This window comes from Streptomyces sp. NBC_01298, from assembly GCF_035978755.1.
In the GTDB taxonomy this organism is placed as follows: Bacteria; Actinomycetota; Actinomycetes; order Streptomycetales; family Streptomycetaceae; genus Streptomyces.
On the sequence record NZ_CP108414.1, the window covers coordinates 8,872,803 to 8,930,473 of the forward strand.

Below are 57,671 nucleotides of genomic sequence, written 5' to 3' on the forward strand. Positions count from 1 at the left end.
CGGCCGCTGCCGCACATCCCGTGCCGCGGGAAGCACCGCTGCCCGAGCTGGCGCCCGTACCGCCGTATTCGTCCCGCGAGCTGGCATTCGGCCTGGCCGGGGCGGCGGTGGTGCTGAGCAGCCTGGTGGTGGCCGGGGTGTGGTCGTACGCGAAGTACACCGCGTATCCGCGGTACGAGGTCGTCAGCCCTGACTCGTTCCAGGGGATGAAGCGTGTGTGGAACTCGCCCCTCAACCAGTTGTTGGCGGAGGCCGCCGTCGCGGTTCCGGGGGACTTCAAGGCCTTTACCGAGGTGTACGGCGACCCGACGGCCAATGAGGGGCACATCGGCATCTACGGAATAACGGGGGACTGGCACGACATGTCCCCGCGCATGCTGACCTCGTTCGCGGATGCCGCGCGAGCCGGCGCCGAGAGCGTCGGTGCGACGGTCAGGACCTGGAAGCCGGAGGCGGGGCCGGCCGGAGGCTGGCTGGAGTGCGTGGAGATCACCGCCGCTGACGGCTACCGCAACATCACGTGTCTGTGGGGCGACAAGGGCAGCTTCGGCAGGGTGACGATCGTCGACCCGGACCTGGCGGACCGGGCCGACTCCCTGACCCGCGAGCTGCGTGCGGCACTGGTCCACCCGGCGGTCGGCGCGGACACGCCCTAGGACCGCCCCTCGCGATGGGTGCCCGCCGGGAGGGTGCGGGTGGGCGGGATCGCCAGGCCCGTGGGGGTGTTCAGGCCGGTGACGGGGAGGGTGGTCTGGGCGCTGCCGTCGGGGGCGAGGCGGACCACCCGGTTGTTGAAGGCGTCCGCGACGTAGAGGCGGCCCTTTCCGTCGAGGGCCAGGCCCAGCGGGTCGTTGAGCCCGGACGCGGGAACGGTGCTCTGGCCGGAGCCGTTGGCCGCCAGCCTCACCACACGGCTGTTGCCGGTGTCGGAGACGTAGAGGTTGCCCGCCGGGTCGAGGACGATGCCGGCCGGCTGGGAGAGCCCCGTGAAGGGGAGGGTGCGCTGCGCGCCGCCTCCGGCGGGGAGGGTGACGACGCGGTCGTTCACGAAGTCGGTGACGTAGAGGGAACCCGCGGAGTCGAAGGCGAGGCCCCAGGGGTGGAGGAGTCCCTCGGTGGGTACGGTGCGCTGACCGCTGCCGTCCGCGGGTACCTCGACGACCCGGTCGTTGAAGCTGTCGGCGATGTACAGGTCGCCCTCGGCGTCCAGTGCCAGCCCGAGGGGGCGGGAGAGCCCGTCCGTCGCGACGGTGACCTGGGGGCCGCCGCCCGCGGGGATCCGTACGACCCGGTTGTTCCCGGTGTCCGCCACGTAGAGATCGCCCGCGGCGTCGACCACCATGCCCGTGGGCCGGACCAGGCCCACGGCGGGGACCACGTCCTGCCCGCCGCGGCGCGCCACCCGCAGCACCCGGTCGTTGCCGTAGTCGGAGACGTATAGCGGGCCGCCCGCGCCCCCGGATCCCGGGTCGGAGGCGGCCGCCGTACCGGCCGGGGCCAGCCCGATGGCACACAGCGCCAGCAGCACCAAGACGGAGCCGGCCCTGCGGCCGGTACGGCCCATACGGCCCGTACGGTTCGTACGCGGGGGTTCGGGAACTGCGGAACGGGGCACGGCGCACCTACCTGTCCTGGTCGTCCGGCAGCCGAGGCTAGCCCCGGCGGCCCGGCCGCTCTCCCGCACCACGCCACGGCCGGGCCGTCTTGCACACGGACGGCCGGGCGGTCACCCCGGCTTGTTCTCACCTCTTCGGGGTCAGCCGGTCCTGCCCTCGGTCATCGGCCGCTACCGGGAACTGGTGAACGCAGATACGGCAGCCCCTTCTGTCTACCTGCTGGGGCGCTGGAGAGCCTCCGCTCAGCGCTCACCACACTTGGACGTCACCACGAAGCCGTGGCACCAGCCCGTGAGGCCGCCGAGATCCGCGCTCAACAGGTACGCGAAGCTGCTGAGATATTTGAACCGGACCTCGCCAGGGCACTGACTAGCCTCCGCATCCGCCTGGCGGGCCGGATGCGGGGCGGTTGGCACCCCTACGGAAAACGCTTGGACGGCGCGGACGGCATCGCGGGAGACTGTGATCTCCGTAAGCAAGTGACTACGTAGGGTGGCCATGAAAGCGTCTCCAGCACGAGGGGGTCCCCAAGGCAGAGGGCCGGTGGTCCTCGCACTCCGCTACTACGGGCGGGAGTTGGCGCGGCTGCGGTGGCTGACCGCGCCCGCCATGCTGATGCCCGCCCTGGGCAACATCGGCATCAACTACATCGCCCCGCTGGTCGTCGCGAAGCTGGTCGGGCGCATCGCGGGCGGCGCCGGGCTCGGCCTCGGCGCCTGCCTCCCGTACGTCCTGGGCTTCGCCGGTGTCCTGCTGCTCTCGGAAGCGGCGTGGCGCCTCGGCCTGCACTGCCTGAACCGGCTCGACGCCCTCGGCATCGAGCGGCTGTACATCGTGGGCATGGACGAGCTGTTCGCGAAGGACGCCGCGTTCTTCCACGACAACTTCGCCGGGTCGCTGACCAAGCGGGTGCTGAGCTTCGCCTCCCGCTTCGAGGAGTTCGTCGACGCGCTGACCTTCTCGGTCGTGGGCCGGTTCGTACCGCTGCTGTTCGGGTCGGTGGTGCTCTGGCACTACGAACCGCTGCTCGTCGTGGCGCTGCTGGCGATGATCGTGGTGACGGGGGTGTGCGTACTGCCCCTCATCCGGCGCCGCCAGGCGCTCGTCGCCCGGCGCGAGGAGGCGATCGCCCGGGTGTCGGGGCACGTCTCCGACAGTCTGATGAACATGGACACGGTCCGCGCGTTCGCCGCGGAGGAGCGCGAGGCGGCCGAGCACCGGTCCCGGGTCGCGCAGTCGCGCGCGCTCACGCTGCGGTCGTGGGACTACGGCAACCTGCGCATCGACACCCTGGTCGCACCCATGTCCGTCGTGACCAACGCGCTGGGCCTGCTGATCGCCGTCACGATCGCCGGGAGCGGCGGCGGGGGCGCGGGCGGAAGCGGGCACGGGGTGGAGGCGGTCGTGGTCGCGTTCACCTACTTCTCCAACGCCACCCGGATCATGTTCGAGTTCAACCAGATCTACCGCCGCCTGGAGAGCTCGATGACGGAGGCCGCGCAGTTCACGCAGCTGCTGCTGACGCCGGCGACCGTGCTCGACCCGCCCTCGCCCGAGCCGGTGCCGGAGCCGGACCGGGCCGGCGAGGTGCGCTTCGAGAAGGTGGGCTTCGCCCACGCGGGCGCCGAGCCGCTGTTCGAGGGGCTCGACCTGGACGTGCCCAGCGGGGCGAAGATCGGGCTGGTGGGCCGCTCCGGTGGCGGCAAGACCACACTCACCCGGCTGCTGCTGCGGATGACGGACATCGACGCGGGCCGGATCCTGATCGGAGGCCGCGACATCAGCAGGCTGCGCCAGCGCGATCTGCGCGACCTGATGGCGTACGTCCCGCAGGACCCTGCGATGTTCCACCGCACCCTGCGGGAGAACATCGCGTTCGCCCGGCCCGGTGCCACCGAGGCCGAGATCCGGCGCGCGGCCGAGGCGGCGCACGTCACGGAGTTCGCCGACGCGCTGCCCGACGGCCTCGACACGATGGTCGGCGAGCGCGGGGTCAAGCTGTCGGGCGGACAGCGCCAGCGGGTCGCACTGGCACGGGCGATCCTGCGCGACGCGCCGATCCTGCTGCTGGACGAGGCGACCAGCGCCCTGGACTCCGAGAGTGAGGTCCTCGTACAGGAGGCTCTGTGGCGTCTCATGGAGGGGCGCACCGCCCTCGTGGTCGCGCACCGGCTGAGCACGGTGGCCCACATGGACCGGCTCGTCGTCCTCGACCGCGGCCGCATCGTCGAACAGGGCACGCACCACGAGCTGCTGGCCTGCGAGGGCACGTACGCGAAGCTGTGGCAGCACCAGTCGGGCGGATTCCTCGACGAGAGCCCCGCACCCCCCTCACCGCGTCAGGGGGATTCCCGGCGGTAGGCGGCGATCAGGGCGAGGTCGTTGGCGGTGGTGAGGATGTCAGCGGGGTTCGCGGTCGGGGTGACGGTGCGTGGTTGCGGCGAAGGCAGAGGCGAGGGCCGTCGGGCGCCTCGGAGGCGACGGGGGTGCGAAGGCGGTGGGTGCGAAGGCGGTGGGGGCCGCCGGGGAGACGCAGGACGACCGTCATCAGATCTCCAGTGCGGGGACGTCGAGACGGCGGCCTTCGCGGGCGGAGCGCAGGCCGAGTTCGGCGAGCTGGACGCCCTTGGCGCCCTCCAGCAGGTCCCAGCGGTACTCGGATCCGGTCACCACGTGCTTCAGGAAGAGCTCCCACTGGATCTTGAATCCGTTGTCGAAATCGCCGTTGTCCGGAACCTGCCGCCACTGGTCACGGAAGGACTCGGTCACCGGCAGGTCCGGGTTCCATACCGGCTTCGGTGTCAGGGAGCGGTGCTGGACACGGCAGTTGCGCAGACCTGCCACGGCGCTGCCCTCGGTGCCGTCCACCTGGAACTCCACCAGCTCGTCCCGGTCGACCCGTACGGCCCAGGAGGAGTTGATCTGGGCCGTGATGCCGCCCTCCAGCTCGAAGACGCCGTAGGCGGCGTCGTCAGCGGTCGCCGCGTAGGTCCGGCCCTGCTCGTCGACCCGCTCGGGGATGTGGGTCGCGGTGTGCGCGTACACGGAGCGGACCTCGCCGAACAGGCCGTCGAGCACGTACCGCCAGTGCGGGAACATGTCGAGGATCATGCCGCCGCCGTCCTCGGCCCGGTAGTTCCATGACGGTCGCTGGGCCGTCTGCCAGTCGCCCTCGAAGACCCAGTAGCCGAACTCGCCCCGCACGGAGAGGATCCGTCCGAAGAAGCCACTGTCGATGAGCCGCTTGAGCTTCAGCAGACCGGGCAAGAACAGCTTGTCCTGCACCGCTCCGTTGCACACGCCGGCCTCGCGTGCCAGCCGGGCCAATTCCAGTGCTGCGTCCAGGGATTCAGCGGTCGGCTTCTCGGTGTAGATGTGCTTGCCGGCCGCGATCGCGGTCCGGATCGCCTTTTCCCGCGCCGGGGTGACCTGGGCGTCGAAGTAGATCTCGGCGAGCGGATGGGCCAGGGCGTCGTCCAGGTGCGTGGTCCAGTGCTCCAGGCCGTGCCGGTTGGCCAGTTCCTTCAGCTTGCGGTCACTGCGGCCGACAAGGATCGGCTCGGGCCAGATGACGGTTCCGTCGTCCAGGGTGAGACCGCCCTGTTCGCGGATGGCCAGCACGGAGCGGACCAGGTGCTGGCGGTAGCCATGCGACCGGTCACGCCGTTCATCACGATGCCTATGACTTCGCGGGTCATCCTCATGTCTCCTTCTGGGTTGATGTGCAATGGCGTTCAGGGGACCCGTGCCGGGTCAGGCGGCTTCTGCGGCACAGGGCACGGCAGTCGGGCGGCCGCCGCGGCGAGCAGGTCCCGGGCGAGCAGCCCCGCGCCCAGGCACCCGGCGGCGTCTCCGAGAGCCGCCGGGACGATCTCGGGCAGCTTCTGGAACCTGACACGTTCCGCCACCGCCGCGCGCAGGGGTGTGAACAAGGTGTCGCCCGCCTCGGCGAGGCCGCCGCCGATGATCAAGGTGTGGGGATCCAGGACCGTGTGCGCGGTGACCAGGCCGTCGGCGAGGGCGGCTACCGCCGCCTGCCACACCCCGGTCGCTGCCTCGTCGCACGCCTCGACGGCCTTGGCACAGTCGGCCGCGTCGGCGGCGGGGTCGCCGCTCGCAGCGGCCCAAGCACGACCGACCGCGGCGGCGGAGGCCAGCGCCTCCAGGCAGCCGCGCCCGCCGCAACCGCACACGGGGCCGCCGGGGCGTACGACGATGTGGCCGATCTCGCCGGCGCAGCCGTGGGCACCGGGCTCGATGCCGTCGTCGATGCCGATGGCGCCGGCGATGCCGGTGCCGAGCGACACGAACAGGAACCGGCCGGTCCCGCGACCGGCCCCGATCCGGCCCTCCGCGAGGCCGCCGGTGCGGACGTCGTGCCCGAGCGCGACGGGGATACCGCCGAGCCTGCGGCTCAGCAGCTCCCGCATCGGGACGTCGCGCCAGCCGAGGTTGGCAGCGTGGACGGCGATGCCCTGCTCCGCGGCGACGACGCCGGGCACGGCGACGCCCGCGGCCTCCGCGGCCGCGCCGAAGTGCTTGTGCCCGTGGGCACGCAGATCCTCCGCGAACCCGAGGATCGACTGCACGACGGCGTCGGGCCCGCGCTCGCGCCCGGTGGCCCGCCGGGCCTCGTACAACAGCGCCCCGTCGAGCCCGACCAGAGCCGCTTTCATTCCGGTACCGCCCACATCGAGGGCGATGACATGTCTCATTGGGAACACTCTCACGCGTGACACGGAGGTTCAGCCCACTGCTACGACCTGGGCGAAGGCCGTCGGGGGGCGCCCCGGCCGCCAGCCGTCGCCGGCCGGCGACGGCTGGCGGCCGGGGCACCGCCCCTTCAGGGACGGTCAGGACTCATCCCTGGGAGAGATCCAGGACGCGGATGTCGTCGTGATAGACGACGCGCGTCGGTACGTCTCCCTTCGCGAGCGTCTGGTCGGGCCGGTAGAGGCCCCACTTGAGATAGCCGAACTCCGCCGGGTTCACGGGGTGGAAGGTCTTCACGTTCGCGTACGTCTGCCGCAGCGTGTAATCCGGTTCGCCGGGCATCTTGGTGGAGACCTTGTAGTAGCCGGTACTGTCGTCCGTCCAGCTCACGTCCACGCGGAAACGCATCCACTTGCCGAGGTGCGGGCGGAAGTCGTTGACCACGGTGGACTGAAGGTTGAGGGTCGGCGACCGGAAGGCGATGCTGTTCCGCTTGGTCATGAGGTAGAAGGACGGCAGGTTTCCGCCGGCGTGCTTCCCCTGGAAGATGATGTCGCCGGCTTCCGACTCCCCGGACTCCCACGTCTCCCAGTCCTTCAACATGACGCTGAACTCGTACCGCTGTTCGTCGCCCACGACGAACTTCCCCTCGGGGACGTCGTTCGTGGCGCTCTCGCTGCGCGGGGCTCCGTCGGAGACGTAACCGGGGTCGCCCAGGGTCACCTGGTGCGCGACGGCGTGGTCGGCCCCCGAGTCGACGACGTATGACGCGTCGGCCGCGGTCGCATGCGTCGTGGTCAGGTTCGGAATGCCTGAATTCAGCCGGCCGTTCGCGTATTCGATGTCCAGCAGGGGCGCGGAGACGCCACTGCTGCCGCACGAGGCCTCCGAGGCCCGGCTCCCGCTGTCCTGACCCGCTTGGGCGGTGGCCACGCATGCGATGGTGAGCGCCCCCGCCGCCGCGGCGGCGATGACGGACCTCTTCGTCGACTTCTTCATGGTCAGCTCACCGGCTTGTCTTCGATACGGACGAGGTTGTGGCCGCGCATCGTGTAGAGCAGGCCGCGGCCGTCGGCGTTGACGTGCGGGCCGCTGTACCAGGCGCCGTTGATCTCGGGGACGACGGTGCTGACGGCGAACGTCTTGGGGTCGAAACGGAAGAGCGTGGTGTCGGAGACGCCGTAGACGATTCCTCGGCTGGTGACCATGGCCGCGAAGCCGGGGCAGAGGGAGCGGTGGTCGGCAGTGTGGATCACCCGGCGGATCGGGACGTCGACGACGAAGAAGCCGCCCTTCCGCGTGAGTCCGTACAGGTGCTTGCCGTGCACTGCCAGCGCGGCCACTCCCGTGGTCAGCGACGCGGGGAGGTCCAGGCGCCACAGTTCCTTCCCGGCAACCGGGTCGAAGGCGACGATCGAGCCACGAGGCCCCTGCGCGGTGGGGTTGTCGCCGCCGAGGTACGCGACTCCCTCACGGGTGGTGACCGCACGCACCAGTTGGATGTCGTCGACCGGGTTGATGTAGGCGGCCTTCTTGCCGGTCTTCGGGGAGTACGTCCACAGGGAGCCGCCGCCCTCGGTGTCGGACTGCACGCCGACCAGCAGGAGTTCGTTGACCGTGTCGTAGCAGACGTCGAGCGGACGGTTCTGCTCGCTCGGGAAGGCCGCGAGCTGGCGGGGCTGCTTATCGGCTGTGGGGTCGTACGTCCACATGCCCTGCGAGCTGTACTGACCGGTGTAGAGCACCCCGTTCAGCACCTCCGCGTCCTTCGCCTCACCGGGTGCGCGGAGGTTGACCACCTTGCCGCTGCGCAGGTCGTGACGGGCGATGCCGTTGTTGCCGCCCACGTAGACGAACCGGTGGTCGGCGGCGATTCCCATCGTGGTCTGCGGAGTGACGGGTGCGCCCGCCTGGCCGAGATCGGTGACGACGGACGTACCGGCGGCCACGTCGATCTCCGCCACGAAGCCGTAGCCCGAGACGACGGTCAGTGTGCCGTCGACGTGGTCCAGGCCCCAGATCTCGCCGAGGTCGCCGTCGAACTCGACGGGGGCGACGACCTTCGTGGCCGTCGCGTAGGAGTGCAGGCCCGCATCGGTGGCGAAGTAGATCAGGTCGCCGTTCGCGGTCAGGTTCTTGACCACGCTGCCGCCGGTGGGCGTCACGGTGTACGAGGAGAGGTCGGCGAGGTCCATGACGGCGAGCTTGGCGGGCTCGGTCGATCCCGAGGTACTGACGACGAGCCGGTCGCCGACCACGAGGAGGTCGCGCAGGCTGGGATCCTTCTCCATCTCCGGGGGCGTGACGTTGCTGAAGGTGCGCGCCGCCCGGTCGTACGCGTACAGCGACGCCTTGCTTGCCCCGTCCCCGCCGGCCAGGACGCTGCCGGCGCCGAAGAAGACGGTCGTGTCGGTGGCGGCGACGGCCCTGGCCAGGGTGGCCTTGGGGTCAGGTATGCCGAGGTTGGTCACCTTTCCGGTGGCCGGGTCGTACATCCACAGCGCGGGCGCCTTCCCAGGGATCCCGCCGACCGCGTACACGGTGCCGTCCGGGGCGACGGCGAGGTCGCGGATGTCGCGGTCCTCGGTGCGGCCGACGCCCACGGCGGGCTTGTCCGGCGTGGTCAGGTCCCAGCGGAAGAGGTTCGGCTTGCCTTCGTCACCCTTGGTCAGGATGCCCGCGTACAGGTAGCGGCCGGTGGGATCCGCGGCGAGCGCCTGAATCGAGTGGCCCACGCCGAGGACGGTCCGGGACACCACCTCGCGGGTCGGCAGGTGGAAGGCGATCACCTGCGTCGGGGAGAGGTTACGAGAGCCGATGTAGACCGTGTCGCCGACCTGGACCGCGCTCATGAGCGCGAACTGCTCGATGCCGGGGCCGAGATCGGTGATGCGGGTACAGGGTCCGCTGGCCGTGGGAGTGTCCTGGGCCTGGGCCGGTGCGGTGAGCAGCGGGCCCGCTGCTGCGGCGAGCCCGAGGGCGCCGCCTGCCGTGAGCAGCTGACGCCTGCCCATCGAAGAGCCTTGCATGGGGGGACTCCTTGGTTCGTTGTGCGGGGACATAGAGCGGGGAGGAACAAGAGCCGCGGTGGGATGCTCACGGCAGGGACCGGCCGGCCCCGGGTGGGGGGGAACTCCGGGACCGGCCGGTCAGGCCGACGTCGCGAGGGCCGCGTGGTACACGGCGTGGGCGAACGGTTCTCCGGAGCAGTAGCGCTGGACCTCGTCGACGGCGCTGCTGGTGATCCGGTGGAGTTCGCCGCCGAGCGAGCCGGCGATATGGGGGGTGAGGAGGACATTGGGCAGGGAGTAGAGCGGTGAGCTGGCGGGGAGCACCTCAGGTTCGGTGACGTCGATGACCGCGCGGATGCGACCGGTCACGGCTTCGGCCGTGAGGGCCTCGGTGTCGACGAGGGATCCGCGTGCCGTGTTGATCAGCGTGGCGCCGTCGCGCATCAGTGACAGCCTGCGCGCGTCCAGCAGATGGTGGGTCTCCGGCAGCGCCGGGGCGTGCAGCGAGACGACGTCCGAGCCGGCGACGAGTTCGTCGAGGCCGACGTGCCGGGCACCCAGTTCCGCGGCCTGCGCGGCGTCGACGTGAGGGTCGGCGAGGAGCAGGTCGAGATCGTAGGGCCGCAGCAGTTCGAGGACCTTGCGGCCCACGAGGGACGCGCCGACCAGGCCCACGGTCCGGCGGTAGTTGCCGAACCCGGGGAAGTGCTGGGACCAGTCGAGGGCGGCACGGTGGTCGCGGTAGACGCCCGCGATGTCCAGGACCCGCTTGTTGGCGAAGAGGACCGCTGCGACCGTGTACTCGGCGACGGGCACGGCGTTGGCGCCGGCGGCCGAGGAGACCACCAGTCCGCGGTCCCAACAGGCTTGTGTCACATGGTGCTTGACGCTGCCCGCCGCGTGGACGACCGCCTTCAGCGCCGGTGCCCGTGCCAGGACCTCCTCGTCGAGGACGGGGCATCCCCAGGAGGTGATCAGGATCTCCACGTCCTTCAGGGCCGGTTCCCCGGCGAGGTCCTCGGCGACGTGGTCCGGGTCGATGTCGACGTACGCCGTCAGACGTTGGATGTCGGCCGGTGCGAACAGCGCGTCCCGGTGCCGTCGGCCCATGGCGAACAGGGCCCGGGGACGGGTGGTCGGGGTGGGGCGCATGGGTGAATTCCTCACGGTGTCGGCCTACTTGACGGCGCCGGCGGTCATGCCGGACTTCCAGAACCGCTGGAGCATCAGGAAGACGGCGATGAGCGGGGCCACGGCCACCAGGGAGCCGACGACGGCGAGCAGGTAGTCCTCGGGATGGCCCTGGTTGAGCGCGGAGGAGTACCAGACGTACAGGCCGAGGTTGACCGGGTAGAGGTCCTGGTCGGAGAGCATCACCAGGGGCAGGAAGAAGCTGTTCCAGATCTGGGTGAACTGGAAGAGGAAGATGGTCACGAAGCCGGGCGCGATCATCGGGAACGCGATGCGACAGAAGGTCCGGAACTCTCCGGCCCCGTCCATCCGCGCCGCTTCCAGTACCTCGTCCGGTACGTAGGAGGCGCTGAAGACCCGGGCCAGGTACACGCCGAAGGGGAAGACCAGTCCTGGGATGAACACGCCCCAGAACGTGTTCACCAGTCCGGCCTTGGAGGCGAGCAGGTAAAGCGGTATCGCCATCGCCGTGCCGGGGACCATCACGCCGAGCAGCACGAGCGAGAACAGGCGCTCCTTGCCGGGAAAGGCGAGTTTGTCGAACGCGTAGCCGGCGGCGACGCTGAACACCGATGCCAAGAGGGCCCCCACACCGGCGTACAGCACCGTGTTGATCAGCCAGCGCACGTAGATGCCGTCGTCGGCCGCGAACAGGTGGCCCAGGTTGTCGGCGAGGTGGGTCTCGTCGCCGAGCGCGAACCCGTTCGTTCCGAAGAGGTCCTCGCGGCTCTTGGTGGAGGAAAGCATCAGCCAGGTCAGCGGCAGCAGGGTGTAGAGCGTGGCGAGGCCGAGGAGAGCGGTGACGCCGGCCTTGGAGAGCAGCACCGACGGAGACTTCGGGGCGCGCCGTTGCCGGCGGGGGCGCGGGGCCGGACCGGTCACATGCGTCGTCTCTGGGGCCGTCGCAGACGCCGGTGCGGCGGGGGGAAGTACGGAGGAGGAGGTCACGGCTTGCTCCCGCGGCGTGAGATACGGGTGACGGCGAACGACAGCACGGCGGCGAACAGTGCGATCAGCAGCGAAGCGGCTGCCGCCAGGCCGAAGTCGTTGTTCTGGAAGGCGGCCGTCTGGACGTACATGTTGGGGGTCCAACTGCTGCCGATCGCGCTGGACGCGTTGTAGATGACCTTCGGCTCGGTGAAGAGCTGGATCGAGCCGATGACGGTGAACAGGACGGCGAGGGCCACCGCGGGGTAGATCATCGGGACCTTGATGGACAGCGCCGTCCGCACGGCGCCGGCGCCGTCGATCTTCGCCGCCTCCAGGGTCTCGCGGGGCACGGCCTGCAGGGCGGCGTAGAAGATGACCATGTTGTAGCCCGTCCACTCCCAGACGGCGATGTTGGCCGCCGAGAACACGGCGTTGTCGACCGACAGGAAGTTGATGTCGATGCCGCCGGATTCGAGGAGGTCGATCACCGGGCTCAGGCCGGGTGTGTAGAGGTACACCCAGATCAGTGCGGCGATCAGTCCCGGCACCGCGTGCGGCAGGAACAGCGCCAGCTGGAAGAACGACCGTGCCTTGGCCAGACCCGAGTCGAGCAGCAGGGCCAGGACCAGCGATCCGCCGATCATCACGGGGATGTAGATCGCGCAGTACGCGGCGATGACGAGGAATCCGTCGCGGAAGGCCTCGTCTGACAGCGCGCGGGCGTAGTTCCCCCACCCGGTGAAGACGTTTTCGGTGCCGCCGAACCCAAGGCCGGAGGTGCGGGTGGTGAACAGGCTCAGCCATGCCGCGTAGAACAGCGGGGCGAGAGTGACGGCCGCGAACAGGCCGAGGAACGGGGTGAGGAGCAGTGCGGCGGTCCGGCGCTGACCTCGGGCGGATGGGCTTGCCATACCGGCCTTCCTTGGGTGGGGCGGGGGAGAGCGGGTGCGGGAGGGAGCCGGGGGGCCGGCCCGCCAAGCGGGCGGGGCCGGCCCTCCGGGCTACGGGCTCCTACGGGGCGGCGACCTTCAGGCCGCGCTGCTCCATCTGCGTGATCGTGGCCTTCTCGGCGGTGGAGAGGACATCGGGCAGGCTCGCCGAGCCGTCGGCGACCTTCGGGAGCTGGTCCACGATGGCCGTGTTGGTCGCGCCCATGACCGGGCCCCACGTCCAGCCGGGCCGGATGGCGTTGTAGGACTGCGACATGAGGGCGTAGATGTCCTGCCCGCCGAAGTAGTCCGTTGTGAAAGCCGCCTTCGTGACCGGCACGAGACGCGGATCCGCGGGGAACATGCTGCTGGTTCCGGACGACACCCAGGCCTTCATGCCCTCGGGGTCGGTGGTGATCCACTTGATGAACTCGGCGGCGGCCCCACTGTTGTCGGACCCCTTCGGGATCGCGAAGGACGAACCTCCGAACATGCCCGAGGCCGGCGCTCCGTCCCACGTCGGGACGGGGGCCACGGCCCACTTGCCCTTCTGGTCGGGGACCGTTGCCTGGAGGGCTCCGGCGCACCAGCTGGCGCAGACGTAGGCGACGGTCCGGCCCTTCTGGACGCTCGTCCAGAAGGGGTCCAGCTGGCTCAGCGAGTGGACAAGGCCCGTGCGGGCGAGGTCGCCCCAGTAGGCGGCGACCTTCTTCGACGGATCGTCGTCGACGGTGACCTTCCAGGAATCCTTCTCGGTCGCGAACCACTTGCCGCCGGCCTGCCAGGAGAGAGCCTCCAAGACCCCGGGGTTGTCGGTGTACATGACACCGCCGCGGGCGGCCGGGTCGGCCTTCTTCACCTGCTCGGTCATGTTCCGGTACGCGTCCCAGGTCGTGGGAACGCCCATCTTGTGCTGGTCGAAGAAGTCCTTGCGGTACATCATCATCAAGGGCGCCGCGTCACGCGGAACGGCCCAGGTTTTGCCGCCGAGGTTGACCAGCTGTCGCGCCGCCTCGGGGAAGCCGGCCTTCACCTCCGCGCCGAGGAGGCCGCTCAGGTCTTCGACCTTCCCCTGGGCCGCGAACTCCGGGAGGTGGGGGTACTCCACCACCGCGACGTCCGGCGCGGTGCCGGCCTTCACGGCGTTGGTGAGCTTGGAGTAGTACTCCTGGCCCGACGGAACCGTCTCGAAGGTCACCTTGATGTCCGGGTGGCTGCTGTTGAAAGCAGCAGCCACCTTGTCGGAACCCTTGACGAAGGACCAGAAGGTGACCTCTCCGGTCTTCTTGGCCGGGGAAGCCCCCTGGTCCGTCCCGCCACCGCAGGCGGTGGCGAGCAGGGCGAGCGCTGTGACGGAGCCGGCCAGAACGGCCGTGGATCTGCGAAGCATGATGTGCACCGATCGTTCACGGGGGCGTTGACCGAAATCATTCGCCAGTAAGTGAGCTTCGTCAATGCTTCGAGCTTCATTTGATGAGAAACGAAAGCAAGTGATGCGATGTGGCGCCTACTCGTGCCCCCGCTCTAGGCGTGCCGGCCCGGTTTGGAGAAGGCTCCGCTGGAGTCCCGTACGCGCAGCTCCGGGCGGAGCAGCAGCTCGGCCAGGGGTGAGGCGGGATCGGCGATTCGCCGCCGCATCAGATCGACCGCCCATGCCCCCACGGCCCTCTTCGGTGGTGCCACGGCCGTGAGTGGCACATTGCTCAGCTCGGCGACCTCGTCGTCGTACGTCACGATGGCCAGATCCTCCGGAACGCGCAGGTCGCGTGCCTGAAGGAGGCCGACCAGGGTGACGGCATCGAGATCGTTGTGGACCAAGGCGGCCCGTACGTCACCTGCCTCGACCGCCCGCACGAGCTCCTCGAACCACTCGGTCGACGCCGGTCCGTCGGTCGGATCGACGCGGTATTCCGGGCCGGCCGTCAGCCCCAAGGCCTGGCAGGCCATCGCGTAACCCTCGCGGATCAAAGGCGTGTTGGGGCTCTCCGTCCTGGCGACCAGGGCGATCCGCTCGTGCCCCAGCTCGGCGAGGTGCCGGACCGCCAGGCCCGCGCCATGGGCGTGGTCGGACGCGACCTGTTCCAGCCGCCCGGCGTGGGCCCCGGCCCGGCGGTCCACGAGAACGACCGGGATGTCGAGGCCGGCCAGCCACTGTTCGGTCCCCGCGGGCTCGAGTCCGGCACGCGGCATCAAGAGCAGGCCGTCGACGCCCGCTGCGACGAGCCGTCGCACCTGCTCCCGGTTGTCCGTCAGTGTCTCACCGGAAACCGCGAGCACGATGCGCACTCCGTGCGTGCGCGCCGCATCCTGCACACCTCGGATGATCTCCGGGTAGTAGTAGTCCCCGGGCGGAACGATCAGTCCGAAGGCGTCCCCCCGACTCACCGGCCGGGTGGCAGGTCGGGACGTGTCGGCCGCCTGTGCCGCGGCGGGTGACATTGCGCCGCCGTGCACACGAACGACCAGCCCCCGGCCGGCCAAGTCCCGCACGTCTTGGCGCACGGTGACGGCGGAGACCCCGATCTCCTCCGCCACCTCTTTCACCTTGATCGCTCCTCGGCGCTCCACGATGCGCAGCAGCGCCTCACGCCGCTCTTCAGCCAGCACTCACGAGCCCCTCTCATCGCGAGCGAAGCCATGTGCTTTCACTCGACAAACGAAAGGTATCAACGAAGCCGCGGCGTGAGTCGCTCCGTGCTCGCGGAGTTGCCGCACCGGCGGGTCCTCCTCCCGGGCGCCGGAGGTCCTTCGGGGCCCGGCCCGCACGTGCGCCAGGGCTTGGACCGGAGAGCTCCGGCCCCGGTGCACGCGCCGGGGGGCGCCGAACCACTGCCGCGTCGTGGATGCCTGCGGGGCGTGCCGCACCTGCGCAGCGGCGTCTTGTGGTGGGCCCTCGGTCACACTTCGGAGTCGTACGCGGCCCCGCCTTCCGAGCGCACCTCTCCGGCGCCCTCCGCTGGGCAGCGAGCCACCGGTGACCTGACGCGTGGGACTCATCCTCGACCGGGGGCTGCATGCTCTTGCCGGGTCCGCGTCGGGCTCATTCGCCGCTGATGACCCGGCCGGCGAGTTCGGGTCGACCGTCGCAGGTCGCTACCCAGCCCGCCCGGGCCTCACCTCACCCCCGTCAGGTACGTCGCCAGGACCCTCCAGGGAAGTGGTCGGCGTGCCCGCCACCTCGGTCCGCACCTGTTCGGTGATGCGGTAGACGTCGCTGGCGATGCGGCGGCTGCCGAGGGTGGGGAGGATGTGGGTCTCGAGGAGGGACTCCAGGGTGCGGAGGGGCTACGACGGCGCTCCGATTCCTGCGCCGGGCTTGCGGCCGGGACGCGGCCTGGCCGGCCCTGATCCGGTACCTCGACGGGGAGCTGGCCCACCACCCGCGCAGCGCGCTACCTCACCGCGCGCGGCAGCCGACCGCACCGTCCGGATCCGTGACCGGCTCGCCCCCGGCGATGTGTTCATCGACGGAAGATCGCCCTGACCTGCCGTCGGTTCGGCGGACGGCAACCTTTTGCGGAGCTGCGGCGACTGACGGGCGACCCGAAGACGATCACACCCACGGATCGTCCGATCACACCGCCGCATGCCGCTGCGCACCGCTGACCAGAGCCGGTGTGCGAGGCAGGCTCGGAGCGAGGAGCCCCCATGAACGAGACGGATCCCACCGCGCACGGTCGCGGTCGGCGCACGCGCGCGGCCGGTGGCGCGCGACGTACGCGTGGACGCCACCGCCGGCGCTGGACGACGATGGGTCTGGCGCTGGGCGTGCCCGGTGTCCTCGGCCCCTACCTGCTGTTCGTGCAGGCCGACTCGGAGGCCGCGACGTTGGATTCCGACGCCTATTACGAGGTGGTGTCCGTACGCAGCGACAAGGTGCTGGACGTGCCCGGCGCGGACACGTCGGACGGCGCCTGGACTCGGCAGCAGAGCCGCGTGGCCGGCGCCGCGAGTCAGCAGTGGCGGCTGAGGCCGACGGGGGACGGCTACTACGAGCTGGAGAACCGCAGCAGCAAGAAGATCCTCGGTGTGCGGGGTGCTTCCATGCAGTCGGCGGCGGCCATCGAGCAGCAGTCCGGCCACGGCGAGGCCGCGCAGCAGTGGAAGATCGAGAAGGCCGGCGGTGCGGCGGTGAAGATCGTCTCGCGGAGCAGCGGCATGGTGCTGGACGTGTGGGGCGGCTCCAGCGGTGACGGTGTGCCGCTCGTCCAGTACGCGGACCAGGGCGGCACCAACCAGCGGTGGAAGCTGGTGAAGGCGGGCGGCTCGGGCAGGTACACCTGGCACAACGCGCAGATCGTCGGTGGCGGTTTCGTCACCGGGCTGGTCTTCAACCCCGCCCGCAAGGACTTGCTGTACGCACGGACCGACATCGGCGGCGCCTACCGCTGGGACGCGACCGCCGCCCGCTGGACCTCCTTGACCGACTGGATCGGCGGAGCCGACTGGAACCTGCTGGGGATGGAGAGCCTGGCGACCGACCCGGTCGACCCGAACCGCCTGTACCTCGCGAGCGGCACCTACACCAACGACTGGGCGGGCAACGGCGCGATCCTGCGCTCCACCGACCAGGGCAGGACGTTCCAGCGCACCGACCTGCCGTTCAAACTGGGCGGCAACGAGGACGGCCGGTCCATGGGCGAGCGGCTGGTGGTGGACCCGTCCGACCACGGCACGCTCTACCTGGGTACCCGCAAGAACGGGCTCTGGCGCAGCACTGACTACGGCGTGACGTGGAGCCAGGTCGGCAGCTTCCCCGTGAAGGACGGTGCGAGCAGCGGCGTCGGCCTCTCGTTCGTGACCTTCGGCCCGTCCGGCAGCAGGACGATCTACGTCGGGGTGGCCGACAAGACCACCTCGCTGTACCGCTCCACCGACGGCGGCAGCACCTGGCAGGCCGTGCCCGGTCAGCCGAAGGGGCAGCTGCCGCAGCACGGTGTGCTGTCCGGCGACGGCTCGCTGTACCTGACGTACACCGACGCGCCGGGCCCGAACGGCGTGACGGCCGGGTCAGTGTGGAAGCACACGCCGTCCACCGGGGGCTGGAAGAACATCTCGCCGTCCAGTGGCGGTTACGGGTTCGCCGGCCTGGCGGTCGATCCGCAGCGCCCGTCCACGGTGATGGTCACCACGCTGGACCGCTGGTGGCCCTCGGACGAGATCTACCGGTCGGCCGACGGCGGCGCGTCCTGGAAGGCGCTCGGCGCGACCTCGGTCCGGGACAGCTCCGCCGCGCCGTACGTGGGCACCGGTATCGGTCACTGGATGGGCGCCCTGGCCATCGACCCCTTCGATTCCGGGCACGTGCTGTACGGCACGGGATCGGGGATGTGGGGCAGCCGCGACGTGACCGCGGCGGACAGCGGGCGGGCGACGCACTGGACCATCCCGGCGAAGGGGTTGGAGGAGACCGCGACGCTCGGGCTGATCAAGCCCCCCGGTCTTCCCCTGGTCAGTGCGCTCGGCGATGTCAGCGGCTTCCGGCACGAGGACCTCACCAAGGTGCCCGCCAAGGCGCTGTCCGGGCCGCTGTTCACCAACACCACGGGTATCGACTTCGCCCAGTCGAAGCCGCGGTTCATGGTGCGGGTCGGTCTCGGTGGCGAGCAGCACGGCGCCTACTCGGCCGACGGCGGCGTCGGCTGGGTACCGTTCGCCGCGCCGCCGGTGCGCGATGCGGGCGGCGGATCCGTGGCCGTCTCGGCTGACGGCGCCGCCATGGTGTGGACCCCCGCGGGCCAGGCTCCCTTCCGTTCGGGCAGCCGTGGCTCGGCCTGGACAGCGGTCTCCGGTCTGCCCAAGGACACGGCCGTCGTGGCCGACCGGTCGGCGGCGAACACCTTCTACGCCCTCAGCGGCGGAACCTTGTACGCCAGCACGGACGGCGGTAAGCACTTCACCGCCCGGGCCACCGGTCTGGTCGGCGGGCAGCTCAAGACGGTTCCGGGCATCGCAGGGGACCTGTGGATCGCCGGCGGGGGCAACGGACTCCTGCACTCCACCAACGGGGGGAAGAGCTTCCGCACGCTCGGCGGCGTGGAGCAGGCGAGCGGCGTCGGCTTCGGCAAACCGGCCCCGGGCGCCCGGTACCAGGCGCTGTACCTCAGCGGGAAGGTGAAGGGCGTCACCGGGCTGTTCCGTTCGACCGACGGCGGCGCGGTCTGGGTCCGGATCAACGACGACCAGCACCAGTTCGGCGGGATCGCCGTCAACGTCATCAGCGGCGACCCCGACGTGTACGGGCGGGTCTACCTCGGCGCCTACGGCCGTGGCGTGGTGTACGGCGACCTGTCCTGATGCTCCGGGCCCGTGGGCGGGCGGCGGTCCGCGCCGTCCACCCACGGGCCGGCGAAGCGGCACGGCCTCATCGTGCCGGGGTGAAGCCGCCCCGGACCGAGAGGGCGCCGCGGGGACCGTCGGCGTCGACGCGGTAGCCGTCGTGCTCGACCTCGCGTGCGCCGGCGGCGTGGTTGTACTGGCCGGCGAAGACATGCTGTCCGGCCGGTACCGTGCGGCCCGGCTTGAGAATCCAGCGGTAGACCACTGCTCCGCCCTCGTTCCGCACGGTGACGGTGAAATCCTCGGCGGGCAGCGTCCGCCAGTTGCCGGTGTTCCGCACCCCGCCGGTCTGCGTGATGCGCAGTTCCACGGTGAGTGCGGTGAGCGGTTGGGTGGACTTCAGGGTGATGTTGCTCTGCGCCCAGAAGCTGTTGCCGTTCGTGCCCAAGGAGCCGGCCGACGACAGAGGCCCGTCCTGGACGTGCGCGTCGCCCGGCCGGGCCGAGCCCAGGGCGCCTGATGGCGAAGGGCTGGGGCCCGTCGGGGACGAACGGTCCGGCGTGGCCGGCCGGCCGGTGGCGGGCGCCGACGGTGTCGGCCGGGGAGTCCCGGACGGCGCGGACGGCACGGAGGGAGCGACGGGGGTGGCCGAGACATCCGCCGGGGCCGGCGGCGACTGGACGATGGCGGCGACGGCGAAGCCGCCGACCGCCAGAGTGCCGGCCGCGGCCAGGGAAGCGAGTGCGATCCTGGGCCAGGGCCTCGCGCCCGAAGACTCGGGGTGGCGGACGGGGGCACCGGAGATGCCGCGTTCCACGCGTGCCAGGATCCGGGCACGGTCGGGCTGGTGGGCCTCGGCGGCCGCGCGCAGCCGCCTGGCGAGTTCCTCGTTCAACGGCTCCTCCTCCCCGCCAGCAGTTCCCCGGCTGCTCCTGTGCTGCCCAGCATCCGTTCCAGCTCGGCCATTCCCTTCGAGGTCTGGCTCTTCACCGTACCGACCGATATTCCGAGCGCCAGAGCGGTGTCCTTCTCGGACAGGTCGAAGGCATGCCGCAGGACCACGCACGACCGCTTCCGGAACGGCAACCGGGCGAGAGCGGTCCGCACGTCCACCACGCCGGCCACGTCCGGACCGTACAACGGCTCCGCACCGCGGGACCAGAACAGGGCGATCCGGCGGCGCTCGCGCACCGTGCTGCGGATCCGCGACCGTGCCAGGTTGGCGACCACGCCACGGGCGTAGGCGAGCGGGTACTCGGCCTGGCGCAGCCGGTCCCAGCGCTGCCACAGCGCGAGCAGGGCGTCCGCGGCCAGATCGTCGGCGCCGTCCGCCTCGCCCGTCAGGAGACGGGCGAACCGGGCGAGTTCGGCGTAGTGGCGTTCGAAGAAGTCGTGGAACTCCGCGGACGCGTCATCGAGGACCATGTCCGTTGGTCGTCCCCTCCGCAAAATGTGTGCGCTAACATCCGGGCGGCAGCGTACCAGTGCCCGGTTGGCCGGGGCGCGCCGATGCGGCGTGCCCCGGCTCCGCCACCCCGCCGCCGCGGTGAGGTCTCAGTGCGCGGCGAACTGGACCCTGGTCGGTTGTGCGACGTTCGGCAGCAGCGCGGTCCCGTCGACCGTCAACTGCTCTCCGTAGATGTCGGTGATCCTTATCGCGCCGCCGCACCCACCGCCGTCGGCGGAGAGGAAGTAGTTGTAGTCGGTACGGGGCAGCTTCCGCCAGCCCTGGCTGGTGCGTACCTCCAGCCGTGCGACCGGATTCCGGTGGTCGATCACCTGGATGCCGCACCAATAAGCGCTGGACCCGGTCTTGTACCGGAGGGAGAGGGTGTCGGACGTGCGGGGGCTCACCAGGCTCCAGGTGATCGGGATGCGGCCGACCTTGAGCTCGGCCAGTTTCGCGAAGGCCTGTTCGCTGAGGTCCAGTTGTCCGGGCGCGCAGGGGAGCGGGCATTCGTTGGTGATCCGGACCGTGATCGAGGCGCCGTTCGCGGCGCGGACGCGCACGTACGCGCCACAGGCCCTGGACGACTCGTAGTCGGTGGTGTTCATCGCCGCGATCATGAGGTCGTCGCTCGGGCCGAACAGGCAGGCGCCGTTGCCGTCGGCGGCGGCGTAGGCGGTGGCGACGCCCTTGTAGGAGGTATCCGGCCGGATGCGTCCTGCCGACGGTGCCGGGGTGGATGCCGCCGGTGGGGTCTTCTTCGCCGCGGGCGGGGGCGCCGCCGCGGTGGTTGCTGTGGCGGTCGCGCTCGGGGTCGCCGCGGCAGGCGAGCCGGCCGCCGGGGGTGCCGGGCTCGTCGGGGCCGGGGGAGTGGCTCCCATACGGGTGGCGGCGGGGGCGGCCACGCCGGCCCCCGCGCGGGCCCCGGCCCCGGCCCCGGCCCTGGCTTCGGGGCCGGGGAGCATGGCCGTCACCAGGCAGAAGAGGACGCCCGCGGCGGTCAGTATCACCGCCGTACCGAGCATCAGCCTGTGTCTGCGCCTGCGCTGCCGCGCGGCCTGCCGTGCAGTGTGCATGTCCGTCCGTTCGAAGATCCGAGTCGAGGTGCACTGCCTGGTCGCCGCAGGACGCGAAAAGGTTGCCGACGGTGGGAAGCAGGCGCGCGGCGGGCCCTTCAGAGCGGCCGGGCAGCGGTGTCCCGCACCTTTCCGCTCACTGGATGAGCAGGGTCTCCAACCGCCCCGCGGAGGGACAGGCATGACGACCGGAGCGATCCTCCCCGAGCGGGCGCACGGCGCCGCGCCGGGGAGGGGCGGGGTCAGCCTCCGGCCTTGCGCTTGTTGTAGACGTCGAAGCCGACGGCCGCCAGAAGTACCAGGCCCTTGATCACCTGCTGGTAGTCCGTGCCCACGCCGACCAGCGACATGCCGTTGTTCAGCACGCCCAGCACCAGACCGCCGATGATGGCGCCGAGGACGGTGCCCACACCGCCGCTCGCGGAGGCGCCGCCGATGAAGGCGGCGGCGATCGCCTCCAGCTCGAAGTTGATGCCGGCCTGCGGCGTACCGGCGTTGAGCCGCGCGGCGAACACCATCCCGGCCAGGGCCGCGAGGACGCCCATGTTCACGAAGGCCAGGAAGACGACCCGCTTGCTCTTCACCCCGGACAGCCTCGCCGCCGCCTCGTTTCCGCCGATGGCGTAGGTGTGCCGGCCGAGGATCGAGTTGCGCATCGCGTATCCGAAGCCGACCAGCAGGACGCCGAGGATCAGCAGGACGATCGGCACCCCGTGGTAGCTGGCCAGCAGCAGTGTGAAGGCCACCACGGCCGCGGTGATCGCGCCGAGCTTCACCAGGAACAGACCGGCCGGGAGCGGTTCCAGCCCGTACGAGGCGGCCCGCCGCCGTCCGCGCACCTCCTGCAGGATCGCGACGGCCAGCACCACGAGGCCCAGCAGCAGGGTGAGGTTGTGGTAGTTGGTGTGGGGGCCGACCGCGGGAAGGAAGCCGCTGCTGATGTTCTGGAAGCCCTTGGGGAACGGCGCCACCGACTGACCCTGCAGGAGGATCTGGGTCCCACCGCGGAACAGCAGCATGCCGGCCAGCGTGACGATGAACGAGGGGATCCCGAGATAGGCGATCCAGAAGCCCTGCCAGGCTCCGGCGAGAGCCCCGATCAGCAGCGCGGCCACCAGCGCCACGGGCCACGGCGCGTGGTGTTTGACCATCATCACCGCCGCGGCCGCCCCGACGAAGGCGGCGAGCGACCCGACCGACAGGTCGATGTGCCCGGCGATGATGACGATCATCATGCCGATGGCCAGGATGAGGATGTAGCCGTTCTGCTGGATCAGGTTGGTGATGTTGAGCGGCTGGAGCAGGATGCCGTCCGTCCAGAACTGGAACAGCAGCACGATCAGCGCCAGCGCGAGCAGCATCCCGTACTGGCGCAGGTTGCCGCGCAGCGCTCGGGCCAGTACGGCACCGGCTGACGGTCGTTGGCCGCGCAGCGGTGTGCGGGGCGTGGTGTCCGGGGTGGTCTTGGTCTGGGCCATGCCTCACACCTGCTTGTCGGGGTATGCCGCGCTCGTGGTCATGAGCCGCATGAGGGATTCCTGGGTGGCTTCCGCGCGGTTGACCTCACCGGTGATCCGGCCTTCGGCCATGGTGTAGATCCGGTCGCACAGGCCCAGGAGTTCGGGAAGTTCGGAGGAGATGACGAGCACCGTCTTGCCCTGGTCGGCGAGTTCGGCGATGACGGTGTAGATCTCCGCCTTGGCACCGACGTCGATGCCCCGGGTGGGTTCGTCGAGTATCAGCACGCCCGGCTCGGCGAAGATCCATTTGCTGAGGACGACCTTCTGCTGGTTGCCACCGCTGAGTTTGCCGGTCTCCGCGAACACCGAGGGGGCCTTGATGTTCATGCTCCGGCGGAACGATTCGGCGATCCGCGCCTCCTCGTGCCGGTCGACCCAGCCCCGCCGGGCGACCTTGCCCAGGGCGCTCAGCGAGATGTTCCGGCTGATGTCGTCGCCCAGGTTGAGGCCGAGCTGCTTGCGGTCCTCGGTCACGTACGCGATGCCGTGCCCGATCGCCTCCGGCACCGTGCGGGTGCGGATCTCCCGGCCGTCCAGCCGCACCCGGCCGCCGGTCCACCGCCCGTACGAGCGGCCGAAGACGCTCATGGCCAGTTCGGTGCGGCCGGCTCCCATGAGGCCGGCGATGCCGACGATCTCGCCTCGACGGACGTGGAGCGAGGCGCCGTCGACCACCTTGCGCCGGTGGTCGATCGGGTGCTGGACGCTCCAGTCCTCGATCTCGAAGACGACCTCGCCGATCTCGGGGGCGCGCTCGGGGTAGCGGTGTTCCAGGTCGCGGCCGACCATGCCGCGGATGATCCGCTCCTCGGAGATGCCCTCGGGGCCGATCGCGATGGTCTCGATGGTCCGTCCGTCGCGCAGGATGGTGACGGCATCGGCGACCCGGGCGATCTCGTTCAGTTTGTGCGAGATGAGGACGCAGGAGATGCCCTGTGCCTTGAGTTCGAGGATCAGGTCGAGCAGCTTGCGGCTGTCCTCGTCGTTCAGGGCGGCCGTCGGCTCGTCCAGGATGAGCAGCTTCACCTTCTTGGCGAGCGCCTTGGCGATCTCGACCAACTGCTGTTTGCCCACGCCGAGATCGGCGATCCTGGTGTGCGGGCTCTCGTCGAGTCCGACCTGCCGGATCAGTGCGGCGGCGTGGGTCAGCGTCTTGTGCCAGCTGATGACGCCCCGGGTGGCGTGCTCGTTGCCGAGAAAGATGTTCTCGGCGATGGACAGGTAGGGCACCAGCGCGAGTTCCTGGTGGATGATCACGATGCCGCGCTGCTCGCTGGCCCGGATGTCCCGGAACCGGCAGGGCTCGCCCTCGAAGTAGATCTCGCCCTGGTAGCCGCCGTGGGGGTGGACCCCGCTGAGCACCTTCATCAGCGTGGACTTGCCGGCGCCGTTCTCGCCGCAGATGGCGTGCACCTCACCGGCGGCGACGGTCAGGTTGACCTCGGAGAGGGCCTTTACACCGGGAAAGGTCTTGCTGATCGACCGCATCTCGAGAACGGGTCGGGCCATGGTTGTGCATCCGTATCGTCGGGGCGGTGCGGCGCCGGGCGGTCCCGCGGGCGTCGCACCGCCGTTTCTTCGTCGCCGGACCCGTCGGTCGGGCTCCGTGGGCTACTTCAGCTGGTCCGCGGTGTACTGGCCGCTGTCCACCAGGACCTTCTGGTAGTTCTCCTTGTCGACGCTGACCGGCTGGAGCAGCTGTGCCGGTACGGTCTTGACGCCGTTGTTGTACTGGGCGGTGTCGTTGACCTCGGGCTTGCCGCCCGTCAAGAGCGCGTCGCCCATCTGGACTGCCGCCTTGGCCAGTTGGCGGGTGTCCTTGTAGACGGTCTGGGTCTGCTCGCCCGCGATGATCGACTTCACCGAGGCCAGCTCGCCGTCCTGGCCCGTGACGACGGGAATGGGCTGGCCGGCGCCGTAGCCGACGCCCTTGAGCGAGGAGATGATGCCGATCGAGATGCCGTCGTACGGCGAGAGCACGGCGTCGACGCGTGCGGCGGTGTACGACTTGCTCAGCAGGTTGTCCATCCGGGACTGGGCGAGGCCGCCGTCCCAGCGCAGCGTGGCGACCTGATTGAAGGAGGTCTGACCGCTCTGCACGACCAGCTTCTTGTCGTCGATGTACGGCTTGAGGACGCTCATCGCACCGTTGAAGAAGAAGGTGGCGTTGTTGTCGTCCGGTGAGCCGGCGAACAGCTCGATGTTGAACGGGCCCTTGCCGTCCTTGAGGCCGAGCTTGTCGACGATGTAACTGCCCTGGAGGACGCCCACCTTGTGGTTGTCGAAGGTCGCGTAGTAGTCGACGTTCCCGGTGCCGCGGATCAGCCGGTCGTAGGAGATGACGGGGACGTGGGCGTCGGCGGCCTTCTGCAGCACGTTGGTGAGCGAGGAACCGTCGATGGCGGCGATCACCAGCAGCTTGGCGCCCTTTGTGATCATGTTCTCCACCTGGGAGACCTGGTTCTCCACGACGTTGTCGCCGTACTGGAGATCGGTCTTGTAACCCTTGGCCTGGAACTCCTTGACCATGTTGTTGCCGTCATTGATCCAGCGCTCCGACGACTTGGTCGGCATCGCGATGCCGACGAGGCCGCCTTTGGTCTCCCCGCCACCCCCGCCCTCGCCTGCTCCGTTGGCGCTCTGGCCGCAGGCTGCCAGCGACAGCGTCAGGCCCAGGGTGACAAGGCCGGCTGAAAGCTTCCGCACAGTTCCTCCAGTGATGTTCCGCGACCGGCACGGTGCGACCCGGTTGGGAGAAGCCGGAAGCGGTCGAGCGGGGCCGGCCGGGGGTCGTTTCCTCGCACGGTGTGAAGTCCGGGTTCGCGGCGGCTCCGGCCTGGCGATACCTGAGTGTTAACGCTCACAAGTGGTCCGTCAAGGGTCTGTTCGGATCGCTGTCGGGGCATACGTCCGGAGTGCGGGAGCGGACGCGCGCGGAAATTCCGGGAGCTGGACCACTGGCCCGACCCCGCTGCCCGTGTCCGGGTCACCCGCGGCTCGCACACCCTCGGCGTGGTCGGCTTCGACTCGACCCCGCCGTTCGACCAGGGCCTGGAAGACGTCGACACGATCGCGCATGGGATCTCCGCCGTCAGTGCACCGGCCCGGCGCGCCAGTTCCGTGCCGCACGCCGCGGTCGGTTTCAGCAGCCGGCCGAGGGTCCCATGGCGTCGCGACTCGGTCGCTTGTAGGACGACGTCGGCTGCGGGAACGGCGAACTCGCGGAGGGAATCGTGCCCGAGCCGCCCCGCCGCGTCATGAGCGACGAGACGGATTCTTGCTGACCGCCTACCGGACCCCGGCCGCGATCCGCCGCATGGGTGTCAGGCGGCTGGAGGCATGGCTCCGTAACCGTGAGGTCGGCGGGGCGGCCGCGCTCGCAGCCCGCGGAGTCCGTCGCCGCGACCGGCGGTGAACTCACCGCCTTCGCCGGCCCCGACCGGCGAGACGTTCTCACCCTCGCCCGGCGCCGCGGCAATGCCCTCCCGGTCGTGATCCGTGACCACGCGCCGTTCCAGGCCGCCTCAGTCCGCGGCAGAGCCGTTTGGCTTCAGGCGGGCAGCTCGTTCCCGTTACGGGGCGGGGTCGACTTACTGAGCCTCGACTTCGTCAACTGCCTCCAGAATTTACCGTCCTGATGTCTCTTCAGTGATCAGGCGGATTCTTGTAGAAGATCTTGACAGTCGCTCAGGCCCCTGGTCTCCTGCCTCCAACGCCGATGTGCGAGCTGCAAATTGTTAGCGCTAACAATGCTCCGGCGTCCCCCATCACCGCAGGGGCCACACCTTGTCGCCACACCGACGCTCGGCCGCTGCGACGCGCCGTGCGGCCGGATCCGCAGGTGCCGAGGGCGGGTCGCCCCTGCCTCAACCGTGTGACAGCTCATCCGGTCACAAAGGAGATCCAAATGCGCAGACGAAGTTCCAGCGGCAGCGGCAGCGGCAGCGGCAGCCGCAGCCGCAGCCGCCTGTCCGCGGTGCTCGCCGCCGCGGTCGCCGCCCTGGCCGCGTTGGCGGCGCTGCTCGTAGCCGCCCCGGCTCAGGCGGCCACCACCAGCGACTTGCGCGGTGTCGCCTCCGGCCGCTGTCTCGATGTGGCGGGCTTCGGCCAGACAGACGGAGCAAACGTGCACATCTGGGACTGCCACGGTGGAACCAACCAGCAGTGGACGTTGACGGACAGCAGCCAGCTGACCGTGTACGGCAACAAGTGCCTGGATGTCCGGGGCGGCGCCACCACGTCCGGGACCCCGGTGCAGATCTGGACGTGCAACGGCAGTGAGAACCAGCAGTGGCGGGTGAACCCCGACGGCACGATCGTCGGCGTGCGGTCCGGGCTGTGCCTGGAGGTCTCGGGCTGGGGCACGGCCAACGGCACGGGGGCGCAGATGTGGTCGTGCCACGGTGGCACCAACCAGAAGTGGACCGGCCTGTCCGGGGTGAGCAACGCGTGTGCTCTTCCGTCGGCCTACCGGTGGACCTCGACGGGTCCGCTGGCGCAGCCGGCGAACGGGCAGCTGGCGCTGAAGGACTTCTCCACCACCACGTACAACGGCAAGCACCTGGTCTACGCGACCACCTCCAGCGGAACGGCATGGGGCTCGACGGCGTTCAGCCCCTTCACGAACTGGTCGGACATGGGGGCGGCCACCCAGACCAGGATGAACGAACCCGCGGTGGCGCCCGAACTGTTCTACTTCGCGCCCAAGGACGTCTGGGTGATGGTGTCCCAGTGGAGTCAGTGGCCGCTCTACTACCGCACCTCCAGCGACCCCACCAACCCCAACGGCTGGTCCGCCGCGCAGCCGCTGTTCACCGGCAGCCTGCCCGTGGGACCCGGGGACCGGAGGGACGCCCCGATCGACCCGACCATGATCGCCGATGACCAGAACATGTACCTGTTCTTCGCCGCCGACAACGGCAAGATCTACCGGGCGAGCATGCCGATCGGGAACTTCCCGGGCAACTTCGGCTCCTCGTACACGACGGTCATGAGCGACGCGACGGACCTTCTGTTCGAGGCGCCGGAGGTCTACAAGGTCCAGGGCCGGAACCAGTACCTCATGATCGTTGAGGCGCAGGGCTCGAACCGCTACTTCCGCTCGTTCACCGCCTCCAGCCTGGACGGTCCGTGGACCGTCCAGGCCGGCAGCGAGAGCAGCCCCTTCGCGGGTCAGGCCAACAGCGGTTCCACCTGGGCCAAGGGCGTCAGCCACGGTGACCTGGTCCGCAACAACCCCGACCAGACCATGACCATCGATCCCTGCAACCTGCGGTTCCTCTACCAGGGCCTCCCCACCAACACGCCGGAGGGCACCGATTACCTGAAGCTGCCGTACCGGCCGGGTCTGCTCACCCTGCAGCGCTGACCCGCCTGAACCACGGTGATCGCGATGGGGTGCGGTCCGTCGACGCGTAGACGAGCGGTTTACGGCGTGGGCGACTCCACCTGCTGACCGATACGCGCCGCACCGAGGAACCCCAGCCGCGCATCGGCTGGGGTTCCTCATCCTGTACCGGCGGCCAAGGCGCGGCGGATCCGGGCCGTGGAACGCCACGGCCCGGATCTTGGGTGCACCGGCTCAGCGGGCGCCGAGGAGGTGTTCGAGGGCGAGCTGGTCCAGCTGCTCGAAGGCCATGCCGCGGCGGGCGGCGGCGTCGACGTCGAACGCGTCGAAGGCGGACGGGTCGGCCAGCAGCCCGGCCAGGCCGTCCGCGGCGGTGGGGAGGGCCAGTTCGGGCAGCCGGGAGGCGGCGAGCGCGGCCCGGACCTCCGGATCGGACCGGAAGGCTCGGGCACGCTCCGCCAGGATCAGGTAGTTGCGCATGCAGCCGGCCGCCGAAGCCCAGACGCCGGCGGAGTCCTCGGTGCGCGGCGGCTTGAAGTCGAAGTGACGGGGGCCGTCGTAGCCGGCCGACTCCAGCAGGTCGACCAGCCAGAAGGCCTGGCGCAGGTCGCCCGCGCCGAAGCGCAGGTCCTGGTCGTACTTGATGCCCGTCTGGCCGTTGAGGTCGATGTGGAACAGCTTGTCGTGCCACAGGGCCTGGGCGATGCCGTGCGGGAAGTTCAGCCCGGCCATCTGCTCGTGGCCGACCTCCGGATTGAGGCCGACCCGCTCGGGCCGCTCCAGCTCGTTGATGAACGCCAGGGCGTGGCCGATGGTGGGCAGCAGGATGTCGCCGCGCGGCTCATTGGGCTTGGGTTCGATCGCGAAGCGCAGGTCGTATCCCTGGTTCTCGACGTACTCGCCCAGCAGGTCGAAGGCCTCCTTCAGTCGGTCGAGGGCGGAGCGCACGTCCTTGGCCGCGCCCGACTCCGCGCCTTCGCGGCCGCCCCAGGCGACGTAGACCGAGGCGCCGAGTTCCACGGCCAGGTCGATGTTGCGGATCGTCTTGCGCAGCGCGTACCGGCGCACGTCCCGGTCGTTCGCGGTGAAGGCGCCGTCCTTGAACACCGGGTGGGTGAAGAGGTTGGTGGTGGCCATCGGGACCTTCAGCCCGGCCCTGTCGAGTGCGGTGCGGAAGCGCTTGACCGCCTGCTCGCGGGCGGCCTCGCCGGCGCCGAAGGGGATCAGATCGTCGTCGTGGAACGTGACGCCGTAGGCGCCGAGCCCGGCCAGCCGCTCCACGCTCTCGACGGGGTCGAGGGCGGGTCGGGTGGCGTCGCCGAAGGGGTCCCGGCCCTGCCAGCCGACGGTCCACAGACCGAAGGTGAACCTGTGCGCGGGGGTGGGGACGAGCGGGTCGCTGGTCATGAGGCGCTCCGGATCTGGGCCGAGGGCTATTTGTAATGGCGAAAAACAAATTAGTATGCCGAGACGCCAGACGGAACCCCACCGGAGGAACGCATGTCCGCTCAGCGAGTCGTGATCGGTGTCGACAGCTCGACCCAGTCAACGAAAGCCCTCGCCGTCGACATCGACACAGGCGCCGTCGTGGGCGAGGGCCGCGCCGCTCACGCCGTCAGCGCGGGCGCCGGACGCGAGAGCGACCCCGAACAGTGGTGGCGGGCGCTCGGCGAGGCCACGGCGGGCACCGGCTGGGCGGATCGCACCGCCGCCTGCTCGATCGCCGGTCAGCAGCACGGCCTGGTCACCCTCGACGCGGCCGGACGGCCGGTGCGCCCGGCGCTCCTCTGGAACGACGTCCGCTCCGCCCCGCAGGCCGCCGAACTCGCGGCCGCGTTCGGGGCGGCAGAGCTCGCCCGCCGCACCGGAAGCGTCCCCACGGCCGCCTTCACGGCCGCCAAATGGGCCTGGCTGCACACGAACGAGCGTGCCGCCGCCGACCGCGTCGCGGCCGTCCGGCTTCCCCACGACTTCCTGACGGAGCGGCTGACCGGTGAGGCGGTGACGGACCGCGGAGACGCGTCGGGAACCGGCTGGTGGGGCCCGGACGGCTACGACACCGACGTCCTCGGCCGGATCGGCCTCGACCCCGGGCTGCTGCCGCAGGTCCTCCCGCCGGGAGCCCGGGCGGGCGTCGTCCGAGCCGGGATGCCGCTGCGCGAGGGCGCACTGGTGGCGACCGGGACCGGCGACAACATGGCCGCCGCCCTCGGGCTGGGCCTGACCCCCGGACGTCCGGTGCTGAGCCTCGGTACCTCCGGCACCGTCTACGCCGTCGGCCGGACCCGGCCCACCGACCCGGGCGGAACCGTCGCAGGCTTCGCCGATGCCCTCGGCGGCTGGCTGCCGCTCGCCTGCACGCTCAACTGCACCCTCGCCGTCGACCGCTTCGCCGCCCTCGTCGGCCGCGACCGGGAGGACGTCGAGGGAGGCGGCACGGCGGTGGTGCTTCCCTACCTGGACGGCGAGCGCACCCCCGACCTCCCGGGCGCTTCCGGCCTGGTCCACGGCCTGCGCCACGACACGACGCCGGGCCAGCTGCTCCAGGCCGCCTACGACGGCGCCGCCCACGCCCTGCTCGCGGCCCTGGACGACGTGCTGCGCGCCGGAGGCGAGAGCCCCGCCCCCGGCGAACCACTCCTCCTGATCGGCGGCGGAGCCCGCGGCAGGGCCTGGCAGCGGACCGTCCTGCGACTGTCCGGGCGAGCGGTCCAGGTGCCCGAAGCCCGGGAACTGGTCGCGCTCGGGGCCGCCGCCCAGGCCGCCGCACTGCTCACCGGTGAGCCTGCCGACGCCGTAGCCCGGCGCTGGCGGACCGCCGACGGCCGGGTACTGGAGCCCGTACCCCGTGACGACGACACGCTCGAACGGATCACCAGTACGCTGCGGCGGGCGCGGGCCTTGCAGCAGGTCCCGCCGGGAGAGCGATAGGAGGGTCGGGCCGATGACGGGGACCGGCAGGGCGAGCGGGGGCGCGGAGGCCGTGCCCGCCTCGCAGCAGGGGATGCGCCGGCGGAACCTCGCGGTGGTGATCGGCGTGGTCGCCGCGCACGGACCGCTCTCCCGGGCGGACGTGGCCGGGCACACGGGCCTGACCAGGCCGGCCGTCTCCTCCATGGCCGACGAGCTCATCGGTCGGGGAGCGCTGACCGAGACGGAGACCGTGCCCAGCGGACGGGTCGGCCGCCCCGGACGGGCGCTGGCCCTGAACGATCGGGGTCCCGCGGGCCTCGGCCTGGAGATCGGCGTCACCCATCTCGCCGCGTGCGTCGTGGACCTGCGCGGTGAACCCCGGGTTTGGCGTCGGGTGGAGCGGGCCAACGCGGGCCGGCCGGCCGGAGAGGTGCTGGCGGAGGCCGCCGCGCTGGGCGCCGAGGCGGAGTCCGAGGCCGCGGCCCTCGGCCTGTGCGTCGAGGGCCGCGTCTTGGCCGTGCCGGGGGTGGTGCCGAACGAGCCGGGCGGACTGGTCGCGAACGCTCCCAACCTCGGCTGGCACGCCGTCCGCCTCGCCGACCACTGGCCCGACCCCGACACCGCGCCGGAGCCGGAGAACGAAGCCAACCTCGGGGCGCTGGCCGAGCAGTGGCACCGGGGCAACCCCGCCGAGACCTTCGTACACGTCTCCGCCGAGGCCGGAATCGGTGCCGCACTGGTCATCGGCGGGCAGCTGTTCCGGGGCGCCCGCGGTTTCGCGGGCGAACTCGGGCACCTGCCCGTCCACCCCGAGGGCGCCCCTTGCGCCTGCGGGGCACGCGGCTGCCTGGAGCAGTACGCGGGTGAGGCGGCCGTGCTGCGCGAGGCCGGGCTGGGCCCCGTCGGCGACCCGGTGGCCCTGCTCGCCGAGCGGGCAACCGCCGGACACGCCGCCACCCTGCGCGCCCTGGACCGCGCAGGGCGGGCCCTGGGCCTCGCCCTGACCTCGGCGGTGAACCTGATCGACCCGGACGGCCTCGTGCTGGGCGGCGCCTACGCCGAACTCGCCGACTGGCTCCTCCCGTCGGTACGCGCCGAACTGGCGGCGAGGGTCACCGTCCGGCCCTGGGACCCGGATGCGGTGCGCCCCTCCGTGCTGGGGCGCCGCGGACCGGTGCTGGGCGCGGCGTGGTCGACCGTCCGGCAGATCATCGCTGATCCCGCCCGCCTGCCCATCCGCTGACTGGTGATGTGACCGGGAAGGCTCACCGGGCCAGGGCGCAGAACCCGTCCACCGCGCATCGGTGCGCCGTCGTGGGCTACGCGCCGCCAGGAGCGTGCAGCTCTCCCGTCTTCGCCACGCGGGCGTACCAGTGCGCGCTCGATTTGGGTGTGCGCTTCAGGGTGTCGTAGTCGACGTGGATGGCACCGAAACGTTTGGCGTAGCCATAGGCCCACTCGAAGTTGTCGAGGAGCGACCAGAGGAAGTAGCCGCGTACGTCCACTCCGTCGGTGATCGCCCGGTGGACGGCGTCGAGGTGGGCGTGGATGTAGGCGGCGCGTTCGGGATCGTGGACCGTGCCGTCGGGTCCGATCTCGTCCTCGTACGCCGCTCCGTTCTCGCTGATGACGAGCGGCAGTCCGGGGTACCGGGCGGCGGTGCGGGTCAGCAGGTCGTACAGCGCGCTCGGGTCGACCGGCCAACCCATCGCCGTGCGTGCGCCCGGCGCCTGGTGGAAGGCGACCTCGTCCGCGCCGGGCCAGGGGGAGTGTTCGCTGTTTCCGTGGCCGTCGTCCTGCGGCTTCTGGTCGCCGGGCGCGACGTGCGAGACGACGGTCGGGGTGTAGTAGTTCACGGCGAGCAGGTCCAGCGGCTGGTGGATCGTGGCGGTGTCGCCGTCGCGGACGAAGGACCAGTCGGTCAGGTGCGCGGTGTCCGCGAGCAGGTCCTCGGGGTAGGTGCCCTCGAGCATGGGGCCCAGCCAGATCCGGTTGCCGACGGCGTCGATGCGCCGGGCCGCGTCCCGGTCCTCGGCCGAGGGGGTCAGGGGGCGGACCTCGTGGAGGTTGAGGGAGACGGCGAGCTGGGCGTCTGCGGGCAGTGCGGCGCGCAGGGCCTGAATGGCGAGGCCGTGGCCGAGGTTGAGGTGGTGGGCGGCGCGCAGGGCGGCGACCGGGTCGGTCCGGCCGGGGGCGTGCACGCCGGAGCCGTAGCCGAGGAAGGCGCTGCACCAGGGCTCGTTGAGGGTGATCCAGTGTTTGACCCGGTCTCCGAGGGCGTCGGCGACGAGCCCCGCGTACTCGGCGAAGCGCTCGGCGGTGGCGCGCTCGGGCCAGCCGCCCGCGTCCTCCAACTCCTGGGGGAGGTCCCAGTGGTACAGGGTGAGGGCGGGTGTGATGCCGGCGGCCAGCAGCTCGTCGACCAGCTTGCGGTAGAAGTCCAGGCCCTTTTGGACCGCCGGTCCGCGGCCGGTCGGCTGGACGCGCGACCAGGACACGGAGAACCGGTAGGCACCCAGGCCGAGTTCGGACATCAGCCGGACGTCCTCGGGGAAGCGGTGGTAGTGGTCGACGGCCACGTCACCGGTATGGCCCTCGAAGACCTTGCCGGGGGTGTGCGAGAAGGTGTCCCAGATGGACGGGGTCCGGCCGCCTTCACGGGCCGCGCCCTCGATCTGGTACGCGGCGGTGGCCGTGCCCCACAGGAAGTCGGACGGGAAGGTGCGGGTGGCGGTGAGTGGCCGGGTCTCGGACGCGGTCATAGGAGAGCGCTCCCAACGTAAGTGTGGTTGAAGTCGTGCCGGATGAACCGGTGCCGGAAGAGGGGGCACGAACAGGCCGACGAGGCAGGTCGTTCCTCAAGGAACGCCGTCAGTTCTTGACGGCGCCGGCGGTGATGCCGCCCACGATGTGCTTGCCGAGTACGGCGAAGACGAGCAGCAGCGGCAGAGTGGAGATGAGCGCGCCGGTCAGGACGACGGCCTGGTCGACGGTGTGGTTGCCCGCGCCGAGGCCGGCCAGGGCGACCTGGAGGGTCGGATTGCCGTCCGGGGTCAGTGCGATGAACGGCCAGAAGAAGTCGTTCCAGGCCTGGACGAAGACGAGCATTCCGAGGACCGCCATCGCGGGCCGGGCCACGGGGAACACCACGTGCCAGATGATGCGCAGGCTGTGGGCGCCGTCCATCCTGGCGGCCTCTACGAGTTCCACCGGGAGCGCCTCGATGAGGTACTGGCGCATGAAGAACACGCCGAAGGCGGCGACCAGGGAGGGCAGGACGACCGATTGGAGCTGGTCGACCCAGCCGAGGTCGGTGATGATCTGGTAGAGGGGGATGACGCTGAGCTGGGGTGGGATCGTCATCGTGGCCACCACCAGAGCCAGCAGGGCGCCCCGGCCCTTGAAGGGCAGTTTGGCGAAGGCGAAGCCGGCGAGGGTGGAGAACAGGACGGTGGACAGGGCCACGAGCCCGGCCACGATGGTGGTGTTGACCAGGGCCTCGCCCATGTCGACTTGGTTCCAGGCGAAGGCGAGGTTGTCGAAGAGCCGGGGGCCGGGCAGGAGCGGGGCCGGGGCCTCCACCACGCGCTCGCCGGTGTGGGAGGCGGCCACGAGGTTCCAGTACAGCGGGAAGAGGGAGACGAGGGCGGCCAGGCCGAGCAGGACGTACGTCAGCGGTCCCGCATGGTGCTGACGGCCCGCCGATGAGCGACGACGCCATGTGCGCGGCGCCGCGGCGGTGGTCTTTTCGAGTGTGCGGGTCATGGGTTCAGCTCCCCGCCTTCGTGCGGATGTGGCCGGATCGGCTGCCTCGGCGATGGCTGCGGTTGCGGTTCGAGCGGGTGATCAGCGCCTGGATGCCGCCGATGAGCAGGAGGAGCAGGAGCATGACCCAGGCGATGGCGGAGGCTTGGCCCAGTGCGCCGGTCACCCAGCCCTTCTCGTACATGAGCAGGCTCAGCGTCTGGAACTGGTTCCCGCTGCCCCCGCTGATGCCGACGCTGCCGCCGAAGAGCATCGGTTCGCCGAAGAGCTGGGTGGCGCCGATGGTGGAGACGATGACGGTGAACAGGATCGTCGGCCGGATGGAGGGGACGGTGACGCTGATGAACTGGCGCCAGCGCGAGGCCCCGTCCAGCGCGGCGGCCTCGTAGAGGTCCTGCGGTACGGCCTGCATCGCGGCCAGGTAGATGAGCGCGTTGTAGCCGGTCCAGCGCCAGGTCACGATCGTGGAAATGGCTATCTGGGCGGGCCACTTGGAGGATTCCCAGGCGACCGGCTCGAAGCCGACCCAGCCCAGGACCGTGTTGATCAGGCCGTAGTCGGTGTTGAAGAGCTGGGCGAAGACGAGCGTGGCCGCCGCGATGGAGGTGGCGTACGGGGCGAGGACCGCGACGCGGAAGAAGCCCCGGCCGCGCAGTTTGTAGTTGAGCAGGTGCGCGAGTCCGAGGGCCATCAGCAGCTGGGGAACGGTGGAGATCACGCCGATGGTGAAGGTGTTCGCGAGCGCGTTCCAGAAGAACTCGCTGGTCGCCAGGGAGCTGTAGTTCTCCAGCCCCTTCCACTGGGCGCTGCCGCCGAGTTCGACCCGGTGGAGCGAGAGCCAGCCCGTGTAGATCAGGGGGAAGAGGCCGAAGACCGCGAAGGTGAGGAAGAACGGAGCGATGAAGACGTACGGGATCGCCTTCAGGTCGAGGCGGTAGAGCGTGCTGCGCCAACCGCTCCGGCCCGAGGGCGGCTGCCTGTGGGAGCCGGGGCCGGCGCTGGAGCCCGGGGCTTGTGCGGCGGGCGGCGCGGAGCCGCCACCCGTCGCCCGTACGGAGGTGGCCACGGGGGCGTCCTTCCAGGTCGATGCGTGCAGTGATGCGGTGGGGGCGGATGGTCGGCGGCCCGCCGCCACCCGCGGGGAGGTAGCGGGTGGCGGCGGGCCGTCACACTGTCCCGTTACTGGTCGATCTTGTCGTCGACCAGCTTCTTGACGTTCTCCCAGGCCTTGGCCGGGTCGGTGCCGCGCTGCTCGATGTCGAGGATGCCGTTGTCGGTGAGGAAGGTCTTCACCTGGCCGTCCCAGCGGCTGATCGGGGCGGGCGTGATGCCGGCCGCGGCCTCCGAGTAGATCTTGCCGACCGGGGTGTCACCGAAGTACGGCAGCTTGGCGTCCTGGACGGTCGCCGAGGTGAGCGTGTCCTTGGTCGAGGGGATGTTGCCGTTCACGCCGAAGACCTTGGCGTGCTGCGCCGGCGCGGTCAGCCAGGCGGCGAGCTCGGCCGCCTCCTTGACGTGCTTGCCCGACTTCGGCACGGCCAGGAACGAGCCGCCCCAGTTGCCCGCCACGGGCGGCGCGGCGATGTCCCACTTCCCCTGGTTCTCCGGGCCCGCCTGGTCCTTGATGATGCCGGTCATCCAGCTGGGGCAGGCGACGGTGGCGAACTTCGCGTTCTTGAAGGCCGCGTTCCAGGTGCCCTTCTCGTCGAACTGGCGCAGCTTGCCCGTCAGTTCGCCCTTCGCCGCCGCCACGGCGGTGTCCCAGGCCTTCTTCACGCCCGGGCTGTTCTCGTAGTCCAGCTCGCCCTTGGTGTTCGCGTACTGCACCGGCTCGCTGGAGATCACCGCGTTGAACAGGCCGCTCGCGGAGTCGTGGAAGGAAGTCCCGGCCGGGGCGCTCTTCTTGTACGTCTCACCGGTGGCGATGAACTTCGCCCAGTCGCCCGCCCACAGCTTGCCGACCTCCGCGCGATCGGTCGGCAGGCCGGCCTTGGCGAAGAGGTCCTTGTTGTAGCAGATGGCCATCGGACCGATGTCCGTGCCGAGGCCGATGACCTTGCCGTCGCCCGTGGTGGCCTGCTTGACCTTCCAGTCCAGGAACGCGCCGAGGTCGGCGCCGCCCGTCTTGCCGAGGTCGGTCCACTTGTCCGCCATGGCCGGACCGGTCGCCTCCGCGATGTAGCCCACCTCCAGGGCCTGGATGTCCGCGAGACCGCTGTCCCGGGAGAGCCGCAGCTTGAGGGTGTCCCAGTACTTCTGGCCGTCGGCGACGTTCGACTCTTCGATCTTGATGTTCGGGTGCGTCTTCGTGTACTCGGCGTAGAGCTTGGCTCCGGTCGCGTCGTCATAGCCGAAGGAGCCGAAGGTGCCGATCCGCAGCGTGATCTGCTCCTTGGCGGCCGAGCCGTCATCTCCGGCGGGGCCGTCGTCGCCGCAACCGGTGAGCAGGGCCGCGCCGGTCACGACGGCGACGGCTGCGGCGATTGCGTTGATCGCGGTGCGGCGTCCGCGTCTGCTGCTGGAAGTGCGCATGAACTCTCCTCGTCCAAGGTGGTTCTCGTTGTGCGCCAGGGGGGTCCGGCGGGGTGTTCGCGGCTCGGCGAGGAGCCCGCCAGGACCCGATGGTGAAGGCCGTTGTCGCACCCCTGAATGGGAGCGCTCCCACGTCGCTGCCGGAAGGTTGCTGCCCAGCGGGGGTGGGTGTCAAGAGGTGAACGCGAATTCAATCGAGATGGGCTCCCGCCGCACCTCCGGGTCCCCTTTCCGGTGGCGGCCCGTCGGATAGTGAACGAGACCGTGGCGGAGTGAGGGAATCGAGGCTAGTGTGGGAGCGCTCCCACATCCTCCGTCGGCGTACCGTGTGCCGGAGCGACGAGGTGGGGCCCACTGTCTTGCCCGATTCACCTAAAGTACCTGTTCAGCTGACCGGGCCGGCGCCCGGCGCGGAGCGCGATGGCGCACGAGGGGAGTTCGAAAGTCGTGAGCGGACGGCAGAACGGCAGGCCCACCCTGGAAGAGGTCGCGGCCCTGGCCGGTGTCGGCCGGGGCACGGTCTCCCGGGTGATCAACGGCTCGCCTCGGGTGAGCGAGCAGGCCAAGGACGCCGTTGCCCGCGCCGTGGCCGAGCTGGGGTACGTACCGAACCAGGCGGCCAGGGCGCTGGCCGGCAACAGGACCGATGCGGTCGCCCTCGTGATCCCGGAGGCCGAGGCCAGGGTCTTCTCGGAGCCGTACTTCCTCGACCTGATCCGCGGGGTCAGCGCCGAGCTGGCCGAAGCCGACAAGCAGTTGCTGCTCACTCTGGTGCGGACCGAGGCCGAGCGTCAGCGGTTCGAGCACTACCTGGCCGCCCAGCGGGTCGACGGAGTGCTGCTGGCGTCCGTCCACGGCGACGACCCGCTGCCCGACCGGATCGTGCGGCTGGGGCTGCCGGTCGTCATGAACGGCCGGCGCTCCGAGGCCGAGCCGGTCGACTACGTGGACTCCGACAACATCGGCGCGGGACGGGCGGCCGTCGCCCACCTCGTGGGCCGGGGCCGCAGCCGGATCGCCACCATCAGCGGGCCGCTCGACATGTACGTGGCCCGCGCGCGTCTGGGCGGCTACCGCGCGGGGCTCGCCGAGGCCGGGATCCAGCCCGACGAGTCCCTGGTGGCGACCGCCGACTTCACCGAGGAGGGCGGCCGCCGGGCGATGCGCGAGCTCCTGGAGCGCGATCCCGGTCTGGACGCCGTCTTCGCCGCCTCCGACGTGATGGCGGCCGGTGCCCGAGGGGTGCTGCGCGAGGCGGGGCGGCGGGTCCCCGAGGACGTGGCCCTGGTCGGTGTGGACGATTCAGTGGTGGCCCGGCTGATGGATCCGCCGCTGACGAGCGTGCGCCAGCCGATCGAGGAGATGGGCCGCACGATGACCCGGCTGCTGCTCCGGAAGATCGCGGACGGGCCCGGAGGGGAGGGGGCCCCCGGGCACGGGCAGGGCGAGGGTGCGCGCCGAGTGCTTCCGACGGAACTGGTCGTGCGGGATTCCTCCTGAGCGGTTCGCCGCGAAGCCCGGCTCTCCGACAAGATCGGGTTCTGGCGGACGTTCGGGGGGAACGCGAAAGCTCCGGCCCGCAGACGGCTGAAGCAGATCAGGTCTCCGAATCTGCGGCCTACGCGCTGAGGGCTCACGCAGTTCTTGGGGCGGGTGGTGCGACATCGCGGTGTCGAGGCGGCGGGCGAGCGGGCCGAAGCGCTGGTGCTGCCGCTGAATTGGTGGCAGGAGGGCGGCTGGCCGCTGCGGACGTGGCTGTGCATGGCCGGCTCGCTGTCCGGTTTTGCCCTGTTCGCCGTCCACCGGCGCCGAACGGCTGCCGCGGGCCGTGAACCGCTGGTGATCCCTGGCTTGCTGCACGAGCCGGCCTTCGACGTCGGGCTCGGCGGCGTCCCCCGTTCTTCGGCCGCTGATCGGCACGAGACTCGTGCCGCCCCGGATCCTCCGGATCGGCCGACACTTCAGCGCCGGAGACGCGGGGCTCGCCGACCCGCCGATCGCGGTGGGATGCGCGATCGGCGGCGCGGTCAGCGGCGCGTTCCTCGCGGACGGGATCGGCCGCAAGGTGCCGCAGATCGGACCGCTCCCGGTGACTTCACCGGCGGTTTCCGCCACGTGCTGATCGTCCCCGGGGCGGCTCGATCGACGAGCCCGGGACGTGGCCGGAAATCGGCGGGACGAAGCTCCTCGTGGCGGGTTCTCCCTGAGCGTGCCGAGCCCGGGGCGGTACGGAAGCCGGATTCCGTACCGCTCCGGGGTTGTTACGGTCGGTGCGTCACAGTGCCGGGTGGGCGTTCTTCATGAGTTCCTGGAACTGGGGGGAGAACCACTGGCCCGCGAGCGGCGCGTCCGGGAGCGAGCCCGACATGCTGTTGCCGTTGCGGGCGTTGCCCGTGTATGTGGGGTCGCACATGCGGTCGAAGCCCTTGCCTTCGTTGTTCGGGATCTCCTTGCTCGCCCCGTCCGACTCGCCCGGGGGCTTGACCCACACGTATGCGTCGATGCCGGCGGCGGGCGCCGCCTGCGGCCGCTCGCCGAGGCCGGCGCCGGACTGGTTGCACCAGTTACCGAGGTGGATGCGGCGGTCGTAGCGGCCGCCGTTGACGTAGGTGTCCACGCTGGCAAGCGGGCCGGGTCCGGTCGGTCGTGCGGTGCCGCCCCAGCCGTTGCGGGAGGTGTCGATCAGCATGCCGATGTTGGCGTCGAAGCCGAGGGTGACGAGTTTGGCCCGCATGCCTTGGGCGTAGGACAATTCGTCGGTGTAGCGGTTCCAGTCGACCCACTTCGATTGGCGTACGGGGGTGCCGTTGATCGAGTCGTCGATCTTGAAGTGGTCCTCCTTCAGGGCGCTGTAGTTGGCGGTGTTCACGATGAAGCCGTGCACGTTGGAGAGGGTGGAGCCCTCGGCGGTGGCTGCCTGCTTGAACATTTCGGCGGAGGCGCCGAGGTTGTCGTCCCAGCCGAGCCAGCCGTGGTGGCCGGCGTCCACGTAGTTGTAGACGTTGGCGATGGAGCCGAGCTTGTTCAGTGCGTAGCCGACTCCCTTGATGTAGTTGCCGTTGGTCTTCATCACGTCGCAGTTGGCTGTGGCGGTGGGGCGGCCGGAGACGTTGGTGACCAGGTTGGGGAGGGAGTCGATCTCGACGGTGGTGACGATCCGCAGCCCCGCGTACTTGGAGTCGGCGAGGATGGCGGCGATCGGGTCGATGTACTGCGTCTTGTACTTGTCGATCTCGGTCGGCCCCAGCTCGCCGTTGGAGGCGAGCGCGGCGCAGTCGCGTCCGGGCAGGTTGTAGATCACGAACTGGACGACGAGCTCGCCGCTGCCCTTCTGGGCGAGCGCCGCGTCGAGGTGGGCGCGCAGGCCCATCCCGCCGTTGACACCCGCGATGGCGGCGGTGCGGTCCAGCCAGACGGAGGTGGGCTGGTTCGCCACTCTGCTGCCGCCGGGCTCGGCGGCTGCCTTGGCGGACCATTCGGGGTTCACGTACATCTTGGCGCCGGCGTACGGGTTGTCGGCCTTGCCGCCGGTCGGCGGCGGGGTCGTGGGCGGAGTGGTGGGCGGTGTCGTCGGGGGAGTGGTCGGCGGTTGGGTCGGGTCGGTGGCGCCGTTGCAGGTGACGCCGTTGAGCTTGAAGGTGGTGGGGACGGTGTTCGTGCCGGTGTGCGAACCGTTGAACCCGAAGGACGTCGAACCGCCCGTGGCCAGGTTCCCGTTGTAGGAGAGGCTCTTGGCCGTCACCGCGGCGCCGGACTGGGTGATGGTGGCGTTCCAGCCCTGGGTGATCTGCTGGCCGTTCGTGTAGGACCACTCCAGGGTCCAGGAGGCGACCGGGTCACCGGTGTTGGTGACGATCACGTTGGCGCCGAAGCCGGTGTTCCACTGGTTGGTGATCTGGTACTCGACCTTGCAGCCCGTGGTGGCGGCGCCGGCGGAGGTGCCGAACACGGTGGCGGTCGCGCCGGCGGCCGTGACGAGGCTGAGGGCCGCGAACAGGGCGGTGCGGGGGATCGTGCGGCTCATTTCGGGGTGCCTTTCAGTTCAGGGCGCGCAGGTGGTCGCGCAGCCCGGTGCCGAATGCGGTGGGGGTGATCGGGCTGGGCCGGAGGGGTGCTTCCAGGTGTTGCGGGTCCAGCGGGGGGACGAGGGGGCGCGGGCGTCCGGCCACACCATGGCGCGGTCGGCGGTCGGTGAACGCCGATCGGTGAGCGGCCGTCCATAGGCGTTCTCGCCGATCTCACCCGCGGCCGGGTGGGACCGGGCTGTGGCCGGGGGTGAGGATTGAGCCTCGACACGCCTTCCAAGCAGGCGTGTCGAGGACGTGGAGGGGGCAGGCCATGGCCGGATGGCCCGTCGGGCAGGTGGGTGAATGGGTGAGCCGCCGGCTCAGGCCGTTGTAGGCAATGCCGCGGGCCGGTGGGGATTGCGGACGCCGGTCACGTGAGGTGCGTTCACCAGGTTCTGTGTGCCCGCGACCGTCTGGTCGTTGCCCGGCAGGTGACGCCGTCGCGCAAGGTCACTGCTGCTCCGCCGAGCAGCAGTGACAGACGCGGGGCCGTCACATGAGCGAGCCCTCGCAGCAAGGTCGCGCTGTGACGGCACACCAACCGTGGAAGCGCTCCCACTCGCTTGGGCCAGACCGTAGCGGCAACTGCCGCCAAGCAAAAGAGGAGTTGAGTAAATTCCTCACGCAACTCTTTCGACTCTTCACGCGTCTTGACGGCACCTCGCCTCCTCTGCACAGTGGGAGCGCTCCCATTGGTTCAGAGCTTGTGCGCACTCGTTCTTCCCATCCCCGTCTCCCCGAGTCGCGAGGAGAACCATCCGCATGTCCGCGCATCCCCCACCCAGACGAAGCGTCCGACGCGGCAGGCTGCTGACCGCGTCGGCCACGGCCCTCTCGCTCTCCCTCCCCCTCGGCCTCACGGCCGTCGGCGCGACCACCGCCGCGGCCGCCGCGGTGCAGTGCAGCGTCGATTACAAGGTCAACGACTGGGGCTCGGGTTTCACTGCCGAGCTCACCCTCACCAACCGGTCCGCCACCACGCTCGACGGGTGGACCCTGGCCTACGACCACACGGGCAACCAGCAGCTCACCAACGGCTGGAACGGCACCTGGACCCAGTCCGGCAAGAGCGTCCGCGTCGTGGCCCCCGACTGGAACAAGACCGTCGCCGCGGGCGCGGCCGTCACCACCGGCGCCCAGTTCTCCTACAGCGGGACCAACGCCGCCCCCACCTCTTTCGCCGTCAACGGCACCCCGTGCACCGGAGCCCACCAGCCTCCGGTGGCCGTGCTGACCAGTCCCGCCCCCGGCGCCGTCTACACCGTGGGCACCGCCGTCCCGCTCGCCGCCACCGCCGCGGCGGCCGACGGCGCCACCGTGGGCAAGGTCGAGTTCTACAGCGACACCACGCTCCTGGGCACAGACGCCACGGCCCCCTTCACCTTCGCCGCCACCAGCCTCGCCGCTGGTTCCCACTCCCTCTACGCCAAGGCCTACGACAGCCTCGGAGCCTCCGCCGAGTCGGCTCCCGTCGGCATCACCGTCGCCGCCGGCCCCGCCCTCGTAGCCACCCCCGCGCAGCTCTCCGTACGCCGCGGGGAGACGGCGACCTTCGACCTGAAGCTCTCCAAGCAGCCGGCCGCGAACGTCACGGTGGGCGTGGCCCGCACCTCGGGCAACACCGACCTCACCGCGACACCCGTCGAGCTCACCTTCACCCCGGCGAACTGGAACACCGCCCAGAAGGTGACCGTCACCGCCGGGGCAACCGGCAGCGGCTCCGCCGTCTTCACCGCGACCGCCCCCGGCCATGCGAAAACCGAGGTGACGGTGGCCCAGTTGGCCGCCGACTCCACGTACGACGCCCGCTTCCTCGACCTCCACGGGAAGATCACCAACCCGGCCAACGGCTACTTCTCGCCCGAGGGCATCCCGTACCACTCCGTCGAGACGCTGATCGTGGAGGCCCCGGACCAGGGGCACGAGACGACCTCGGAGGCCTACAGCTACCTGATCTGGCTGCAGGCGATGTACGGGAAGATCACCGGGGACTGGACCAAGTTCAACGGCGCGTGGGAGGTCATGGAGAAGTTCATGATCCCCACCCACGCGGACCAGCCGACGACCGGCTCCTACAACGCCTCCAAGCCCGCCACCTACGCCCCCGAGCACGACCTTCCCTCGCAGTACCCGGCCAAGCTCGACGGAGGGGTCGCCTCCGGCGTGGACCCGATCGCCGGCGAGCTGAAGAGCGCGTACGGCACGGACGACATCTACGGCATGCACTGGCTCCAGGACGTCGACAACGTCTACGGCTTCGGCAACGAGCCCGGAAAGTGCTCCGCCGGACCGACCGCGACCGGACCCTCGTACATCAATACCTTCCAGCGCGGACCCGAGGAATCGGTCTGGGAGACCGTTCCGCACCCCACCTGCGACAAGTTCGCCTACGGCGGCAGGAACGGCTACCTCGACCTCTTCACCGGGGACTCCTCCTACGCCAAGCAGTGGAAGTTCACCAACGCCCCGGACGCCGACGCGCGCGCCATCCAGGCCGCCTACTGGGCGGACGTCTGGGCCAAGGAACAAGGCAAGGGCACCCAGGTCACCGGGACCGTCTCCAAGGCGGCGAAGATGGGCGACTACCTGCGGTACTCCATGTTCGACAAGTACTTCAAGAAGGCCGGGAACTGTGTCGGCCCGACCGTCTGCCCCGCCGGCACGGGCAAGGACAGCGCGCACTACCTGATGTCCTGGTACTACGCCTGGGGCGGCGCCACCGACACCGCGGCCGCCTGGTCCTGGCGGATCGGCTCCAGCCACGCCCACGGCGGCTACCAGAACCCGCTCGCCGCCTACGCGCTCAGCGAGTACGCCCCGCTGAAGCCCAAGTCGGCGACCGGCTCGGCGGACTGGGCGATCAGCCTCGACCGGCAGCTGGAGTTCTACCGCTGGCTCCAGTCCGACGAGGGCGCCATCGCGGGCGGTGCGACCAACAGCTGGCAGGGGCGCTACGCGCAGCCCCCGGCCGGGACCCCCACGTTCCACGGGCTCTTCTACGACGAGAAGCCCGTCTACCAGGACCCGGCGTCCAACCAGTGGTTCGGGTTCCAGGCCTGGTCCATGGAGCGGGTCGCCGAGCTCTACCAGCAGACGGGGGACGCCGCCGCCAAGACCGTGCTCGACAAGTGGGTCGGCTGGGCCCTGTCGAAGACGACGATCAACCCCGACGGCACCTACCGCATCCCCTCCACCCTCAAGTGGTCCGGCGCCCCCGACACCTGGAACGCGTCGGCGCCCGGCGCCAACTCGGGCCTGCACGTCACCGTCGCGGACTACACCGACGACGTGGGCGTGGCCGCCGCCTACGCCAAGACCCTCACCTACTACGCCGCGAGGTCCGGCAACGCCGAGGCCAAGCGGGTCGCCAAGGCCCTCCTCGACGGCATGTGGGCCCACCACCAGGACTCCCTGGGCGTCGCCGTCCAGGAGACGCGGACCGACTACAGCCGCTTCGCCAACCCGGTGTACGTGCCCAGCGCGTGGACGGGCACCATGCCGAACGGCGACGCGGTGAACTCCGCCTCCACCTTCGCCTCGATTCGTACCTTCTACCAGGACGACCCGGCCTGGCCGAAGATCGAGGCCTACCTCGCGGGCGGCGCCGCGCCCGTCTTCACGTACCACCGGTTCTGGGCCCAGGCGGACATCGCCCTGGCCATGGGCTCGTACGCGGAGCTGCTCGAATAACAGCCCGCCCCGCCTGAAGAACAGCCACGCGTACGACGAGGCCGGGCAGCCCCTGAGGACCTGCCCGGCCTCAACACGTCCACCCGTCACGTCTCTTCGCCTTGTGGGAGCACTCTCCCCCATCACCGTCTCTCTAAGAGGATCCGCATGCGACCTTCACCGCACCATGCCCGCGGCGCGCTGGGCCTGCTGGGCGCGCTGCTCACCGTGTTCGTCTCGTTGGCCGCGCTCCTCACCGCCGCATCGGCGGCTCAGGCCGACACCACGATCTGTGAGACGTTCGGGTCGGCGACGATCCAGGGCCGCTACGTCGTCCAGAACAACCGTTGGGGCACCAACGACAGCCAGTGCATCGTCGTCACCGACTCGGGGTTCAGGATCACCCGGGCCGATGGTTCGGTTCCCACGAACGGCGCCCCGAAGTCCTACCCGTCCGTGTACAACGGCTGCCACTACACCAACTGCTCGCCCGGCACCAACCTCCCGGCCCGGCTCGGCAGCGTCTCCAGCGCTCCCACCAGCATCTCGTACGGCTATGTCACCGACGGCGCGTACGACGCCGCGTACGACATCTGGCTCGATCCCACGCCCCGCACCGACGGTGTGAGCCGGACCGAGATCATGGTGTGGTTCCACAAGGTCGGCCCGGTACAGCCCGTGGGCTCCCCGGTCGGGTCCGCCACCGTGGCAGGGCGCCAGTGGGAGGTGTGGTCGGGCAACAACGGCTCCAACGACGTGCTGTCGTTCGTCGCACCGTCGGCGATCAGCAGTTGGAACTTCGACGTCATGGACTTCGTCCGGCAGGCCGTCTCCAGGGGACTGGCGCAGAACAGCTGATACCTGACGAGCGTTCAGGCGGGATTCGAGCCGTGGCAGAACGGCGCCGGCCTCGCCGTGACCTCGTTCTCCTCGACGGTCAACACGGGCTCCTCCGGTGACCCGGGCGGCCCCGGAGGCTCCACGGCCTGCGAGGTGGCGTACGCGCCGAACGTCTGGCTGGGCGGTTTCACCACCGACGTCACCGTCACCAACACCGGCTCCTCCCCGGTGAGCAACTGGAAGCTCGCGTTCACCCTGCCCTCAGGGCAGCAGGTCACCAACGCCTGGAACGCGAACGTTTCCCCGGCGTCGGGAGCCGTCACGGCCGGCAACGTCGGCTACAACGCGGAGATCGCCGCCGGCGGCCGGGCGTCCTTCGGATTCCAGGGAACCTTCAGTGGCGGCTTCGCCAAGCCCTCCGGTTTCAGCCTGAACGGGAGCGCCTGCACCATCGCGTGACACGCGCCCACCCCGTCCGGGGCCCGCCCGTTTCTCCATGTCCACGGGCGGGCCCCGGACACCGTGTCAGATGTGGTGCATCGCTCGCCAGGCACGCCTGACGGTCAAAGCCCCAGTGCCAGCCGGTAGTACGCCTGGTTCCAGCGGAGATCGCGCCGGAACTGCTTCGGGGTGGTGGTCTCGTCGATGAGGGCGAGCTCCAGGCGGAGCATTTCCGCCAGGTCGTCGAGGTGGTCGGAGGTCAGGGCGGTACTGAGGACGGTGTGGTGCGGCCCTCCGGCCGTCAGCCAGGATTCGGTGGAGGTCCGCAGGTCGGGGCGGGGCCGCCAGACCGCGCGGGCGACGGGCAGTGCGGGCAGCGGGTGAGGGGGTGCGACCACGTCGATGTCATTGGCGATCAGGCGGAAGCGGTCGCCGAGGTCGGCGAGCCCGACCACCACGGCCGGACCGGGCGCCGCGTCGAACACCAGCCGCACCGGGTCCTCCCGCCCGCCGATGCCGAGGGGGTGGATCTCGCAGCTGGGCCTGGAGGCGGCGATGGTGGGGCAGACTTCCAGCATGTGCGCGCCGAGGATGAGCTCGTTGCCGGGTGTCAGGTCGTAGGTGTAGTCCTCCATGAAGGAGGTGCCGCCCGGGAGGCCGGCGGCAGCCACCTTGAGGGCGCGCAGCAGGACGGCGGTCTTCCAGTCACCCTCTCCTCCGAAGCCGTACCCCTGGGCCATGAGCCGCTGGACCGCGAGGCCGGGCAGCTGGCGCAGTCCGCCCAGGTCCTCGAAGTTGGTGGTGAAGGCCCCGAAGCCGCCCGTTCGGAGGAAGGTGCGCAGGCCGGCTTCGATGCGGGCCGCGTAACGCAGCGCGTCGTGCCGTTCGCCGCCCGGTCGCAGTTCCGGCGCCAGGTCGTACAGGTCGGCGTACTCCTCGACGAGGGAAGCCACGTCGGTCTCGTCCGCGCTGTCGACGACCTTCACCAGGTCGTTGACGCCGTAGGTGTTGACGGAGACGCCGAGGCGCAGCTGGGCCTCGACCTTGTCGCCCTCGGTGACGGCCACGTCGCGCATGTTGTCGCCGAAGCGGGCGACCTTGAGGGTGGCCAGTTCGGATCGTGCGGCGGCCGCCCGCGCCCAGATCGCGACGCGTGCGCTCGTCTCGGGATCGGTGACGTGGCCGGCCACCGTTTTGCGGGGTACGCCCAGACGGGTCTGGATGTGCCCGAACTCGCGGTCTCCGTGGGCGGCTTGGTTGAGGTTCATGAAGTCCATGTCGATGGTGTCCCAGGGCAGGGCCACGTTCGACTGGGTGTGGAGGTGCAGCAACGGCTTGCGCAGCGCGTCCAGTCCGGCGATCCACATCTTGGCCGGAGAGAAGGTGTGCATCCAGGCGATCAGCCCGATGCACCGGTCGTCGGCGTTCGCGTCGAGGCACACCCGGCGGATGGCGTCGGCGTCGGTCAGTACCGGCTTCCACACCACGCGCGCCGGAAGGCCGGAGGCGTCGGCCAGCACGGTGGCGATCTGCCGCGACTGTTCGGCGACCTGCTTCAGCGTCTCCTCCCCGTACAGGCCTTGGCTGCCGGTGAGGAACCAGATCTCCTGGGCGGGCGATGCTTGGCTGGGCACATGGACTCCTGAAGGTGACGTCCCGCAACGGTGGTGAGGGCGGCGGGCGGGTGGGAACGCGGGAACGGACAACGGGGCGGGAGTCAGCCCGCGGTGTGGGTCGTGTCGCGGATGTGCCTGAGGCGGTGCAGCAGGCCACCCGTGGCGAAGTGGTCGTGCAGGAGCCGGTATTCGGCGAAGAGGGCGTCGTACGCCTCGGCCCGGGTGGCGTCGGGCAGGTAGACGGCGGGCAGTCGGCGGCCCATGGCGGCGGTGGCCGTCCGTACGTCGCCGTGCGCGCCGGCGGCTACGGCGGCGTGGATGGCCGACCCGAGGGCGGGGCCCTGGTCGGACGCGGCCAGGGAGACGGGGCGGCGCAGCACGTCGGAGTAGATCTGCATCAGCAGTTCGTTCTTGGCCAGTCCGCCGGCGACGATGAACTCGTAGACCGGTACGCCGCCTGCTTCCAGGGCCTCCACTATGACGCGGGTGCCGAACGCGGTGGCTTCGAGCAGTGCGCGGTAGACGTCCTCGGGGCGGGTCGCGAGGGTGAGGCCCACGATGACTCCGGAGAGGTGGTGGTCGACGAGGACCGAACGGTTGCCGTTCAGCCAGTCGAGGGCGACCAGTCCGTGTCCGCCGACCGGCTGGTGGGCGGCCTTCCGGGTCAGCAGGGTGTGCAGGTCCTCGCCGCGGTCGGCGGCCTCGGCGAGGTAGTCCGACGGGACGCCTTGGTCCAGCACCCAGGCGAAGATGTCGCCGACCGCGCTCTGGCCGGCCTCGTAGCCGTAGGTCCCCTCGACGATCCCGCCGGCCACGACACCGCAGATGCCGGGGACGTCGGCGAGGACGGGGGCGTTCACGACGTGGCAGGTGGAGGTCCCCATGATGGCGAGCAGTTGTCCGTCCTCGACGGCCTGGGCCGCCGCCGCGGTGACATGGGCGTCGACGTTGCCCGCGGCCACGGCGATGCCGGGCCGCAGCCCCGTCCACGCCGCCGCCTGCGTACTGAGCGAGCCCACGCGTGAGCCCAGAGCGGAGAGGGGGAATTCGAGGCGGGTGCGTGCGAAGTCGGCGAACCGGGGGTTCAGCGCGGCGAGGTACTCCTCGCTCGGGTACGCGCCGTCCTGGTGGATGCCCTTGTATCCGGCGGTGCAGGCGTTGCGGGACTCGGTTCCGGTGAGCTGCCACACGATCCAGTCGGCGGCCTCGATCCACCGCGCGCAGCTTTCGTAGACGAGCGGGTCTTCTTCCAGGACCTGCAGCGCCTTCGCGAACTGCCACTCGGCGGAGATCCGGCCGCCGTAGCGGGCGATCCACTTCTCCCCGCGGGCGTGGGCGAGTTCGTTGATGCGGTCGGCATGGGACTGGGCGGCGTGGTGCTTCCACAGCTTGGGCCACGCGTGGGGCCGTCCGGCGAGCTCGGTCTCGGCGAGGGGAGTCCCGTCGGCCAGCGTGGGCAGGACGGTGCAGGCGGTGAAGTCGGTGGCGATGCCGATCACCGCGGCGGGATCGATCCCGGCCGCCGCCAGGGCCTCGGGGACGGCGTGGCGCAGTACGTCCCGCCAGTCCTGGGGGTGTTGCAGGGCCCAGTCCGGAGGCAGCGGCGCACCGCCTTGCGGCAGGTACCGGTCGATGACGCCGTGCCGGTAGGGCTGGACCGCCGCGGCCAGCTCCTGACCGTCGCGTACCCGCACCACCACGGCGCGGCCCGACAGGGTGCCGAAGTCGACACCGACCGTGTACTGCTCCGATTCCTCGGACGGAGGGGCGGGCGCGAGGAGATGGGGTGACGTCAACAGAGTGCCTTTCGAAGGAGCCGTGGGTGGCACGCGGCGCGGCCCGGCAGCCGGAGATGCCGTCCCGACCATCCTGGCGGTGGTCGGCGGAGGATCCGATGAGCTTGCAGTGTGAGCGCTAACAATGTCGATAGGCAAGGGGTCTGCGTGGATCATGTGGGAGACCCCCGTGGTGCGGCGGCCTTCGTATACGGGGCCGCGGCTCGGAATGCCTTTGAATCGCGGCGGTTGAGGTCTCCGATTCGGGTAGGCGGGGTCGATGGTCGCGCGAACGGGTGGAGTCCGCGTTGTTGTCGCGCATGGCGCGGTAACGGACAGGTAACGCGCGCAAAGGGGTTGAGAACCCGGCTTGTTAGCGCTCACAATGCGACGGCGCCCCCTCAAGGGCATCCCGCTCCTGTCGCACCGCACCGCACCGCGCCGCCCCGCCCCTTCCCCGGCTCCGGCCCCGGCCCCGTCACGCCCATGACCACACGGGCGCAGCCCGGCACCGGCCGTGCGGAGCCTCATCCGTAGCCCCCCCCCGAAAGGACACCCGTCATGGCTCGCAGAGCAGCCCTCGTCCTCACCGTCGTCCTTCTCGCCTCCTCGGCGCTGACCGCCTGCTCGACCGAGGGCCCCGCCTCCGCCCCGGCCTCCGGGGCCAAGTCGGGCTCCGGCGGCACGATCACCATGGGCTTCGCCCAGGTCGGCGCCGAGAGCGGTTGGCGTACCGCCAACACCAAGTCCGTCCAGGAGGCGGCGAAGAAGGCCGGGATCGAACTCAAGTTCTCCGACGCGCAGCAGAAGCAGGAGAACCAGATCAAGGCGATCCGCACCTTCATCCAGCAGAAGGTCGATGTGATCGCCTTTTCGCCGGTCGTGGAGTCCGGCTGGGACACGGTGCTCAAGGAGGCCAAGGACGCGGGCATCCCGGTCATCCTCACCGACCGGGCCGTGGACACCAAGGACACCTCCCTCTACAAGACCTTCCTGGGCTCGGACTTCGTCAAGGAGGGCAAGTCCGCGGGCGAGTGGCTGACCGGCGCGTACGCGAACGAACAGGGCCCGGTCAACATCGTCGAGCTCCAGGGCACCACGGGCTCGGCACCCGCCAACGACCGCAAGGCCGGCTTCGCCGATGCCATCCGGGCCGACGGCAAGTTCAAGATCGTCGCCTCGCAGACGGGCGACTTCACCCGCGCCAAGGGCAAGGAGGTCATGCAGGCGTTCCTGAAGTCCCAGAAGGACATCGATGTCCTCTACGCCCACAACGACGACATGGCCCTCGGCGCCATCCAGGCCATCGAGGAGTCCGGCAAGAAGCCCGGTACGGACATCAAGGTGATCTCGGTGGACGGGATCAAGGACGCCTTCGTCGCCATGACCGAGGGCAAGATCAACGTCGTGGTGGAGTGCAACCCGATGCTCGGCGACCAGCTGATGGAGCTGGCCAAGAAGGTCGTGGCGGGGGAGAGCGTGCCGACCCGGGTCGAGACCCAGGAGGGCGTCTTCCCGCAGGACAAGGCCGCGGCCGCCCTGCCGTCCCGGAACTACTGACGCGACAGGTTCCGGTGCCGGAGGAGGCCCGGCTCCGGTGCCTCCTTCACCCTCCGGAGCCCGCTCCACCACCCCACACATGAGAGGAGGGCGGATGACGCATCCGTCCACCCCACCGGCCACGGGCGCCGGCGGCCCGCGGCCGGTCCTGGAAGCCCACGACATCCGCAAGCGGTTCCCGGGCGTGCTCGCCCTCGACGGAGTCGCCCTGCGGCTCTTCCCCGGTGAGGTGCACGCCCTGATGGGTGAGAACGGCGCCGGGAAGTCCACCTTGATCAAGGTGCTCACCGGTGTCCACCCCGCCGACGGCGGCGCCATCCTCGTGGACGGCCGGCCCCACGCGTTCACGGACCCCCTCCAGGCGCAACAGGCCGGAATCAGCACCGTTTACCAGGAGGTCAACCTCTGCCCGAACATCTCGGTGGCCGAGAACATCCTCATCGGGCGCGAACCGCGCCGGTTCGGCCTCATCCACTGGTCGGCCACGCGGCAGCGGGCGGCAGAGCTGCTGACGGAACTCGACCTCGACCTGGACGTCACCAGTCTGCTCGATTCGCACTCCCTGGCGGTGCAGCAACTGGTCGCCATAGTCCGGGCGGTGGACGTCTCGGCGAAGGTGCTCGTGCTGGACGAACCCACCTCCAGCCTGGATCGCGAGGAGGTCGCCCAGCTCTTCACCCTGGTACGGCGCCTGCGGGACCGCGGTGTGGCCATCCTGTTCGTCACGCACTTCCTCGACCAGGTGTTCGACCTCTGCGACCGCGTCACCATCCTGCGCAACGGCAGGCTGGAAGGCGAGTACCCGATCGGGGAACTCACCCCGGTGACGCTGGTGCAGCGCATGATCGGCGGAGAACTGGCCACCCTCGACCAGCTGTCCGGCCGCGCCCACGAGGAAGCGGCCGAACGGGCGACCGGCGAGCCGTTCCTCCGGGCCCGCCAGCTGACCCGTACGGGCTCGATCGAACCGTACGACCTCGACATCCATGCCGGCGAGGTCATCGGACTGGCCGGCCTCCTGGGCTCGGGCCGCACCGAGGCGGCGCGCCTCCTGTTCGGCGCGGACAGCGCGGACGCCGGAGAAGTGAGCATCGAGGGCGAGAAGGTGGTCCTGCGCAGCCCCCGCCACGCCATCGCCCGGGGCATCGCGTTCTGCTCCGAGAACCGCAAGTCCGAGGGACTGGTGGGCGAGCTCACGGTCCGCGAGAACATCATCCTCGCGTTGCAGGCCGCCCGCGGCTGGACCAGGCCGCTGGCCCGCGCGAAACAGGACGAACTGGCACGGCACTGGATCGAAGCCCTGGACATCCGCCCCGCCGACCCCGAAGCGCAGGTGCGCCACCTCAGCGGAGGCAACCAGCAGAAGGTCCTCCTCGCGCGCTGGCTGCTGACCGCACCCCGGCTCCTGATCCTCGACGAACCCACCCGGGGCATCGACATCGGAGCCAAGGCGGAGATCCAGAAACTCGTGGCCCGCCTGGCGGGCGAAGGCACCGCCGTGCTGTTCATCTCGGCGGAACTCGAAGAGGTCCTGCGCCTGAGCCACCGCATCGCCGTGCTCCGGGACCACCGCATGGTGGCCACCCTCGCGAACGACGACACCGTCACGCCCGAACGCCTCCTCACCACCATCGCCACCGGATCGGACTCATGACCACCCAGCCCGCCAAGTCCGAGGCGGCCGCCGCGATCGGGAGACGGCTGGCCAGCCACCGCCTGCTGTGGCCCGCGCTCATCCTGCTCGCCCTGCTCCTCGGCAACCTCGCGTTCCACCACGACTTCTTCTCCGTCCGCGTACGCGACGGCCATCTCTACGGCAGCCTCATCGACATCCTCCAGTTCGGTGCGCCACTCATCCTGGTGGCGCTCGGCATGACCCTGGTCATCGCCACCCGCGGGATCGACCTCTCGGTGGGTTCCACCGTCGCCATCGCCGGCGCCCTCGCCTGCGGGCACATCTCCACCGCCGCGCATCCCGGCAGCGTCGCCACTCTGCTCACGGCCGTCGCCCTCGCGCTCGGCGTCGCCCTCGTGCTGGGCCTGGCCAACGGCTTCCTGGTGTCCGGGCTGGGGGTACAGCCCATCGTGGCCACCTTGATCCTCATGGTCGCGGGCCGCGGCGTCGCCCAGCTGATCACGGACGGCCAGATCGTCACCGTGACCAGCGCCCCCTACAAAATGATCGGCGGGGGCTACTGGCTGACCTTCCCGTTCGCCGTCCTCCTGGCGGCCGCCCTCGTCGCGCTCACCGCCCTCGTCACCCGCCGCAGCGCACTCGGCATGCTCATCGAGTCCGTCGGCGGCAACCCCGCCGCCAGCCGCCTGGTCGGCATCCGCGCCGGCGGCCTCCTCGCCCTGGTCTACGTCTTCAGCGCGCTGTGCGCCGCCGTCGCCGGGCTGATGATCAGCTCCAACGTCTCCAGCGCCGACGGCAACAACGCAGGCCTGTGGATCGAGCTCGACGCGATCCTCGCCGTCGTCGTCGGCGGCACCGCACTGACCGGAGGACGCTTCTCCCTCGGCGGCACCGTCCTCGGCGCACTGATCATCCAGACCCTGTCCACCACCGTCTACACCCTCGGTGTCCCACCCGAGACCACCCTCGTCTTCAAGGCCTTCGTCGTCATCGTCGTCTGCCTCGTGCAGTCCCCGGTCTTCCGGGCCAAGGTCCTGCGCCGCCGCGGGACGACCACTCCCCGATCCCACACCCCGGCGGGCGCCACCCCGCAGCAGCAGGAGGTACGCGCATGAGTACCGGCATCGCGAGCGCCGCCGCGCACCTCACCCGCCCCTTCGCGACCGTGTCCCCGCGCACCCGCACCCGTATCCCACTGATCGTCACGGCCGTCCTGCTGGCCGTCATGTTCGGCGTCGGATCGGTGCGCTACGAGGGCTTCCTCTCCGCGCAGGTCGTACTGAACCTGCTGATCGACAACGGATTCCTCCTGGTCGTCGCGGTTGGGGCGACCTTCGTCATCCTCACCGGCGGCATCGATCTGTCCGTCGGCTCCATGGTGGCCCTGTCGACCATGCTCACCGCCTGGCTGGTCGAGTCGCACGGCTGGCCCCTGGCCACCGTCATCCCCCTGGTCCTGCTCGTCGGCGCCGCGAGCGGGACGCTCATGGGCTGGATCATCCACACCTTCGAGATACAGCCGTTCATCGTCACCCTGGCCGGCATGTTCCTCGCCCGCGGGCTCTGCTACACGATCAGCACCGAATCCATCACGATCAGCGACCCCACCACGGCGGGAATCGCGCAGACCCGGCTGTACGGCCCGGGAGGACTGTTCGTCTCGATCCCGGTGGTCATCGCCCTGGCCGTGCTGGCGATCGCCTTCGTCGTCCTGCACCACACGCGCTTCGGCCGCAACGTGTACGCGCTGGGCGGCAACGAGTCCTCCGCTCGGCTGATGGGTCTTCCGACGGGCTTCACCAAGATCGCCGCATACGCCGTCAGCGGCCTGTGCTCCGCACTCGGCGGCCTGCTGCTGACCTTCTACATGCTCTCCGGCTACGCCCTCCACGCCATGGGCATGGAACTCGACGCGATCGCCGCCGCCGTGATCGGCGGCACGCTGCTGACCGGAGGCTCCGGCTTCGTCCTGGGCACCGCCCTCGGCGTGCTCGTCCTCGGCATGATCCAGACGGTCATCAACTTCCAGGGCACGCTCAGCTCCTGGTGGACCCGGATCGTCATCGGCGCCCTGCTGCTCGTGTTCATCGTGCTGCAACGCCTGATGAGCGGTCGCCGCCCCGCCACCGACTGACTCCGGCTCCGGCTCCGCAGCCCACCCGCCCGTGCCACCGCGTTCGCGTGCCGTGATCAGAGCTTGGTCCCGGCGCACATCCGGTGGACCGACTTTCCAGGGAATGCCGTCATGGAACACGCATACGAATCTGTCGATCAGGCCGCCGAGCCCAGGCAGACGGCCGCCTGTCCGCGGACGGCCCGCCCCCTGCGCCTGGACGATGGGGGAACGGGGGAGAGGTGGCGGTTCGGCTTCCCCGGCAGGGCCCGTGCCGAGGTCCACACGCGCGGCGCCCGGCTCCGTTCACTGATCCTGCCGGACCGCTGGGGCCACACCGCCGACGTGGTGCTCGCGCCCCGCGACCCCGCCGCCCGCGAGGGCTCCGCACGCTACTTCGGTGCGACGGTGGGCCGTTACGCCAACCGCATCGCACGCGGCGGGCTCGTGGTCGACGGCGTCACCCACCAGCTCGCCACCCAGGAGACCGGGCACACCTTGCACGGTGGTCCCGACGGGTTCGACCAGCGCCTGTGGCGGTGCGAACCCTTCCACTCGGCGCACCGCACCGGTGTCCGGCTGTTTCTGCACAGCCCCGACGGCGACCAGGGATTCCCCGGTGCCCTGAACGTGCGCCTCACCTACACGCTGGACCGCGGCGACAACCTGGCGATGTCGTACCAGGCGGTCGCCGACGCGCCGACGATCGTCAACCTCACCAACCACGCCTACTGGAACCTCGAAGGGGAGGGGCGGGGCAACGTCCTGGCCCACCACCTCCAGGTCGCGGCCCCCCTCTACACCCCCGTCGACGCCGAGTTGATCCCCGAAGGCTCCCACCGCCCGGTCAGCGACACCCCGTTCGACCTCCGCCGGCACCGGCGTCTCTCCGACGCCCTGACCCATACGGAGGCGCAACTGGCCCTCGCCGGCGGAGGCTTCGATCACAACTGGGTCCTCGACGACGCCCGGCGGGACAGTCCTCGTAAGGCCGCCGTGCTGTACGCCCCCGCATCCGGCCGCCGCATGGAGGTGCGCACCACGGAGCCGGGCATCCAGGTCTACACCGCGCAAGGCCTGACCGGTGACATCACGGGCAAGGCAGGCCGGCCGTACCACGCCTACGCGGGGGTCGCGCTGGAGACCCAGCACTTCCCGGACTCCCCGAACCGCCCCGACTACCCGACGGTCGTCCTGCGCCCGGGCGAGCTGTACCGGTCGACCACGATCCACAGTTTCACCACGGTCGCTGCCTGAGAGGGGCGGCGGCGGCCGTAGCCGCTGTCCGGTGCCGGGGGGCACCGGACAGCGGCTTTGGTGCCTGCGCCCGGTTTCCGCGTACGAAGACGCGCCCGGGGCCCGGCCTCCTGCGAGAGGGGCCAACGGCCGGGCACGTGGGGGTCATTCGCCGGGGGGAGCGATCCTGCGGGCCGTGCTGGCGCGCACGATGAGCTCGGGCGCCACCACCAGGTGGGTCGACTCGTCGGTCCTGCCCTCGATGTGGTCCAGGAGCAGCCCGATGCTGTCGCGGCCGAGCGAGGCGAAGTCCTGGCGGATCGTCGTCAGCGGGGGCGGGAAGAACTCCGCCTCGGGGATGTCGTCGAAGCCGGCGACCGCCACGTCCTCGGGCGTCCGCAGGCCCGCTTCCCGCAGGGCCCGTAGGACACCGAGGGCCATCTGGTCGTTGGCGACGAACACCGCGGTGAGGCCGGCTCCCTGCCCTCGTGATGCCAGGACCCGCCCCGCCAGCTGCTGGCCGGCCTGGTATCCCGACAGTGGGCTCCAGTCACCTCGCAGTACGGGCGGCACCTCGGCGCCGGCATCGCGCAGCGCGTCCTGCCACCCCTGTGTGCGGGCCTCGCTCTCGAGCCAGTCGGGGGGGCCCGCCACGTGCCACACCGTGGCGTGGCCCGATGCGAGAAGGTGCTCCGTGATCATGCGGGCGCCGAGGTTCTGGTCCAGCGACACCCCCGGCAGGTCGAGGGTGTGGCCGCCTTCCACGGTGACCACGGGACACGGTGCCTCCAATGCCGCGAGGGCGCGCACCGCGGCGCGTTGCGGGGTGACGGCGACGATGCCCTCCACGCCCCATCCGGCGAGGTGCTGCATGGCCTCGGCGAGGGCCGTCTGCGTGGCGGTGCGCAGCGTGACGGCGGACGTCAGGTAGCCGCGGTCCCGAGCCGCCTCCTGCACTCCCGCCACGGTGCTGGCGGGCCCGTGCAGAGTGGTGTTCACCGCGATGACGCCCAGCGTGTGGGTCCGGCGGGTGGCCAGAGCCCGGGCCGCCGAATTGCGGCGGTACCCCAGCTGCTCGATGACCTGAGTCACCGCGGCCCGGGTCTTGGCGCTGACGTTCGGGTGGTCGCTGAGCACCCGCGAAACGGTCTGATGGGACACGCCGGCGACGCGCGCGACGTCCGTCATCGTGGGCGCTCGCGAGACGTCTGGGAGCTGGGTCAACTCTCTTCCTTTCCTCATCGAGCGGCCTTCCCTCAAGGTACCGAACCAGCCGCGGCCCGCACACATCTCGGACCGGCCGGAGGATTGTCGACCCCGGATAGATGTTTGCGTTCACATTATGCAGCGTAGATCGTGTGCTGGGGGCAGAAATCTCCTCGTACCTCTTGAGATTGCTGCTTGTTAGCGCTCACAATCTGATCGGGGCGGCCGAGGTGGGCCAGCCGC

Annotated in this window: 37 protein-coding genes and 2 pseudogenes (1 of these 39 only partly in view); 14 read left to right on the forward strand and 25 right to left on the reverse strand. The window is 70.4% G+C overall.

What is annotated here, in order from left to right; translation table 11 throughout:
* Positions 1-656: the 3' portion of a hypothetical protein gene (locus tag OG730_RS40490; RefSeq protein ID WP_327308988.1), read on the forward strand. 913 nt of this gene lie to the left of the window's left edge; 656 of the gene's 1,569 nt are visible here — the last part of the coding sequence; its start codon lies off the left edge, out of view; it ends in the stop codon at positions 654-656.
* Here the strand turns inward: OG730_RS40490 and OG730_RS40495 are convergent.
* Positions 653-1,615 carry an NHL repeat-containing protein gene (locus tag OG730_RS40495; protein ID WP_327308989.1) on the reverse strand — a complete coding sequence of 321 codons (963 nt, stop codon included), beginning with the start codon at positions 1,613-1,615 and terminating at the stop codon, positions 653-655. The two genes, OG730_RS40490 and OG730_RS40495, sit on opposite strands and share 4 nt — an antisense overlap.
* A 499-nt stretch (positions 1,616-2,114) precedes the next feature.
* Between OG730_RS40495 and OG730_RS40500 the strand changes: the two genes are divergently transcribed.
* Entirely contained in the window at positions 2,115-3,977 is a 1,863-nt protein-coding gene (locus tag OG730_RS40500) for an ABC transporter ATP-binding protein (protein WP_327308990.1), read from the forward strand.
* A gap of 186 nt (positions 3,978-4,163) precedes the next feature.
* Here the strand turns inward: OG730_RS40500 and OG730_RS40505 are convergent.
* The 9 genes and pseudogenes from OG730_RS40505 to OG730_RS40545 all read right to left on the reverse strand — a co-directional run bounded on the left by OG730_RS40505 (position 4,164) and on the right by OG730_RS40545 (position 14,997).
* Positions 4,164-5,314, reverse strand: a pseudogene (locus OG730_RS40505) (Gfo/Idh/MocA family protein).
* A 36-nt stretch (positions 5,315-5,350) separates the two neighbouring features.
* The gene (locus OG730_RS40510; protein WP_327308991.1) at positions 5,351-6,331 is read right to left on the reverse strand and encodes an ROK family protein; all 981 of its coding nucleotides are present in this window, start codon (positions 6,329-6,331) and stop codon (positions 5,351-5,353) included.
* Between the two features lie 145 nt (positions 6,332-6,476).
* Positions 6,477-7,328 carry a heparin lyase I family protein gene (locus OG730_RS40515; RefSeq protein WP_327308992.1) on the reverse strand — a complete coding sequence of 284 codons (852 nt, stop codon included), beginning with the start codon at positions 7,326-7,328 and terminating at the stop codon, positions 6,477-6,479.
* A 2-nt stretch (positions 7,329-7,330) separates the two neighbouring features.
* Positions 7,331-9,358: an outer membrane protein assembly factor BamB family protein gene (locus tag OG730_RS40520; RefSeq protein WP_327308993.1), complete on the reverse strand. Its 2,028-nt coding sequence runs from the start codon at positions 9,356-9,358 to the stop codon at positions 7,331-7,333.
* Between the two features lie 120 nt (positions 9,359-9,478).
* On the reverse strand, positions 9,479-10,492 hold the full coding sequence (locus OG730_RS40525; protein WP_327308994.1) for a hydroxyacid dehydrogenase: 1,014 nt from the start codon (positions 10,490-10,492) through the stop codon (positions 9,479-9,481).
* Positions 10,493-10,516: 24 nt separating this feature from the next.
* Positions 10,517-11,479, reverse strand: coding sequence for a carbohydrate ABC transporter permease (locus OG730_RS40530; protein ID WP_442815161.1), 963 nt, complete (start codon positions 11,477-11,479; stop codon positions 10,517-10,519).
* Positions 11,476-12,372, reverse strand: coding sequence for a carbohydrate ABC transporter permease (locus OG730_RS40535; RefSeq protein ID WP_327308996.1), 897 nt, complete (start codon positions 12,370-12,372; stop codon positions 11,476-11,478). Before OG730_RS40535 ends, OG730_RS40530 begins: the two co-directional genes overlap by 4 nt.
* Positions 12,373-12,472: 100 nt before the next feature.
* On the reverse strand, positions 12,473-13,780 hold the full coding sequence (locus OG730_RS40540; protein ID WP_327308998.1) for an ABC transporter substrate-binding protein: 1,308 nt from the start codon (positions 13,778-13,780) through the stop codon (positions 12,473-12,475).
* Between the two features lie 134 nt (positions 13,781-13,914).
* Positions 13,915-14,997 (reverse strand): substrate-binding domain-containing protein, encoded by a 1,083-nt coding sequence (locus OG730_RS40545; RefSeq protein ID WP_327308999.1) that lies wholly within the window; start codon positions 14,995-14,997, stop codon positions 13,915-13,917.
* 1,041 nt (positions 14,998-16,038) lie between these two features.
* On the opposite strand from OG730_RS40545, the gene OG730_RS40550 reads away from it, so the two are divergent.
* Complete coding sequence (locus OG730_RS40550) at positions 16,039-18,687, forward strand: RICIN domain-containing protein (protein ID WP_442815162.1); 2,649 nt, start codon at positions 16,039-16,041, stop codon at positions 18,685-18,687.
* 67 nt (positions 18,688-18,754) lie between these two features.
* On the opposite strand, the gene OG730_RS40555 is transcribed toward OG730_RS40550, so the two are convergent.
* The 6 genes from OG730_RS40555 to chvE form a co-directional block, all read right to left on the reverse strand.
* A complete protein-coding gene (locus OG730_RS40555; RefSeq protein WP_327309000.1) occupies positions 18,755-19,564 on the reverse strand; it encodes a hypothetical protein in 810 nt (269 codons plus the stop codon).
* On the reverse strand, positions 19,561-20,094 hold the full coding sequence (locus OG730_RS40560; protein ID WP_327309001.1) for a SigE family RNA polymerase sigma factor: 534 nt from the start codon (positions 20,092-20,094) through the stop codon (positions 19,561-19,563). Before OG730_RS40560 ends, OG730_RS40555 begins: the two co-directional genes overlap by 4 nt.
* 129 nt (positions 20,095-20,223) lie before the next feature.
* Positions 20,224-21,192, reverse strand: coding sequence for an expansin EXLX1 family cellulose-binding protein (locus OG730_RS40565; protein WP_327309002.1), 969 nt, complete (start codon positions 21,190-21,192; stop codon positions 20,224-20,226).
* 242 nt (positions 21,193-21,434) lie between these two features.
* Positions 21,435-22,670, reverse strand: coding sequence for a multiple monosaccharide ABC transporter permease (gene mmsB, locus OG730_RS40570; protein WP_327309003.1), 1,236 nt, complete (start codon positions 22,668-22,670; stop codon positions 21,435-21,437).
* 3 nt (positions 22,671-22,673) lie between these two features.
* Positions 22,674-24,221, reverse strand: a complete 1,548-nt coding sequence (mmsA, locus tag OG730_RS40575) for a multiple monosaccharide ABC transporter ATP-binding protein (RefSeq protein ID WP_327309004.1) — start codon at positions 24,219-24,221, stop codon at positions 22,674-22,676.
* Positions 24,222-24,323: 102 nt separating this feature from the next.
* A complete protein-coding gene (gene chvE, locus OG730_RS40580; protein ID WP_327309005.1) occupies positions 24,324-25,418 on the reverse strand; it encodes a multiple monosaccharide ABC transporter substrate-binding protein in 1,095 nt (364 codons plus the stop codon).
* Between the two features lie 1,201 nt (positions 25,419-26,619).
* On the opposite strand from chvE, the gene OG730_RS40585 reads away from it, so the two are divergent.
* Entirely contained in the window at positions 26,620-28,080 is a 1,461-nt protein-coding gene (locus OG730_RS40585) for a non-reducing end alpha-L-arabinofuranosidase family hydrolase (RefSeq protein ID WP_327309006.1), read from the forward strand.
* A gap of 213 nt (positions 28,081-28,293) precedes the next feature.
* On the opposite strand, the gene xylA is transcribed toward OG730_RS40585, so the two are convergent.
* On the reverse strand, positions 28,294-29,466 hold the full coding sequence (gene xylA, locus OG730_RS40590; RefSeq protein ID WP_327309007.1) for a xylose isomerase: 1,173 nt from the start codon (positions 29,464-29,466) through the stop codon (positions 28,294-28,296).
* 93 nt (positions 29,467-29,559) lie between these two features.
* On the opposite strand from xylA, the gene xylB reads away from it, so the two are divergent.
* Together xylB and OG730_RS40600 are read left to right on the forward strand one after the other, a co-directional pair.
* Positions 29,560-30,990 carry a xylulokinase gene (gene xylB / locus OG730_RS40595; protein WP_327309008.1) on the forward strand — a complete coding sequence of 477 codons (1,431 nt, stop codon included), beginning with the start codon at positions 29,560-29,562 and terminating at the stop codon, positions 30,988-30,990.
* 13 nt (positions 30,991-31,003) lie between these two features.
* A complete protein-coding gene (locus tag OG730_RS40600) occupies positions 31,004-32,215 on the forward strand; it encodes an ROK family protein (RefSeq protein WP_327309009.1) in 1,212 nt (403 codons plus the stop codon).
* A gap of 76 nt (positions 32,216-32,291) precedes the next feature.
* Here the strand turns inward: OG730_RS40600 and OG730_RS40605 are convergent, their stop codons facing one another.
* From OG730_RS40605 to OG730_RS40620, 4 genes are all read right to left on the reverse strand, one after another.
* Entirely contained in the window at positions 32,292-33,734 is a 1,443-nt protein-coding gene (locus OG730_RS40605; protein ID WP_327309010.1) for a GH1 family beta-glucosidase, read from the reverse strand.
* A gap of 109 nt (positions 33,735-33,843) precedes the next feature.
* Complete coding sequence (locus OG730_RS40610) at positions 33,844-34,737, reverse strand: carbohydrate ABC transporter permease (protein ID WP_327309011.1); 894 nt, start codon at positions 34,735-34,737, stop codon at positions 33,844-33,846.
* Between the two features lie 4 nt (positions 34,738-34,741).
* The gene (locus OG730_RS40615) at positions 34,742-35,803 is read right to left on the reverse strand and encodes a carbohydrate ABC transporter permease (protein WP_327309012.1); all 1,062 of its coding nucleotides are present in this window, start codon (positions 35,801-35,803) and stop codon (positions 34,742-34,744) included.
* 113 nt (positions 35,804-35,916) lie between these two features.
* Positions 35,917-37,269 carry an ABC transporter substrate-binding protein gene (locus OG730_RS40620; RefSeq protein WP_327309013.1) on the reverse strand — a complete coding sequence of 451 codons (1,353 nt, stop codon included), beginning with the start codon at positions 37,267-37,269 and terminating at the stop codon, positions 35,917-35,919.
* 420 nt (positions 37,270-37,689) lie between these two features.
* Here OG730_RS40620 and OG730_RS40625 point away from each other — a divergent pair, with 420 nt between their 5' ends.
* Positions 37,690-38,769, forward strand: coding sequence for a LacI family DNA-binding transcriptional regulator (locus OG730_RS40625; RefSeq protein ID WP_327309014.1), 1,080 nt, complete (start codon positions 37,690-37,692; stop codon positions 38,767-38,769).
* A 775-nt stretch (positions 38,770-39,544) separates the two neighbouring features.
* Here the strand turns inward: OG730_RS40625 and OG730_RS40630 are convergent.
* A complete protein-coding gene (locus OG730_RS40630; RefSeq protein WP_327309015.1) occupies positions 39,545-41,293 on the reverse strand; it encodes a glycoside hydrolase family 6 protein in 1,749 nt (582 codons plus the stop codon).
* 805 nt (positions 41,294-42,098) lie between these two features.
* Here OG730_RS40630 and OG730_RS40635 point away from each other — a divergent pair.
* A complete protein-coding gene (locus OG730_RS40635) occupies positions 42,099-45,026 on the forward strand; it encodes a glycoside hydrolase family 48 protein (protein WP_327309016.1) in 2,928 nt (975 codons plus the stop codon).
* A gap of 147 nt (positions 45,027-45,173) precedes the next feature.
* Positions 45,174-46,304: pseudogene (locus OG730_RS40640) on the forward strand (GH12 family glycosyl hydrolase domain-containing protein).
* A gap of 104 nt (positions 46,305-46,408) precedes the next feature.
* On the opposite strand, the gene araA reads toward OG730_RS40640, so the two are convergent.
* Positions 46,409-47,920, reverse strand: a complete 1,512-nt coding sequence (gene araA / locus OG730_RS40645; protein WP_327309017.1) for an L-arabinose isomerase — start codon at positions 47,918-47,920, stop codon at positions 46,409-46,411.
* A gap of 83 nt (positions 47,921-48,003) precedes the next feature.
* Positions 48,004-49,698, reverse strand: a complete 1,695-nt coding sequence (araB, locus tag OG730_RS40650) for a ribulokinase (RefSeq protein ID WP_327309018.1) — start codon at positions 49,696-49,698, stop codon at positions 48,004-48,006.
* 540 nt (positions 49,699-50,238) lie between these two features.
* Here araB and OG730_RS40655 point away from each other — a divergent pair.
* The 5 genes from OG730_RS40655 (at position 50,239) to OG730_RS40675 (ending at position 56,243) form a co-directional block, all read left to right on the forward strand.
* A complete protein-coding gene (locus OG730_RS40655) occupies positions 50,239-51,237 on the forward strand; it encodes an ABC transporter substrate-binding protein (RefSeq protein WP_327309019.1) in 999 nt (332 codons plus the stop codon).
* Between the two features lie 94 nt (positions 51,238-51,331).
* Positions 51,332-52,891 (forward strand): sugar ABC transporter ATP-binding protein, encoded by a 1,560-nt coding sequence (locus tag OG730_RS40660; RefSeq protein ID WP_327309020.1) that lies wholly within the window; start codon positions 51,332-51,334, stop codon positions 52,889-52,891.
* Positions 52,888-53,988, forward strand: a complete 1,101-nt coding sequence (locus tag OG730_RS40665; protein ID WP_327309021.1) for an ABC transporter permease — start codon at positions 52,888-52,890, stop codon at positions 53,986-53,988. The genes OG730_RS40660 and OG730_RS40665 overlap by 4 nt, the downstream gene beginning before the upstream one ends.
* Complete coding sequence (yjfF, locus tag OG730_RS40670; protein WP_327309022.1) at positions 53,985-55,007, forward strand: galactofuranose ABC transporter, permease protein YjfF; 1,023 nt, start codon at positions 53,985-53,987, stop codon at positions 55,005-55,007. Before OG730_RS40665 ends, yjfF begins: the two co-directional genes overlap by 4 nt.
* 111 nt (positions 55,008-55,118) lie before the next feature.
* Complete coding sequence (locus tag OG730_RS40675) at positions 55,119-56,243, forward strand: aldose epimerase family protein (RefSeq protein ID WP_327309023.1); 1,125 nt, start codon at positions 55,119-55,121, stop codon at positions 56,241-56,243.
* 144 nt (positions 56,244-56,387) lie between these two features.
* Here the strand turns inward: OG730_RS40675 and OG730_RS40680 are convergent, their stop codons facing one another.
* Positions 56,388-57,464, reverse strand: a complete 1,077-nt coding sequence (locus OG730_RS40680) for a LacI family DNA-binding transcriptional regulator (RefSeq protein WP_442815163.1) — start codon at positions 57,462-57,464, stop codon at positions 56,388-56,390.
* Between the last annotated feature and the right edge of the window lie 207 nt (positions 57,465-57,671).

What these genes read in the sequence shown, in the direction of transcription:
- OG730_RS40510 (WP_327308991.1), bottom strand. Translation starts at nt 6,331, where the DNA reads ATGAGACATGTCATCGCCCTCGATGTGGGCGGTACCGGAATGAAAGCG.
- mmsA (WP_327309004.1), bottom strand. Translation starts at nt 24,221, where the DNA reads ATGGCCCGACCCGTTCTCGAGATGCGGTCGATCAGCAAGACCTTTCCC.
- OG730_RS40560 (WP_327309001.1), bottom strand. Translation starts at nt 20,094, where the DNA reads ATGGTCCTCGATGACGCGTCCGCGGAGTTCCACGACTTCTTCGAACGC.
- OG730_RS40585 (WP_327309006.1), top strand. Translation starts at nt 26,620, where the DNA reads ATGCGCAGACGAAGTTCCAGCGGCAGCGGCAGCGGCAGCGGCAGCCGC.
- OG730_RS40520 (WP_327308993.1), bottom strand. Translation starts at nt 9,358, where the DNA reads ATGCAAGGCTCTTCGATGGGCAGGCGTCAGCTGCTCACGGCAGGCGGC.
- yjfF (WP_327309022.1), top strand. Translation starts at nt 53,985, where the DNA reads ATGAGTACCGGCATCGCGAGCGCCGCCGCGCACCTCACCCGCCCCTTC.
- OG730_RS40625 (WP_327309014.1), top strand. Translation starts at nt 37,690, where the DNA reads ATGGCGCACGAGGGGAGTTCGAAAGTCGTGAGCGGACGGCAGAACGGC.
- OG730_RS40540 (WP_327308998.1), bottom strand. Translation starts at nt 13,780, where the DNA reads ATGCTTCGCAGATCCACGGCCGTTCTGGCCGGCTCCGTCACAGCGCTC.
- OG730_RS40655 (WP_327309019.1), top strand. Translation starts at nt 50,239, where the DNA reads ATGGCTCGCAGAGCAGCCCTCGTCCTCACCGTCGTCCTTCTCGCCTCC.
- OG730_RS40600 (WP_327309009.1), top strand. Translation starts at nt 31,004, where the DNA reads ATGACGGGGACCGGCAGGGCGAGCGGGGGCGCGGAGGCCGTGCCCGCC.
- OG730_RS40515 (WP_327308992.1), bottom strand. Translation starts at nt 7,328, where the DNA reads ATGAAGAAGTCGACGAAGAGGTCCGTCATCGCCGCCGCGGCGGCGGGG.
- xylA (WP_327309007.1), bottom strand. Translation starts at nt 29,466, where the DNA reads ATGACCAGCGACCCGCTCGTCCCCACCCCCGCGCACAGGTTCACCTTC.
- OG730_RS40635 (WP_327309016.1), top strand. Translation starts at nt 42,099, where the DNA reads ATGTCCGCGCATCCCCCACCCAGACGAAGCGTCCGACGCGGCAGGCTG.
- OG730_RS40660 (WP_327309020.1), top strand. Translation starts at nt 51,332, where the DNA reads ATGACGCATCCGTCCACCCCACCGGCCACGGGCGCCGGCGGCCCGCGG.
- OG730_RS40610 (WP_327309011.1), bottom strand. Translation starts at nt 34,737, where the DNA reads ATGACCCGCACACTCGAAAAGACCACCGCCGCGGCGCCGCGCACATGG.
- mmsB (WP_327309003.1), bottom strand. Translation starts at nt 22,670, where the DNA reads ATGGCCCAGACCAAGACCACCCCGGACACCACGCCCCGCACACCGCTG.
- OG730_RS40565 (WP_327309002.1), bottom strand. Translation starts at nt 21,192, where the DNA reads ATGCACACTGCACGGCAGGCCGCGCGGCAGCGCAGGCGCAGACACAGG.
- OG730_RS40630 (WP_327309015.1), bottom strand. Translation starts at nt 41,293, where the DNA reads ATGAGCCGCACGATCCCCCGCACCGCCCTGTTCGCGGCCCTCAGCCTC.
- OG730_RS40535 (WP_327308996.1), bottom strand. Translation starts at nt 12,372, where the DNA reads ATGGCAAGCCCATCCGCCCGAGGTCAGCGCCGGACCGCCGCACTGCTC.
- OG730_RS40605 (WP_327309010.1), bottom strand. Translation starts at nt 33,734, where the DNA reads ATGACCGCGTCCGAGACCCGGCCACTCACCGCCACCCGCACCTTCCCG.
- OG730_RS40665 (WP_327309021.1), top strand. Translation starts at nt 52,888, where the DNA reads ATGACCACCCAGCCCGCCAAGTCCGAGGCGGCCGCCGCGATCGGGAGA.
- OG730_RS40525 (WP_327308994.1), bottom strand. Translation starts at nt 10,492, where the DNA reads ATGCGCCCCACCCCGACCACCCGTCCCCGGGCCCTGTTCGCCATGGGC.
- OG730_RS40680 (WP_442815163.1), bottom strand. Translation starts at nt 57,464, where the DNA reads ATGAGGAAAGGAAGAGAGTTGACCCAGCTCCCAGACGTCTCGCGAGCG.
- xylB (WP_327309008.1), top strand. Translation starts at nt 29,560, where the DNA reads ATGTCCGCTCAGCGAGTCGTGATCGGTGTCGACAGCTCGACCCAGTCA.
- OG730_RS40500 (WP_327308990.1), top strand. Translation starts at nt 2,115, where the DNA reads ATGAAAGCGTCTCCAGCACGAGGGGGTCCCCAAGGCAGAGGGCCGGTG.
- OG730_RS40620 (WP_327309013.1), bottom strand. Translation starts at nt 37,269, where the DNA reads ATGCGCACTTCCAGCAGCAGACGCGGACGCCGCACCGCGATCAACGCA.
- OG730_RS40675 (WP_327309023.1), top strand. Translation starts at nt 55,119, where the DNA reads ATGGAACACGCATACGAATCTGTCGATCAGGCCGCCGAGCCCAGGCAG.
- OG730_RS40550 (WP_442815162.1), top strand. Translation starts at nt 16,039, where the DNA reads ATGAACGAGACGGATCCCACCGCGCACGGTCGCGGTCGGCGCACGCGC.